50 protein-coding genes and 9 pseudogenes (2 of these 59 running past the window's edge) are annotated in these 55,611 nt (G+C 70.7%); 35 read left to right on the forward strand and 24 right to left on the reverse strand.

What is annotated here, in order from left to right:
* Positions 1-918: the end of a heavy metal translocating P-type ATPase gene (locus ACTYVM_RS09235; protein ID WP_445525415.1), read on the forward strand. Its footprint begins 1,062 nt before the window's first position; the window shows 918 of its 1,980 coding nt (coding positions 1,063-1,980); its start codon lies beyond the left edge, outside the window; the stop codon is at positions 916-918.
* Positions 919-1,039: 121 nt separating this feature from the next.
* On the opposite strand, the gene ACTYVM_RS09240 is transcribed toward ACTYVM_RS09235, so the two are convergent.
* From ACTYVM_RS09240 to ACTYVM_RS09250, 3 genes are all read right to left on the reverse strand, one after another.
* On the reverse strand, positions 1,040-1,444 hold the full coding sequence (locus ACTYVM_RS09240) for an ArsR/SmtB family transcription factor (protein WP_445525416.1): 405 nt from the start codon (positions 1,442-1,444) through the stop codon (positions 1,040-1,042).
* Between the two features lie 34 nt (positions 1,445-1,478).
* Entirely contained in the window at positions 1,479-2,777 is a 1,299-nt protein-coding gene (locus ACTYVM_RS09245) for an LCP family protein (RefSeq protein WP_445525417.1), read from the reverse strand.
* Between the two features lie 202 nt (positions 2,778-2,979).
* Positions 2,980-4,077: a sodium:calcium antiporter gene (locus ACTYVM_RS09250; protein ID WP_445525418.1), complete on the reverse strand. Its 1,098-nt coding sequence runs from the start codon at positions 4,075-4,077 to the stop codon at positions 2,980-2,982.
* Positions 4,078-4,552: 475 nt separating this feature from the next.
* Here ACTYVM_RS09250 and ACTYVM_RS09255 point away from each other — a divergent pair, with 475 nt between their 5' ends.
* Entirely contained in the window at positions 4,553-4,933 is a 381-nt protein-coding gene (locus ACTYVM_RS09255; RefSeq protein WP_445525487.1) for a DoxX family membrane protein, read from the forward strand.
* 94 nt (positions 4,934-5,027) lie between these two features.
* Here ACTYVM_RS09255 and ACTYVM_RS09260 read toward each other — a convergent pair whose 3' ends face one another.
* From ACTYVM_RS09260 to ACTYVM_RS09275, 4 genes are all read right to left on the reverse strand, one after another.
* A complete protein-coding gene (locus ACTYVM_RS09260; protein WP_445525419.1) occupies positions 5,028-6,488 on the reverse strand; it encodes a phosphotransferase in 1,461 nt (486 codons plus the stop codon).
* The gene (locus ACTYVM_RS09265) at positions 6,485-6,898 is read right to left on the reverse strand and encodes a hypothetical protein (protein ID WP_445525420.1); all 414 of its coding nucleotides are present in this window, start codon (positions 6,896-6,898) and stop codon (positions 6,485-6,487) included. The genes ACTYVM_RS09260 and ACTYVM_RS09265 overlap by 4 nt, the downstream gene beginning before the upstream one ends.
* 363 nt (positions 6,899-7,261) lie before the next feature.
* Positions 7,262-8,746, reverse strand: a complete 1,485-nt coding sequence (locus ACTYVM_RS09270; RefSeq protein ID WP_445525421.1) for an NUDIX domain-containing protein — start codon at positions 8,744-8,746, stop codon at positions 7,262-7,264.
* A gap of 96 nt (positions 8,747-8,842) precedes the next feature.
* Positions 8,843-10,705, reverse strand: coding sequence for an ABC transporter ATP-binding protein (locus ACTYVM_RS09275; RefSeq protein ID WP_445525488.1), 1,863 nt, complete (start codon positions 10,703-10,705; stop codon positions 8,843-8,845).
* Between the two features lie 617 nt (positions 10,706-11,322).
* Here ACTYVM_RS09275 and ACTYVM_RS09280 point away from each other — a divergent pair.
* Positions 11,323-11,826: an NUDIX hydrolase gene (locus ACTYVM_RS09280; protein ID WP_445525422.1), complete on the forward strand. Its 504-nt coding sequence runs from the start codon at positions 11,323-11,325 to the stop codon at positions 11,824-11,826.
* 716 nt (positions 11,827-12,542) lie between these two features.
* On the opposite strand, the gene ACTYVM_RS09285 is transcribed toward ACTYVM_RS09280, so the two are convergent.
* A complete protein-coding gene (locus ACTYVM_RS09285) occupies positions 12,543-13,037 on the reverse strand; it encodes a PaaI family thioesterase (protein WP_445525489.1) in 495 nt (164 codons plus the stop codon).
* Between the two features lie 156 nt (positions 13,038-13,193).
* Positions 13,194-13,685 carry a winged helix-turn-helix transcriptional regulator gene (locus ACTYVM_RS09290; protein ID WP_445525423.1) on the reverse strand — a complete coding sequence of 164 codons (492 nt, stop codon included), beginning with the start codon at positions 13,683-13,685 and terminating at the stop codon, positions 13,194-13,196.
* A gap of 108 nt (positions 13,686-13,793) precedes the next feature.
* On the opposite strand from ACTYVM_RS09290, the gene ACTYVM_RS09295 reads away from it, so the two are divergent.
* Both ACTYVM_RS09295 and ACTYVM_RS09300 read left to right on the forward strand, forming a co-directional pair.
* Positions 13,794-14,492, forward strand: coding sequence for an SDR family oxidoreductase (locus ACTYVM_RS09295; protein ID WP_445525424.1), 699 nt, complete (start codon positions 13,794-13,796; stop codon positions 14,490-14,492).
* 416 nt (positions 14,493-14,908) lie between these two features.
* Positions 14,909-15,181 carry a hypothetical protein gene (locus tag ACTYVM_RS09300; RefSeq protein WP_445525425.1) on the forward strand — a complete coding sequence of 91 codons (273 nt, stop codon included), beginning with the start codon at positions 14,909-14,911 and terminating at the stop codon, positions 15,179-15,181.
* Positions 15,182-15,432: 251 nt separating this feature from the next.
* On the opposite strand, the gene ACTYVM_RS09305 is transcribed toward ACTYVM_RS09300, so the two are convergent.
* Positions 15,433-16,077, reverse strand: coding sequence for a dihydrofolate reductase family protein (locus ACTYVM_RS09305; RefSeq protein ID WP_445525426.1), 645 nt, complete (start codon positions 16,075-16,077; stop codon positions 15,433-15,435).
* Positions 16,078-16,325: 248 nt separating this feature from the next.
* A pseudogene (locus ACTYVM_RS09310) lies at positions 16,326-16,440 on the reverse strand (IS110 family transposase); the annotation flags it as partial.
* Between ACTYVM_RS09310 and ACTYVM_RS09315 the strand changes: the two are divergent.
* Positions 16,413-16,889 (forward strand): annotated as a pseudogene (locus tag ACTYVM_RS09315) (Tn3 family transposase); the annotation flags it as partial. The pseudogenes ACTYVM_RS09310 and ACTYVM_RS09315 overlap by 28 nt on opposite strands.
* Before the next feature lie 168 nt (positions 16,890-17,057).
* Here the strand turns inward: ACTYVM_RS09315 and ACTYVM_RS09320 are convergent.
* Complete coding sequence (locus ACTYVM_RS09320) at positions 17,058-17,948, reverse strand: NmrA family NAD(P)-binding protein (protein ID WP_445525427.1); 891 nt, start codon at positions 17,946-17,948, stop codon at positions 17,058-17,060.
* 66 nt (positions 17,949-18,014) lie between these two features.
* On the opposite strand from ACTYVM_RS09320, the gene ACTYVM_RS09325 reads away from it, so the two are divergent.
* Complete coding sequence (locus tag ACTYVM_RS09325) at positions 18,015-18,653, forward strand: TetR/AcrR family transcriptional regulator (RefSeq protein WP_445525428.1); 639 nt, start codon at positions 18,015-18,017, stop codon at positions 18,651-18,653.
* Between the two features lie 628 nt (positions 18,654-19,281).
* Here ACTYVM_RS09325 and ACTYVM_RS09330 read toward each other — a convergent pair.
* Positions 19,282-20,157: a LysR family transcriptional regulator gene (locus ACTYVM_RS09330; RefSeq protein ID WP_445525429.1), complete on the reverse strand. Its 876-nt coding sequence runs from the start codon at positions 20,155-20,157 to the stop codon at positions 19,282-19,284.
* Positions 20,158-20,279: 122 nt separating this feature from the next.
* On the opposite strand from ACTYVM_RS09330, the gene ACTYVM_RS09335 reads away from it, so the two are divergent.
* Positions 20,280-21,278, forward strand: coding sequence for an NADP-dependent oxidoreductase (locus ACTYVM_RS09335; protein WP_445525430.1), 999 nt, complete (start codon positions 20,280-20,282; stop codon positions 21,276-21,278).
* Positions 21,275-21,676: a nuclear transport factor 2 family protein gene (locus ACTYVM_RS09340; RefSeq protein WP_445525431.1), complete on the forward strand. Its 402-nt coding sequence runs from the start codon at positions 21,275-21,277 to the stop codon at positions 21,674-21,676. The genes ACTYVM_RS09335 and ACTYVM_RS09340 overlap by 4 nt, the downstream gene beginning before the upstream one ends.
* A 297-nt stretch (positions 21,677-21,973) precedes the next feature.
* On the opposite strand, the pseudogene ACTYVM_RS09345 reads toward ACTYVM_RS09340, so the two are convergent.
* Positions 21,974-22,090, reverse strand: a pseudogene (locus ACTYVM_RS09345) (IS5/IS1182 family transposase); the annotation flags it as partial.
* Here ACTYVM_RS09345 and ACTYVM_RS09350 point away from each other — a divergent pair.
* The 3 genes and pseudogenes from ACTYVM_RS09350 to ACTYVM_RS09360 all read left to right on the forward strand — a co-directional run.
* A pseudogene (locus tag ACTYVM_RS09350) lies at positions 22,043-22,396 on the forward strand (Tn3 family transposase); the annotation flags it as partial. The pseudogenes ACTYVM_RS09345 and ACTYVM_RS09350 overlap by 48 nt on opposite strands.
* Positions 22,397-22,560: 164 nt before the next feature.
* Positions 22,561-22,962, forward strand: a complete 402-nt coding sequence (locus ACTYVM_RS09355; protein WP_445525492.1) for a site-specific integrase — start codon at positions 22,561-22,563, stop codon at positions 22,960-22,962.
* Between the two features lie 4 nt (positions 22,963-22,966).
* Positions 22,967-23,866, forward strand: a pseudogene (locus ACTYVM_RS09360) (RNA-guided endonuclease InsQ/TnpB family protein); the annotation flags it as partial.
* A gap of 374 nt (positions 23,867-24,240) precedes the next feature.
* Here the strand turns inward: ACTYVM_RS09360 and ACTYVM_RS09365 are convergent.
* The gene (locus ACTYVM_RS09365) at positions 24,241-24,987 is read right to left on the reverse strand and encodes an SDR family oxidoreductase (RefSeq protein ID WP_445525432.1); all 747 of its coding nucleotides are present in this window, start codon (positions 24,985-24,987) and stop codon (positions 24,241-24,243) included.
* A 104-nt stretch (positions 24,988-25,091) separates the two neighbouring features.
* On the opposite strand from ACTYVM_RS09365, the gene ACTYVM_RS09370 reads away from it, so the two are divergent.
* Together ACTYVM_RS09370 and ACTYVM_RS09375 are read left to right on the forward strand one after the other, a co-directional pair.
* Positions 25,092-25,721 carry a TetR/AcrR family transcriptional regulator gene (locus tag ACTYVM_RS09370; RefSeq protein WP_445525490.1) on the forward strand — a complete coding sequence of 210 codons (630 nt, stop codon included), beginning with the start codon at positions 25,092-25,094 and terminating at the stop codon, positions 25,719-25,721.
* Entirely contained in the window at positions 25,718-25,948 is a 231-nt protein-coding gene (locus ACTYVM_RS09375) for an NAD(P)-binding domain-containing protein (RefSeq protein WP_445525433.1), read from the forward strand. Before ACTYVM_RS09370 ends, ACTYVM_RS09375 begins: the two co-directional genes overlap by 4 nt.
* 76 nt (positions 25,949-26,024) lie before the next feature.
* Here the strand turns inward: ACTYVM_RS09375 and ACTYVM_RS09380 are convergent, their stop codons facing one another.
* Positions 26,025-26,675: a TetR-like C-terminal domain-containing protein gene (locus ACTYVM_RS09380; RefSeq protein WP_445525434.1), complete on the reverse strand. Its 651-nt coding sequence runs from the start codon at positions 26,673-26,675 to the stop codon at positions 26,025-26,027.
* Positions 26,676-26,814: 139 nt separating this feature from the next.
* On the opposite strand from ACTYVM_RS09380, the gene ACTYVM_RS09385 reads away from it, so the two are divergent.
* Positions 26,815-27,846 (forward strand): medium chain dehydrogenase/reductase family protein, encoded by a 1,032-nt coding sequence (locus ACTYVM_RS09385; protein WP_445525435.1) that lies wholly within the window; start codon positions 26,815-26,817, stop codon positions 27,844-27,846.
* A 75-nt stretch (positions 27,847-27,921) separates the two neighbouring features.
* Positions 27,922-28,218 carry a transposase family protein gene (locus ACTYVM_RS09390; RefSeq protein WP_445525436.1) on the forward strand — a complete coding sequence of 99 codons (297 nt, stop codon included), beginning with the start codon at positions 27,922-27,924 and terminating at the stop codon, positions 28,216-28,218.
* 174 nt (positions 28,219-28,392) lie between these two features.
* Here ACTYVM_RS09390 and ACTYVM_RS09395 read toward each other — a convergent pair.
* Positions 28,393-28,521, reverse strand: a pseudogene (locus ACTYVM_RS09395) (VOC family protein); the annotation flags it as partial.
* Between the two features lie 390 nt (positions 28,522-28,911).
* On the opposite strand from ACTYVM_RS09395, the gene ACTYVM_RS09400 reads away from it, so the two are divergent.
* Both ACTYVM_RS09400 and ACTYVM_RS09405 read left to right on the forward strand, forming a co-directional pair.
* Positions 28,912-31,293: a M14 family metallopeptidase gene (locus ACTYVM_RS09400; protein WP_445525437.1), complete on the forward strand. Its 2,382-nt coding sequence runs from the start codon at positions 28,912-28,914 to the stop codon at positions 31,291-31,293.
* Positions 31,294-31,622: 329 nt separating this feature from the next.
* On the forward strand, positions 31,623-31,973 hold the full coding sequence (locus ACTYVM_RS09405; RefSeq protein ID WP_445525438.1) for a hypothetical protein: 351 nt from the start codon (positions 31,623-31,625) through the stop codon (positions 31,971-31,973).
* 274 nt (positions 31,974-32,247) lie between these two features.
* Here ACTYVM_RS09405 and ACTYVM_RS09410 read toward each other — a convergent pair.
* A pseudogene (locus ACTYVM_RS09410) lies at positions 32,248-32,505 on the reverse strand (VOC family protein); the annotation flags it as partial.
* Here ACTYVM_RS09410 and ACTYVM_RS09415 point away from each other — a divergent pair.
* From ACTYVM_RS09415 to ACTYVM_RS09435, 5 genes and pseudogenes are all read left to right on the forward strand, one after another.
* Positions 32,419-32,994: a DUF6192 family protein gene (locus ACTYVM_RS09415; protein ID WP_445525439.1), complete on the forward strand. Its 576-nt coding sequence runs from the start codon at positions 32,419-32,421 to the stop codon at positions 32,992-32,994. The pseudogene ACTYVM_RS09410 and the gene ACTYVM_RS09415 sit on opposite strands and share 87 nt — an antisense overlap.
* Before the next feature lie 128 nt (positions 32,995-33,122).
* Positions 33,123-33,425, forward strand: a pseudogene (locus ACTYVM_RS09420) (transposase); the annotation flags it as partial.
* 101 nt (positions 33,426-33,526) lie between these two features.
* The gene (locus ACTYVM_RS09425; RefSeq protein WP_392263679.1) at positions 33,527-33,904 is read left to right on the forward strand and encodes a VOC family protein; all 378 of its coding nucleotides are present in this window, start codon (positions 33,527-33,529) and stop codon (positions 33,902-33,904) included.
* A gap of 472 nt (positions 33,905-34,376) precedes the next feature.
* Positions 34,377-34,796, forward strand: a complete 420-nt coding sequence (panD, locus tag ACTYVM_RS09430) for an aspartate 1-decarboxylase (RefSeq protein ID WP_445525440.1) — start codon at positions 34,377-34,379, stop codon at positions 34,794-34,796.
* A gap of 96 nt (positions 34,797-34,892) precedes the next feature.
* Positions 34,893-35,537 (forward strand): aspartate/glutamate racemase family protein, encoded by a 645-nt coding sequence (locus ACTYVM_RS09435; protein WP_445525441.1) that lies wholly within the window; start codon positions 34,893-34,895, stop codon positions 35,535-35,537.
* 954 nt (positions 35,538-36,491) lie between these two features.
* Here ACTYVM_RS09435 and ACTYVM_RS09440 read toward each other — a convergent pair.
* Together ACTYVM_RS09440 and gnd are read right to left on the reverse strand one after the other, a co-directional pair.
* Positions 36,492-36,743: pseudogene (locus tag ACTYVM_RS09440) on the reverse strand (ATP-binding protein); the annotation flags it as partial.
* 145 nt (positions 36,744-36,888) lie between these two features.
* Positions 36,889-38,328, reverse strand: a complete 1,440-nt coding sequence (gene gnd, locus ACTYVM_RS09445; protein ID WP_445525442.1) for an NADP-dependent phosphogluconate dehydrogenase — start codon at positions 38,326-38,328, stop codon at positions 36,889-36,891.
* Positions 38,329-38,721: 393 nt separating this feature from the next.
* On the opposite strand from gnd, the gene ACTYVM_RS09450 reads away from it, so the two are divergent.
* Positions 38,722-39,891 (forward strand): transglycosylase family protein, encoded by a 1,170-nt coding sequence (locus ACTYVM_RS09450; RefSeq protein ID WP_445525443.1) that lies wholly within the window; start codon positions 38,722-38,724, stop codon positions 39,889-39,891.
* Between the two features lie 19 nt (positions 39,892-39,910).
* Here the strand turns inward: ACTYVM_RS09450 and ACTYVM_RS09455 are convergent, their stop codons facing one another.
* Complete coding sequence (locus ACTYVM_RS09455) at positions 39,911-41,119, reverse strand: DMT family transporter (RefSeq protein ID WP_445525444.1); 1,209 nt, start codon at positions 41,117-41,119, stop codon at positions 39,911-39,913.
* A gap of 224 nt (positions 41,120-41,343) precedes the next feature.
* Between ACTYVM_RS09455 and ACTYVM_RS09460 the strand changes: the two genes are divergently transcribed.
* From ACTYVM_RS09460 to ACTYVM_RS09480, 5 genes are all read left to right on the forward strand, one after another.
* Positions 41,344-42,117, forward strand: coding sequence for a (2Fe-2S)-binding protein (locus ACTYVM_RS09460; RefSeq protein WP_445525445.1), 774 nt, complete (start codon positions 41,344-41,346; stop codon positions 42,115-42,117).
* 34 nt (positions 42,118-42,151) lie between these two features.
* Entirely contained in the window at positions 42,152-43,303 is a 1,152-nt protein-coding gene (glgA, locus tag ACTYVM_RS09465; protein ID WP_445525446.1) for a glycogen synthase, read from the forward strand.
* Positions 43,304-43,360: 57 nt separating this feature from the next.
* The gene (gene glgC, locus ACTYVM_RS09470) at positions 43,361-44,581 is read left to right on the forward strand and encodes a glucose-1-phosphate adenylyltransferase (protein ID WP_445525447.1); all 1,221 of its coding nucleotides are present in this window, start codon (positions 43,361-43,363) and stop codon (positions 44,579-44,581) included.
* A gap of 440 nt (positions 44,582-45,021) precedes the next feature.
* Positions 45,022-46,383, forward strand: coding sequence for a wax ester/triacylglycerol synthase family O-acyltransferase (locus ACTYVM_RS09475; RefSeq protein ID WP_445525491.1), 1,362 nt, complete (start codon positions 45,022-45,024; stop codon positions 46,381-46,383).
* 103 nt (positions 46,384-46,486) lie between these two features.
* Positions 46,487-47,962, forward strand: a complete 1,476-nt coding sequence (locus ACTYVM_RS09480) for an SDR family NAD(P)-dependent oxidoreductase (protein WP_445525448.1) — start codon at positions 46,487-46,489, stop codon at positions 47,960-47,962.
* A gap of 70 nt (positions 47,963-48,032) precedes the next feature.
* Here the strand turns inward: ACTYVM_RS09480 and ACTYVM_RS09485 are convergent, their stop codons facing one another.
* Positions 48,033-48,452 carry a hypothetical protein gene (locus tag ACTYVM_RS09485; protein WP_445525449.1) on the reverse strand — a complete coding sequence of 140 codons (420 nt, stop codon included), beginning with the start codon at positions 48,450-48,452 and terminating at the stop codon, positions 48,033-48,035.
* A gap of 442 nt (positions 48,453-48,894) precedes the next feature.
* Between ACTYVM_RS09485 and ACTYVM_RS09490 the strand changes: the two genes are divergently transcribed.
* Both ACTYVM_RS09490 and ACTYVM_RS09495 read left to right on the forward strand, forming a co-directional pair.
* Positions 48,895-49,068 (forward strand): hypothetical protein, encoded by a 174-nt coding sequence (locus ACTYVM_RS09490; protein ID WP_400028174.1) that lies wholly within the window; start codon positions 48,895-48,897, stop codon positions 49,066-49,068.
* 55 nt (positions 49,069-49,123) lie between these two features.
* The gene (locus ACTYVM_RS09495; protein WP_445525450.1) at positions 49,124-49,606 is read left to right on the forward strand and encodes a GNAT family N-acetyltransferase; all 483 of its coding nucleotides are present in this window, start codon (positions 49,124-49,126) and stop codon (positions 49,604-49,606) included.
* Here the strand turns inward: ACTYVM_RS09495 and ACTYVM_RS09500 are convergent.
* Positions 49,587-50,948: an amidase gene (locus tag ACTYVM_RS09500; RefSeq protein WP_445525451.1), complete on the reverse strand. Its 1,362-nt coding sequence runs from the start codon at positions 50,946-50,948 to the stop codon at positions 49,587-49,589. The genes ACTYVM_RS09495 and ACTYVM_RS09500 overlap by 20 nt on opposite strands.
* 211 nt (positions 50,949-51,159) lie before the next feature.
* Here ACTYVM_RS09500 and ACTYVM_RS09505 point away from each other — a divergent pair, with 211 nt between their 5' ends.
* From ACTYVM_RS09505 to ACTYVM_RS09520, 4 genes are all read left to right on the forward strand, one after another.
* Positions 51,160-51,411, forward strand: coding sequence for an NfeD C-terminal domain-containing protein (locus ACTYVM_RS09505; RefSeq protein ID WP_400028180.1), 252 nt, complete (start codon positions 51,160-51,162; stop codon positions 51,409-51,411).
* A 78-nt stretch (positions 51,412-51,489) separates the two neighbouring features.
* Complete coding sequence (locus tag ACTYVM_RS09510; RefSeq protein ID WP_445525452.1) at positions 51,490-52,707, forward strand: SPFH domain-containing protein; 1,218 nt, start codon at positions 51,490-51,492, stop codon at positions 52,705-52,707.
* 117 nt (positions 52,708-52,824) lie between these two features.
* Positions 52,825-53,292 (forward strand): DUF4231 domain-containing protein, encoded by a 468-nt coding sequence (locus tag ACTYVM_RS09515; RefSeq protein WP_445525453.1) that lies wholly within the window; start codon positions 52,825-52,827, stop codon positions 53,290-53,292.
* Positions 53,293-53,451: 159 nt separating this feature from the next.
* Positions 53,452-54,435, forward strand: coding sequence for an aldo/keto reductase (locus ACTYVM_RS09520; RefSeq protein WP_445525454.1), 984 nt, complete (start codon positions 53,452-53,454; stop codon positions 54,433-54,435).
* Between the two features lie 32 nt (positions 54,436-54,467).
* On the opposite strand, the gene ACTYVM_RS09525 is transcribed toward ACTYVM_RS09520, so the two are convergent.
* Positions 54,468-55,611 carry the 3' portion of a lipase maturation factor family protein gene (locus ACTYVM_RS09525; protein WP_445525455.1) on the reverse strand. 278 nt of this gene lie beyond the right edge of the window, so the window shows 1,144 of its 1,422 coding nt (coding positions 279-1,422); its start codon lies off the right edge, out of view; the stop codon is at positions 54,468-54,470.

The raw sequence follows: 55,611 nt of genomic DNA on the forward strand, positions 1-55,611 counted from the left end.
ACCGACATCTGCCCGCTGGCCTCCACCGGCCTGGACGAGGACACCCTGCTGCGGTACGCGGCGGCAGCCGAGCATCCCAGCGAGCACCCGCTCGCCCGTGCCGTCGTGGACGCCGCCCGCACCCGGAACCTGGACATCCCGCTGGTGGAGGACTTCACCTCTGCCCCCGGCACCGGGGTTGCCGCGACCGTCGAGGGCAAGGCGGTCGCGGTCGGCAGCCCCGCCCGACTCCGCGGCGGCCGGGACGATCATCCGGCCGCCGCGGTGGCCGCCCGGCTGGAGGACGAGGGCCGCACCGCCGTCCTGGTCGAGGTCGGGGGCGCCCCGGTCGGGGTGCTGGGCATCGCCGACCGGCTGCGCGAGGAGGCCGCCGCCACCGTCACCGCCCTGACCGGCCTGACTGGCCACGCGCCGGTGCTGGTCACCGGCGACAACCCGCGCGCCGCCACCCGCCTCGCGGTCGAGGTCGGCATCACCGACGTCCGAGCCGGTCTCCTGCCGCAGGACAAGGTCGCCGCCGTGAAGGAGCTGGAGCAGGCGGGGCGCAAGGTACTGGTGGTCGGCGACGGCGTCAACGACGCCCCGGCCCTGGCCGCCGCTCACATCGGCATCGCTATGGGCCGCGCAGGCTCCGACCTCGCCCTGGAGACCGCCGACGCCGTTGTGGTCCGTGACGAGCTGGTCACCATCCCCACCGTTGTGGCACTCTCACGCCGGGCCCGGCGCCTGGTGGTGCAGAACCTCGTGATCGCCGGGACGTTCATCACTGGCCTGGTCATCTGGGACCTGGTCGGCACCCTGCCCCTGCCGCTCGGTGTCGCGGGCCACGAGGGCTCGACCGTGATCGTCGGCCTCAACGGCCTGCGTCTGCTGGCCGATGCCGCTTGGCGCCGCGCCCGCGCCGGGAACGGCCGGTGAGCCGTCGCACCCACGAGGCTGCCCCCGCCGCGGCGGGGGCAGCCCGCTGCACGGTCACCGTCTGCCGCGGCTGCTGCTGGGCCGTCGATGCCGTCGTGGGCGACACCTAGGGCCTGAGGCCCTACGACCCTCCGGACCGTGCTGACGGTGGTTGACGAAAGACGGGCGTGGCGATTCGGCCCACGACCTCGACGAAGTCCGGATCGCAGGCCCGGTACAGCTGGCGGCGGCCACAGGGCCGCGAGTGGACCAGTCCGGCGTCTTTCATGCGGACCAGGTGATGGCTGACTGTGCTCAGCGGGGCTCCCACGCGTCTGGCCAGCGTGTTCACATCGTGCTCGCCGCCGGCTACGAGCCATGCCAGGTGCAGGCGCCACGCCGAGTTCACCAACTGGAACCAGACGGCGGCGCCCGTGAACACCTCCGGACCGGGGCCGTGGGAGGCGGTGGCCGTGACGGGTTCGGCGGCGGGCCGATGCCCGTGTCCGCGCGCCTGGGGCGGTGGCCGGGTGTCCTTGTCGGTCATGTCTGCGTGGCTCCTGGGCCTGGGGTGCTGTGGCTCAGCCGGTGACGGTGGGCAGGTCGGGGCCGATGGTCAACGTGACGGTGCTCGCGGGTGCTTGGGAGGAGAGCGTGGGCGTCAGACCGGGCAGGTGGCCGGCGAGCGCCTGGGCCTGCTCCGACTGGCCCCGGGCGTAGGTGAGCGTGGTCTTGTCGACGGGGCTTGGGGCGTTGCCGGTGGCGGTTATCCGGAAGCCGAGGGCCCGCAGCTGGTCGGAGACCTTCAGCGCCTGACCCTTGGTGCCGGTGCCGTTGAGGACGGTGACGTTCACCGTGTTCGCGGGTGCCGGTAGGTGGGCGGTGGCCTTCTTCAGGTCGGTCCTGGTCATTTCCTGGTCGCGGTTGAGGGCGGTGAACAGTTGCCGTGCGGCGGGCTGTTGCCAGGTGATGTTGGCCTTGTCGGTGGGTACGTCCCTTTCCCGCGGGTAGTTGGGGACGGTCAGGAACGAGATCCGGTTCGTGGGGATGCCCTTCACGCTGGAGGCCAGGCTGGAGAGGGGTTTGATGCCTGCGAGGCCGGGGTCGGTGGTCAGCGAGTCGGTGGCGGAGTTCAGGAAGCCGTAGAGGGCGGTGGGGTCGTACAGCTTGGATTTGGCGCGGGTGGCGAGGGACTGCATGAATTCCTGCTGGCGTCCGATGCGTCCGATGTCGGAGCCGTCGCCGATGCTGTAGCGGGCGCGGACGTAGCCGAGGGCCTTCTCGTCCTTGACGATCTGGCAGCCGGCCTCCAGGTCGAGGTGGGCCTTCTTGTCGTGGATGGCCTGCTCGGGGCAGACCTGGACGCCGCCGACGGCGTTGACCATGCCGCTGAACCCGCGGAAGTCGACGATCAGGAAGTGGTCGATACGGATCTGGGTGTTGGCTTCGATGGTCTTGATGGTGCACGCGGCGGCTTTGGCGGTGTCTCCGGTGGAGCCGCCGATCGCGAACGCCTCGTTGATCTTGAAGTGGTGGGGTGACGACGGGCTGCCGTTGCCGCGGTCGCAGGCGGGGATCCGCACCCAGGAGTCGCGGGGGAAGGAGACGACGCTGGCCCATTTCCCGTTGCCGCCGGTGTGCAGCAACATCAGGGTGTCGGACTGCATGGTGGTCAGGTTCTTGCCGTAGGCATCGCCGAGGCCTTTGCGGCTGTCGGAGCCGATGACCAGGATGTTCTGGCCCCCGACTGCGGCCTTGGGCCGGTTGTCGCCCAGCGCGTCGCCGACGTCCGCGCCCTTGATGTTGCCGTTGAGGTGGGTGTAGATCCAGCCGCCCGCGCCGGCTGTGGCCAGCACGAGGACCGAAGCGGCGAGCGCCACCCAGCGGCCGATCCGCCGCTTGGGACGCCTGCGTCGACGCCGCTCGGTCGGCTCGTGAGGTTGCGAAGGTATTGCGGGTCTGCGTGCGTGTCCTGCCATGACAGCTCAGGTCCCTTGTGCCGTGCGCTGCTCGCGCTGTCGATGAAGAGGTGGTCCGGCTGCCGCGCAGGGGATCTCCTCCGCGACAGCACAGGGGGATCGCTCAGCTGAGGATGGGGATCAGGCCGAGCGCGAACAGCAGGTAGAAGCCGGCCGCGACAGCCAGGCGGGCCGGGGTCAGCTTGTGGGCGCGCATGGTGAGCAGCAGGTAGACGATCGCGGCCATGGTGATCAGTCCGGACCACAGCAGGGCGGTGTCGAAGTGCCAGCTGGTGAACAGAAGGCCCAGGCCGGAGGGGACGGTGGCCTGGATCATCATGGCGCCGGAGATGTTCGCCAGAGCGAGCTTGGTCTTGCCCTGGCGAACCCAGATCACCGCGTTCATGATCTCCGGCAGCTCGGTCGCGATCGGGGACAGCAGCAGCGCGGTCACGGAAGCGGACAGGCCGATCATCGGGCCGATGGCGTCCAGCTGCTTCACGAACAGCTGCGAGGCGAAGAAGATCACCACCAGGGTGACCAGCGTCTGCGCGACCACGGCCCAGGTGGCCGGGGAGGCGGCCTTCGGCTGGAACTTCAGCGGCTCCAGCTCCTCCTCCTCGCCGTCCTCGTCGTGCCCGCCGCGGATCTCCCGCCAGAAGTAGACCGCGTAGGCGGCGAAGAACAGCAGGCCCAAGACCGGCTTGAAGGCGAAGGCGACCAGGCCGAGCGCCACCTTCACGATGAAGATCGGCAGGAACCACTTCTGGTCCTTGGCCAGCCGCTTCATGTCCGCGGCACTGCCCAGCGCCTGCTCCTTGACCGCAGGGCGCGGGCCGAAGCTGTCCGGGCCGGCAGCGCCCGCGTCGACGCGTGCGGGAACGCGCTGTTTGCCGGCGTCGAGCGCGGCTGCGCGGTCTTTGCGGCGCTTGAGCAGCAGCATGGCGCCGGTGACGCCGTAGGCGACGGTGGCCAGCGCCAGAGGGCCGCCCATCGCGGCACCCACGCCGATGTTCTTGGCCTCCGCGGTCGCGCCGGTGGTCACCGCGACGAGGGTGACCACGGACTCCGGCAGGGCGGTGCCGAAGGCGGCCAGGATCGTGCCGACCGCCATCTTGCCCACGTTGAGGCGCTCGCCGAGCCACTCGACGGCGTTGACGAACCACTCACAGGAGAGATAGATCGCCACCGCGCAGACGATCAACAACACGAAATGGATCACGGTCCCGGTCCAGCCTTCCCGCACCGGCGGGGGCTCCGAGGACAACCGCGCGAGGGGAAACGGCGGCAGCTTCGACCCCGCCGACACGCATACGTCGTCGACAAAGGGCCGAAGGTCTCGCCCACCCGCACACGAACGTGCGGGCCCGGCCACCGGGAACCCGACGTTGGGTTCCAGTATGTCGACGACCGGTATTGCGGGGCTACTCCCCTTCGCAGCCGCTGACAGTAGCTGCATCGGGCGCCATGTGCCAAACCTCGTCACCACGGGTGACGGTGCGAGTGCGTAACGGCGGCCAGGGGTTCCGCTCCAACGCCGCCCGAGGATCCGTCCGGCCAGCCGTTCTCGTCACGCATGGGCCCGCCGGGTGTGGGTCTCTGCGTCGCCGCATGTTCGAGCTCATTCGGCAGGAGCGGCGTCAGGTCACGCGCGAGGAGGTCGCCGACGACCTCGGCGTCTCCCGCAAGCCGGCGGCATTCCACTTGGACAAGCTGGCGTCGGTGGGCCTGCTCCAAGCTCACCACGGATCATCCACAGGTATCACGGCGGTTTGTCCGAATTCCTCGGCGGCCTCGGGCTGGTCGTGGGGCTGCTCACTCCACTCGCGGCCGCCGCTCTGATCGGCGTGATGATCAATGCCATGACGACCGTGACCGGCGCCCACGGCCTGTGGGAGACCAACGGTGGCGTGGAGTACAACGTCTGCGTCGCCGTCGTCGCGTTGTCCGTTGCCACCATCGGTCCCGGGCGGCTCGCCCTTGACCGGTTCTTCCGATGGGGTGCCGGCGGCTGGGCCGAGGGGGCCTTCGCCCTGGGCCTCGGCGGAATCGCCGCCGCTGTCCCGCTGAGTCTCTGACGGCATTCCGGCAGGCCCTGCCACATGGTTCCCGGCCACAACGGCCCGGCAGCGCCCTGCGGTCCGGCTGCGGCGGTGGGTGCCGTGTCGGCGCTCATCCGGCTTCTCCTGTCGACGAGAAGGGTGCTTGGTGCTCGGCGCGGAGCCGGGTCAGCGTCCGCCGGCCGCGCTCGATCAGCTCGGGATCTCCGTGGGCGGTGCCGTACGCGATCCCGCTCACCGCGTCGAGGGCTGTGTCGATGACCAGCCGGGCCTCCTCAGCGGCGGTCAGGTGCCTGCCGTACCCGGACAGGAACGCTTCGAAGAGGTCGGGGCGGCCGTCCCAGGCGTCGGACAGGCGGACCAGATCCCGCACGGCCGGCCCCGGCTCACTGCGCTCGAAGTCGATCACCGCCACGAGATCGTCGGCATCGCCCCGTTCACACGCCGTGTCCTCGGAGGCGGTCTCGGTGGCGTAGAGGATGTTGCGCAGCTGGAAATCCCCGTGAGTCTCCACCCAGTCCAGCAGCTGCAGGTTCTCGGCCTGCCGGACGAGCTCGCGGACGAACTCCTCATCGCCTGGCTTCAGATGAGACTGGGCCCCGGCCAGATGCCGGTCGGCCTTCGCGATGGTCGGGCCGCTGCCGGCAGGAGCGGGGCGTGGAGGGGAGGACTGGTGGATTCGGCGAGCCAGTGCGCCAATCCGGTGGAAGAGCGCCCTCTCCTGCCGCGGGGTAAGGAGGGCGCCGTGCAGCGGACGGCCCGGCACCGCGGTGAGTACCACCGCCCTCAACCTCTCGTCGGCGGCGACCAACCGTGGCGCGGCCGCGCCCAGTGCCGGTGCCCACGTTCGCAGCCCCCGTACTTCCCTGCCGTGGAACTTGTCGTTCTGGTGGACCTTCACGTACCAGGTGCCGCCCTGGATGCCTTGGGCCCGCCAGACGCGGCTGTTCTCGCGCGCCCACGACGCATCCGTCCACTCGGTGATCCGACCGACCGCCCGCTCGGCGAACTCCACGACCGCAGCGTCGGGACGGCTGGCGAACGCCCGGCCGGTGACGTCCGGCACGATCCGCAGACGGTCGGTGCCGGAGTCGAAGGCGACGGCGTCCCCGGGCAGTTGGAAGTGCACGGCGAGACGTGCACCGGCGGAGTAGGCGTCCAGGCCGGCTCGGCAGTACGCCACCATCCCGGTAGGAAGGGCGTCCAGGGGCGCCCAGCCCATGGCGTCACAGACGTCCGGCTCCGCGATCCGGGCCGTGCCCTGCCATCTGCGGACCTCAAAGAAGTAACCGGTGCGGGAGGCCCCTCCGGGGCTGCGGTGGTGCACGGTGACGGCGGCCCGCGCGTCGGCCGGATCGATGACGACACCGGTCTCCTCCCGCGCCTCGCGCACCAAGGCGGCGACGACGTCCTCGTGCGGACCGTCCAGATGCCCCGACGGCAGGTGCCACAGGCCGGCGGCGTACACCTGGCCGGCCCGCCGCGACAACAGAATCTCCGGACCTGCCGCGCTCTCCCGGCGCAAGATCAGATGGACGTCCACCGGCTCGGTGTGCCGCTCCCCGCCGCTCACCGCGCACCACCCGGACGCCGGGCGAGCAGGACCATGAACACGGCCCCCTCCGGCAGCGATCCGCCGGCCGCGAGCTCATCGAGCAGCGCCAGGGCCCCACCCTCGAACGCCGCGTGCCGCCCGGCGAACAACTCCGCCCGCGCGAAGGACGTGGTGCGCAGATGACCGAGCACCCGCTCCGGCGTCCAGGACCGTGTGAGGGGAAAGCGGTGCTCGGTCACGACCTGCCCGGTGCCGGTGCCCAGGTCCAGCAGCGTCGGATCGGGAAGATCCCGGACGGTGTCGGCCAGCGGTTCGGCGGCCTCGGCCGCCACGCCCGGCCGATAGGGGTCGTACTCGACGGCGGCCGCGGCGGACAGTTCTTCCCTGCCCGCAGGCAGGTCCGGGAAGGGATCGTCGGGACAGGTCACGTGGATGCTCCCTCGTCGACTGGGCGGGGGGTGGGATGGGAGGTGCCGCGGGAGGTGCCAGGACAGGCGGCCGCACGCCGACCCGCCGGCCACCGTCCGCCTCGAAGAGGAGGCGGTAGCGGCTGGGGCTGCCGGCCGCCCGCCACCGAACGACCAGGTCCTGAATCTCCTTCCAGATGTCGCGCGACTCGTGGATGGTGACGTCCCAGCGGGAGCGCCCCACCTGCTCCACCCGCAGCCACGAGCCGCAGGCGGGCGCGCCGATCACCAGGTGCTCGGCGAAGGCGGGTTGCTGTCGGCCGGCCGTCCTGCTCGCCCTGGTGTCCGGCCGGTCGGCCGTGGCTGGGCTCGCGTCCAGGGCCGTCATCGCCTGTCCCACCCCATCTGCGAGTACAAGCGCCCGGCGAGCACTCCGTCGATCGCCTGGCGGGTGTAGGGCACGACGGCGGCCGGGAGATCCTTCGGATTCCACCACCGCCACTGCACGCACCGGTCGGGCTCCAGAACGGCCGGGCTGCCGGACCAGGTGCGGGCCCGGAAGACGAGGCCGATACGCGGGCGGGCGGACGGCGAGTCCACGAGGTGGACGAGATGCACGAGCTCGACGTCGCCCGGCTCGATGATCAGCCCCGTTTCCTCCTGAGCCTCCCGGATCAGGCAGCTGATCGCCTTTTCCCGCTCGCAGTGCCCGGCCAGGAAGTGCCACGTGTCGCCCGCGTACGCCGAGTCGGGGTGGCGCAGGCCGAGGAGGATCCGGCCCTGGTCGTCCTTCAGGTAGAGGTGGACCCCGACGATGTGGAGCTCGGTCCCCTCCGGCGCCCCGTCACGCAGCAGCCGGGCCGAGTTCGGCGGACTGCCGGCGGGGGGATGCTCTGCCGCGTGCCGGCGGACCAGGTCACCGAGACCGGGGCTCAGGTGCAGCCGCTCCAGCGTGTCCGGGGTGAACCACCGCAGCAGCACCCCTTCTTGCAGATCCACGGTCTCCGGATCACCGCGCCAGCGGCCCACGAACACCTGGATCGGCACGGCGAAGCCGTCGACGCTCGTCTCCTCCTCCAGGGCGTACGGCGTCAGGTCATCGAGCTCCAGGCCCGGGACCTCTTCGGTGAGCTCCCGCCGCAGGGTCGCCTCCGGGCTGACGTCCTCCGTCGTGCGGCCGCCCCCGAGGAGAGCGAACGTGCCAGGGGCCCAGATTCCTTCACGCTGGTCCCGCAGGTGGAGCAGGTATCTGCCGCGGCCGTCGTGGATCAGAGCGGAGGCGTTGACGGGCTCCGGCCGCCCGTCGAGGCCCTGGTCTCGGGCGTCCAGGAGCTTGGCGCGCAAGGTCGTGGACCTGACGTCGGCGAACGCGAGCCACCGTGCGCCGGCAACCTCATCGTCCTGCAAGGTGAGCTGGGGGTGCTGCTCGGGCACGAGGTAGAAGGCGAATCGGAAGTCGAAGTGCTGGTGTTCGCCTTCGCCGTCGGCGGGGTCGGCGTCGATGTCGTGGACGTCGATGTCGATCGGAACTCCGAGGAACTGCGGGGTCAGGCACAGGTCGCCCGGCCGGATGCCGGTCTCCTCGCACACTTCCCGCAGCGCCGCGGCCAGGAGGGTCCGGTCGTCCTCGACATGGCCGCCCGGAGCGAGCAGCAGCCCTGTGACCTTGTGGCTGATATGCAGAACGCGTTGCTCCCGGTCGATGACCGCCGCGCTGCAGGTGACGTGGCCGGGGAGCGCGGCACGGCTGGCCGGGTCGTCGGCGCCGTCCAGGAGGGACAGCAGCCCGGCGAGGGATTCCCGCTCGTGCGGATGCCGGGCCAGGTAGACCTCGGCCGTGGCGCGGATGTGGGAACGGGTGAGCGGCACGTCATCACCTCGGGACGGGGTAGGAGAGGCAGGGGACGTCCATGACCGTAGGCGCGGCCGCTTTGGTGGGGCGTACTGAGGTGGGACCGGGGCCGCTCACACGGGGGTCTCGCGCTTCCCGCCGTCCGGCTCGGACGTGATCTGGTAGGACAGCAACTGCTGGAACAAGCCCGGCTGTTGGGAGAGCCGGGCGTAGGTGCCCTCCTGGACGATCCTGCCTTCGTCGAGGACCACGATGCGGTCGGCGACGGCGACGTTGGCGATGCGGTGGGTCACCAGCAGCACCGCCCGGTCCCGGGCAAGTTTCCGAAGCCGCTGGAAGATGCGGTACTCGGCGCGGGGATCCAGGTTCGCCGTCGGCTCGTCGAGGACCAGCAGACCGGCCTGGCGGAAGAACGCCCTCGCCAGGGCGATGCGCTGCCACTGACCGCCGCTGAGCTCCTCCCCGTTGAGCCACTCGCGGGCCAGGAGGGTGTCCAGGCCGGCGCCGAGCTGGTCGACGACTTCGTCGGCGTCGGCCGCCTCGCACGCCTCGCGGACCGCCGCGTCGCCGCGTGCCGTGGGCTGTCCCTGGGTCACGTTCTCGCGCACGGTCAGCGGCCAGCGCGCGTAGTCCTGCGGCACGAGGGCGACCTGCTGCCACAGCGCCCGCGGGTCGGCCTCGCCGGTGGGGACGCCGTCCCAGAGCACCTGACCGCCGGTGGGCAGGTAGAGACCGCTGACCAGCTTCGAAAGCGTCGACTTGCCCGAGCCGTTGAAGCCCACCAGCGCGGTGACCTCACCCCGGCGCAAGGTGAGGGAGACGTCGGACAGCGCGTCGCGGTCCTTGCCGGAGTACCGGTGGGTGACCGATTTGACCTCGATCGTCTCCGGCGGCTCAGGGCGGTGCGGGCCCCGGCGCATACGGAAGCCGCCGGCCTTGTCCAAGAAGCCGCTCCAGTCGTCCATGTACAGTCCGGTCCGCACGGCGCGCGCACCGACGGCCACCAGACCGCGGACCGACATGCCTACCGTCTGCAGGGCGAAGACGGCCGTCCCGGCATGCCCGACGGTGATACGGCCGGTGGCGAGCAGCCACACGACCGCCGCCCACACCAGCGCCGACCCCAGCCCTCCGCACACCGCGCCGACCAGGGACATCCGGGCGCCCTTGTCGGCAGCGGCCCGGTCCTCGCGGTTGATCCGTGCGACCGTGTGCCGGTATCGGTCGGACAGGAAGTCGGCCATGGTGCCGGCGCGGATCTGGTCGGCGGCGTCCTTGGTGTAGATGTGCCAGCGCAGTACCGACAGCATCCGGTTGTCGCCGTTGCTGCGCAGGTTCGCCAGGTACCGGACGCGCGTGGCGCTGACCTGGGCCAGAGCCTGCGGCAGGCTGGCTGCGACGAGGAGCGGGAGAAGGACCCAGTGCACGCCGGTCAGCACGATCGCCCCGGCGAGGAAGCCGGCGCCCGAGGCGATCAGGTCCTGGCCCTCGTTGATCAGGTCGCCGGTGACCTGGGCGCCGCGGTCGGCGGCTTCCCGGTCGCGGTTGAAGTCGGGGTCGTCGTAGGCGCACAGCTCGACCTCGGCGCAGCCGGCCAGCAGCATCTGCTCGGCCTCGCGCGACATCAGCGGGCCCACCCGGGACGACAGCCAGTTGACGGTGATGCCGAGGAGCGCGCGCACGCCGGCGGCACCGGCGAGCAGGGCGACCGAGGGCCACGCCTGGAGGAGCCGGTGGTAGACGTCCCCGTCGCGCAGCAGGGCGGTCAGGGTGCCGGCGATGGCGACCAGGCCCAGGGCCTGCATCATGCCGGTGACGGTCTGGCACAGCAGGAGGCCGACGGTTGCCCGTCGGTCGACGCGCCAGGCGAGGCCCAGCGAGCGGCGCACCAGCTGCGGCAGGCGCCGTGCCATGTCCCGCATCCGAATCGAGCGGCCGGCCGCCTCGCGGCTGCCGGTCAGGTCGACGTACCGCATCTGCGGTTCGGGAGCGGGCACGCGCGAGGTGCCACCACCCGGTGCGGGTGTGGGCTGTTCGGTAGACGGCGTGGAGGCAGCGGAGGGGGACGCTGCGGGGGTGGTGCGCGGTCCCGGAACACTGTCGTGTGATGCATCGGTGGGCTCACTCATGCCGCCCACCCCGTATCCGGACGTGCTGAGCTGGGCCTGCCGTCAACGTTGTGCGTGATCGCGCCGGGCCGCCGTTCGAATCCGGGAGGCTGCTGCAAGGGGGCAGGGTTGGGATGCATGGCGTGTCCTCCGTCTGGGCGTCGGTGTGGCACTGATGCTCTAAAAACGCGCCGGATCTGGTCCCGTCACGGCCGGATCGGAGGGCAATGGGTGAACGCGAGTTCTCATACCGGGGGCGGGGCGTGCGGGCTCTGGGCGGTGGCGGCTCAAACTCGTTCGATCAGGGCGGCTCACTCCTTCAGGGGGTTGCGGACAGCACGGATGAGCCTGAGCACGATAGGTGTCGTATTTGCACGACAACTGTCGTCATCCGCGTCCAGCCTCCTGGTGCAGGTGCTTTGGGGCCAGCCTCCGTGAGTCGCCGAGAAACGACGTTGTCGGTGGGCTCTGCAAGGGTGTGCGTCATGGATGAACTGGTGGAGCGTGTCGACGATCAGGATCGTGTGCTGGGAGCGGTGGTCAACCGCCGGCAGGCCATCCAGGAGGGTTGGCTGCACCGGGTCGCCGTGACGGTGTGTCGTGATGAGCCTGGGCGGATCCTCGTCCACCGGCGGTCGGAGCATCTGTCGCGCTTCCCCGGGCACTACGAGGTCACGGTCGGTGGCGGCGTGCATGCCGGTGAGTCCTATGAACAGGCCGCTGCGCGGGAGCTGGCCGAAGAGCTGGGCATTCGTGTACTGCCGCGCTTGCTGTTCACGTTCCTCAACCGCAGCGGTTTGAGCCCTCATTGGCTCGGCGTGCACGAAGCCGTGGTTCCGGACGCGGTGGTCCCCGATCCCGATGAGGTCGCCTGGTATGGCTGGCTGACTGAGTCGGAGCTGCGGTCGGCCCTGCAAGAGTGGCGCTTCACTCCCGACAGCCACGAGGCCTTCAGCCGGTATCTCGCGTTCCGGACCGCGCGGTCCTGACCATTCTCGCCTCGCGCGCTGGGACGCCTTCTTGCGGTCAACGCGCCTTGTGAGAGTGGCTGTCCGTGATGGGGAGCACGGATGTTTGGTCGACTCCCGCTCGCTGAGCAGCTCGATGCACATCTGACCGCAGTCGTCGTACTCAGCGGACCAGGAACCGCCTGGTCAGGGCGGCCAGTTGACGACAACTAGCTGGCCACGTCTCAACGGACCGGGCCGCAGCGGAAGTCCCCGGCGGCCATGCGGCGGGTGTTCGGAGCAGGACCGGCGGGAGGGTGTCAGGTGTTGAGGACGGAGAAGGCGACGGAGGGGGAAGGTCGGCCATCACCGACTTCACGAAGCCGTCGGCGTCGTGGGGGCTTGCTTGGCGTGTCGTCCATCCCGGGGATGATGCGAGCGCCATGCCCTCCCGGACAACTTCGACTGCTGCTTCCCGCATGGGAGTTACCGTCTCGTGCTGCCGTCGATCTGCTCGCGCAGAATGTCGGCCTGACCGGCGCGCCCCGCGGTCTCCTCCCTGTCGGGAACAGGTCGACGAGTCGTCGCGGTGCGCGGCCGTGCGCTCGTGGACGTGGGGGGTGACCGGTTCGAGCCTGAACCCGTCCTCGGCGAAGGCTCGGCCCAAGGGCGCTGGCAGCGAGGAGAGCACCTGGTCGATGCGGCCCGGACGTGTCCGCCAGTTTTGCGGGTCCTCTCCATCGCGCCGCGCATGGGGGTCAGCGGCCCGCGACCGGGAAGAGCATGCAGCTGCTGGTGGCGTGGGCCAGGAGCCGGTCGTCGGAGTCGCGGAGCTCTGCCTGGGCGAGGGCGGTACGGCGGCCGCTGTTGAGGACGGTGCCGATGGCGCGGACCTTTCCCGTGTCGACGGTGATCGGGCGCAGGAATTTCAAGGTCAGGTCGATCGAGGTGTATCCCATGCCGTGGGGCAGCACGGACTGCACGGCGCAGCTGGCCGCCGAGTCGAGGAGCGTGGCGTAGACGCCGCCGTGGACGCTGCCGATCGGGTTGTAGTGCTCCTCGCCCGGCACCAGGACGAAGACCGCCCGGCCGTGCTCGGCCTCCTCCAGAGTGAAGGCGAGGGTGGCGGCGATCGGCGGGGCGGGCAGGCGCCCGGCCAGGATCTCGCGGAGGAAGTCGAGGCCGCTGTGGTGAGGGACGGCGTCGGCGGAAATGGCAGGGTCTTCCCAGCCGAACGTACGTGATCTGAGCATTCCCGCTCCTGTTGTGTCGGTCGCGCCGGTGATCAGGCACTTCTCCGATGTCTCGGACATGACGGCAACTCCTCGGGGGCGTCTGGGTCGGTGTGGTGCGCTGGCCGGCGATCGCTTGGCGGAGTCGTCCTGCCTTTCTTTCGGCCGCCGCTGGGTTCAGGGGCTGTCCGGGCCGACGCGGATGAGACCCGGGCCGGCGTCGACGAACGAGTCCCCGATCGGCACGTCGTGGCCGTCGTCGCAGCGGAGCACCGCGTGTACGGGGGCGCCGCAATTCTCGTGGCGTACGACCACGGGGGGCCCTTGGTCGTCGGCGGCCCAGGTGTCGCCCCACTGCCGCAGCGCCACGAGGATGGGCAGGAAGTCCCGGCCTTTCTCGGTCAGTTGATAGGCGTACCGGGTCCGCTGGCCGGGCTCCTGGTAGGGGGCGCGTTCCAGGAGGCCGGCGGCGGTCAGTTCCTTCAGGCGCGCCGAGGCGGCGGGTTCGCCGATGCCCACACGCTTGGCGAAGTCGTCGAACCGGCGTGTGCCGAAGAACGCCTCGCGCATGATCAGCAGCGCTGTCCTGTTGCCGGCGATCTCCAGAGTCCTGGCGATCGAGCAGTTGGCCATGGACCAGGCGTCCCGTTCCTCCAGCAGGTCCTTCATCTCTCCACCCTCCACCTGACTTGCCTCGCGCGAAGTTAGCCTATAGCGTCCTGGCTGGCTTCTGCAATCGTAAGTCAGCTGGGGTGTGCGCATCCCGAGGGAGGAATCATGGACATCAGCACAGCAACCGTCCTCGTCACCGGGGCCAACCGCGGGCTCGGCAGGGCACTCGCCCAGGAACTGGTCGCGCGTGGCGCCACGGTGTACGGGGCGGCCCGCCGGCCGGACCAGGTCGATCTGCCCGGCGTGAAAGCGATACGGCTCGACGTCACCGACCCCGCCTCCGTCGCCGCGGCTGTCGAGGAGGCCCATGACATCACGGTGCTGATCAACAACGCGGGCAGTTCCACGGGTGCCGATCTGCTGACCGGCAGCTGGGACGCCGTCCGTCTGGAGATGGAGACCCACTACCTGGGCACCCTCGGCATGATCCGGGCCTTCGCCCCCGTGATCGAGTCCCAGGGCGGAGGCACCATCCTCAACATCCTGTCCGTGCTGTCGTGGATCAGCTTTCCCACCGTCGGCGCCTACGCCGCCGCCAAGTCTGCGGAGTGGAGCCTGACCAACGCGGTTCGCCAGCAGCTCGCGCCCCGGGGCATCGCCGTGTCCGGACTCCACGTCGGCTACATGGACACCGACATGGCCCGCCATGTCAAGGGGCCCAAGACCGCCCCGGCGGACGTCGCCCGCACGGCCGTCGACGGCATTGCCTCGGGGGCGGCCGAGGTCGTCGTCGACGGCCTCAGCCGCCAGGTACAGGCCGACCTCGCCGGTGGCGTCGCCGCTCTGTACCCGCAGCGCGGGTGAGACGGGGACACCGTGATTCCCGCTCTTCCTCCGCCCCGGGCCGGCTCAGGCCGGCCGACCGGCGAACCGGTGTCCGGCCCTCCCTCAACCAGCCCTCCCGGCTCGCCGCCGCCGTCACGCTCATCGCGATGTGCCTGGGCGCCATGACGAAGAGCACCGACAGGATGGCCAGGCCGGTGAAACCGAACAGGGAGTCGGCCGCGACGAACATGACGCCGCTGAAGGATGCCGGGGATGGTGCGTTGCCGGCGTCGGGCCGGACGCGCGTGTCTCGACAGGGGCTTGCCGACCGCAGCCGGGTACCACGACCTGCTGGGATGGGCCAGGGGACTGGGCACGGTGCGTCGGGTGGGAGCCGAGGGGCTGGATCCTTCGGGGCAGCCCTGTCCCGATACCTGTTGGCCCACGGTCTGGACGTGTTCGCTGTGAACCGGATCGACGGGTCCGACCGTCGTCGGCGCGGTAAGTCGGACTCGCTGGATGCCGAGAACGCGGCCCGGGCAGTGCTGAGCAGGCGGGCGCGCGCTCAGGCCAAGTCGGGCGGTGGACCAGTGGAGATCGCCCGAATGCACAAGCTGGCCAAGGACTCGGCGGTCAAGGCCCGCACCCAGGCGATCAACCAGCTCAAGAGCGTCCTCATCAATGTCGACCCGCGCCTGCGGGAGGAACTGGCGTCGGGGCAAGCATAGATTCCGTGATCATGGAGTTGCGACGCTCTGTGACCACCGGAGATCCTGGGCCTGCGACGCCATCATGTCGGCGAGTCCGGCCACGGTCGCGCGGTCGTTGAAGGCGCTGCCGATCAGGATCAGCGGCGCGCCCTGGGCCGTCGTGCCGACGGCGAACGTGGTGCCGTCCCCGGAAGTGATGTTCGTCCTGTCGGCCTTCGGAGCGTGCGGGGTGGGAGGCCGAGGTCGATTACCGCCTGTGCGGGCGGTCGCTACGGCCGGGTGAAGGTCATGTGCGTGACGCCGCTGGGGGTTGTCACAGACTCGGCCCGGAAGCGCTTCTCGAGTCCTTCGAGCCCGTCCCACAGGCGCTCGCCACGGCCCAAAACGATCGGGACGACGGCGATGTGCAGATGATCGATGAGGTCTTCGACGAGGAACTCGCGGATCGTGGTCGGCCCACCTCCGATCCTCACATCCAGGTCGCCTGCGGCCTCGCGCGCCTGACGGAGTGCCTGCCGCGGCGTGGTGTCGATGAAGTGGAATGTGGTGCCGCCCTCCATCTCCACCGAGGGGCGGGGGTGGTGGGTCAGAACGAACACCGGGGTGTGGAAGGGCGGGTTGGGCCCCCACCAGCCGTTCCAGTCGTCGTTCTCCCATGGCCCGCGCTGGGGGCCGAACTTGTTGCGGCCCATGATCTCCGCGCCGATGCCGACATCCCAGGTGCCGGCGATGGCGTCATCGACCTCGGTGCTCCCGCCCGGCTTGCCCAGCATCCGCTGGAAGGTCCTGGTCGGGAAGAACCACTCATGGAGCCGCGTGCCGGCGTGGCCGAACGGGGCGTCGAGACTCTGCCCTTCACCAGTGGCGAATCCGTCGACAGAGACGGAGAAGTTGTGGACCCTCACGCGGGACATTGCACGGACCCCTGCCCTTGAGGCGATGTGATGGCGAACTGCAATCACTTGCCGTGGGTGAGCCTAGGCTCGGTGGTGGCAGAATGCACGGAGGTGGGCGTGCGAGACGAACCGCGGTCCGGATGCGCGGTCAACGCGGCGGTGGAGGGACTCGGGGACCAGTGGAGCCTCATCGCCCTGCGCGACGTGATGTTCGGCGGGCGCCGACACTTCCGCGAGCTGCTCAGCCACTTCGAGGAGGGGATCGCGCCGGAGGATGTCTCGACGGGGCTGGTGCCGCACAGGGCCGCGAAGGACGCCTCGCCGGCCAGGCGCCCCGGGGTTGTCGCCGGCCGAGATCAGCAAGGGGGCGGCGCACGGGGGTCAGCGGGTTCGCCCGGCTGGTGGCATCGGCGCGGGAGGCCGCGAACCAGCGGCTGTGGGACGCGCTGCACGGCCTGCTGACGCCCGGACAGCGGGCGGTGCTGGTCCAGCTGCGGCGCGGGCCGGTGCGGGTGTCGGGGCAACAGATGAAGGCCGCGCTGGAGCGCGCCGAGGAGATCGCCAAGCTGGGCATGGGCAAGGTCGACGTCGGCGGGGTGCCGCCGTGCAGGCTGGCGGAGCTGTCCAGGTACGGCGTGGACGGGAAGGCGTCGTTGCTGCGCAGACACGGGGATGCGCGGCGCCTGGCCACGCTGCTGGCCACCGCGGTGAACTTGACCACCCGGGCGGATGACGATGCGCCGGATCTACCGGATCTACCGGATCTACCGGACCTACCGGACGTGCTGGTGGCCACCAGGCTGCTGGCGCGGGCGGAGCGGGAGAGTGCGCATGCCGCACCGCCGCATCCGGCGGCGCCCTGAGCCGCGGCGGGCCGAGGTGGCCGGCCCGCCGCGGCCACCGGTCAGAGCCCGAACAACCGCTCCGCGTTGTGGTGGGTGATCGCCGCCCGCTCCTCGGCGGTCAGGTCGAGCCCGCCTCGTCCTCATGGGGTGCGCTCAGGAGCGGGCCGCGTCGACGGCCGGTCGGAGGACCTCCGTGCACCACTGGCGGAACGCGGTCGGCGTGCTGTTCTCGGCGGTGCGGACGACGCCCTCGTCGAGTCCGTCGATCTTGGCCATCGCCATGTCGGCCATCGCCCGGGCCATGCCGGGCGACGCGCCGAAGGAGAGCATGGCGGCCTCCAGCGACGCAGCCTCGACCTGCACGTAGCGCACCGGGACGCCAAGCACGTCGGTGATGACGGCGGCCATGTCGTTGCCCGACAGGTCCTCCGGGCCGAGCACCGGGACGTCGGCGAAGCCTGCCCAACTGCGGTCGAGCAGCAGGCGGGCGGCGGCGGTGCCGATGTCTCGAGTGGCCACCAGCGGCAGCTTGCGGTCGGGCGCGAGGGGCCCTGAGATCACGCCCTCGCCCAGGATCGTGCGGATGTCACGCAACGTGTTGTCCATGAAGGTCGGGTTGGCCAGCGAGCGGTAGTTCGTGACCGTGGCGAACAGGTCGTCCATGGCCAGGGAGGCGGTGACGTTGCCGGCCCGGCCGGCTGCGGCGGTCCCCCGGCCCAGCGCCGAGACCCCGACGACGTGGCGGACGCCGTGCGCGGCGACGGCCTCGATGCCCGGCCTGCTGGCCTCGACATAGGAGGTCATCACGTCGGGGGCGCGGAGGTCGCTGGGCATCAGCCAGAACACCGCGTCGGCGCCTGCGAAGGCCTTGTCGACCACTGCGGCGTCGCGGTGGGAGCCCTCCACGATCTCGACACGGTCGCGGACGGTGGGGGAGAGTCGCTCCGGGGCTCGGACGACGACCCGGACGGGCTCGCCGTCGTCGAGTAGTTGCTCGACGACGCGGCGGCCGATTTTGGCTGTGGGTGCGGTGACGACGATCATGAGCAGTCCCTTGTACGACGCAACATGTAAACTCGACCGTACCGTTTACTTCAGGAAGGGGCAACCATGGTGGCGCGACGAGGCGAGAAGCTCCGAGAGCACATCCTGTGGGCCGCGAAGGACGTGTTCCTCGAGGCCGGCTTCGAGCGCACCTCGATGGACGTCGTCGCCCAGCGGGCCGAGACCTCCAAGCGCTCGCTCTACGCCCACTTCCCCAGCAAGGACGCCCTCTTCTCCGGGGTGGTCGCCCTGGTGCGCGAGCTCTACCTCGACCGCCTGGGCTCACCGGAGCACTACGTCACCGCGGAGCGGGCCGATCCGGCCGGCGCCCTCGTGCGCTACTGCGGGCGGCTGCTGCAGCTGTTGCTGTGGTCCTCGTCCCTGCGCACGCTGCGGATGGGAATCGCGGAGGCCGAGCGGGTACCTGAGATCGCGGCCGGCTACTACGAGGCGGTCTTCGAGGCCCCCATGGCGCGTATCGCCGGATATATCTCCCGGACCTGGGGCGTGACGCAGGAGGAGGCGCGGGAAGCGGCCGAGATCCTCATCGGCCGGACGGTTTACCCCGGACTGATGCAGGGCCTCCTCGGCGTGCGGCAGCCAATCACCGAGCGCCCCGACGAGGCCACCCTCGCCGCCGACGTCGACCTCGACCGGATCGCCGCGAGCGTCCGGCAACTCGTCCCGGGCGAACCAGCGTCCTAGTGCTGCGGCGGGCGACGTTTGCCCGTCAAGGAGCGGCGTCCGGTGCGTGCTCTGGGGGTCCCCCCTGCTCGAAGAGCTTGGGGGAGCGTGCCGGGCGTCGCGACGGGGCAAACGTTGCCTGTCGCGGCACTAGCTTCCCTGTTCCGCTTGGAGCGGGCCGAGCTGGGATGAATGGGCTGGGCGGGGCTATTCGCTGCCTGTCGGCGGGTGCGTGTGGCTGGGGCCCGACGCTCGGGGCGGGTGCTCCTGGTTCCTCGGGGCGTGGCGGACAGGACTGGTCCGGTTACTCGACGCCGCTCGCCCGACCGCGACCCCGTTCACGGCTGGATGCATTCGGCGAGCGGTGCAGGCGCGGCAGATGTGCGGCGGGCACGCTGGCGCGTGAGGTGCAAGAGGACGAGTGAGGCGGCAACAACGGGTGAGGCGGCAACACCTGCGGCTGTCATCCAGGGCAGCTGTGCCAGGGAGTGCGCCGCCACGACACTGCCGCCTCCGGTACCGATTGCAATGGCGATCTGCAGTGACCGACTGGTTCAGGCTCATCAACACGTTCGAAGCCTCGGGGGCCAGTGCGGCAAGAGGCCGTGGTAGACCTGCCGCCCATGGTCATCGCCCGACCTGGTCCCGGTCAGGATGCCGGGGCGGTCAGGACGGCCTTGGCAGCCAGCCGGAGATTCCTGATCATCGGATTCGGGTCGCCCTTGCGGCTGATCAGGACGACCCGGCTGGGGGGAGCACCCTCGATCGGGACGGTGACGAGGTCGGGACGCAGTGAGCTACGCCGATCGCCGACCGGTAGCACGGCGATCGCCCCGCCACTCGCGACGAGTTCGAGCTTGTCCTCGTAGCTCTCGATCGGCGGCACGCCGGTTCCGAGGATCCGGTAGGAAGTCCAGTCCGCGGTCTCGAACGCGCACGGCGCCGCCTCTTCGCCGGCCAGCTCTTCGGCGGTCACCGACAGGCGGTCGGCCAAGGGATGGCCGTGCGGGACCACGAGCATCCGGGGCTCCTCGTACAGCGGGGTGGTGAATACGTCGTCGTCAGGGAGCGGCAGCGGGGCCCGCGCGATCAGGGCGTCGACGCGTTTGTCGAACAGTGACCCGACGTCGCGGCAACTGAGATGCCGGGTGGTGATCTCGGCGCCCGGGTAGCGGCGGCGCAATTCCCTTACGGCGGCAGTGATCACCAGGTCTTCGACGTAGCCGATGGAGATTCGTTCGGTCTGGGCTTGTTCACGCACGGCCAGCTCGGCCTGGCGGGCGGCCTGCAGCAGGGCTTGGGCCCGGGGGAGGAACGTCTGGCCGGCCGGAGTGAGCCGGGTGCCCTGGGGTGTGCGGTCCAGCAATCGTGTGCCGAGATACTTCTCGAGCCGTTGGATCTGGCGGCTCAGCGCCGGCTGGGCCACGTGCAAGTCGGCGGCGGCCCGGCCGAAGTGCTGGTGCGCCGCCACCACGGTGAAGTAGCGCACCAGCCGCAGTTCCAGGTCCTGTCCGAGATCGTTCACCCCTTCAGCGTACGTGTCATGCCGTTTCGGTATGACCAGGTTGCCGAACTGGTCTTGGACGGCCATGCCGTCCCGGGCCTTGACTGAAGGAGCAACGTTTCCCCGAGAAAGCGACAGGCGCGATGAAGGCGATCCAGTTCCACGAAGCGGGCGGGCCGGAAGTTTTGCAGTATGACGAGGTGCCGGTTCCCGAGATCGGCGCGGGCGAGGTGCTCGTCCGGGTGCACGCGGCGGGTATCAACCCGCCGGACTGGTACCTGCGTGAGGGGATGAAGATCATGCCGGCCGAGATGAGGCCGACGCTGGAGTTCCCCCTGATCCCTGGAACGGACATGTCGGGCGTGGTCCAGGCGGTCGCTCCGGACGTGCTGGGGTTCGCCGTCGGTGACGAGGTCTTCGGCATGCTGCGGTTCCCCGGATTCGACGGCCGGACGTACGCCCAGCACGTGGCCGCGCCGGCTTCTGACCTGGCTCACAAGCCGGCCGGTATCGACCACGTGCAGGCGGCTGGGGTGCCGATGGCCGTGCTTACGGCCTGGCAGTACCTGGTTGATCTCGGCCACGACGTACCGTCTCCTTTCACCGGCCAGGTGCACCAGCCGGTGCCGATCACGCCAGGGATGACCGTGCTGGTCAACGGGGCCGCCGGTGGAGTGGGCCACTTCGCGGTGCAGTTGGCGAAATGGAAGGGGGCACACGTCATCGCGGTGGCCTCGGGCCGGCACGAGCAGTTCCTGCGCAAGCTCGGCGCCGATGAGTTCATCGACTACACCACGACGCAGGTCGCGGAGGTGGTCAGCGGCGTCGACCTGGTGATCGACACCGTCGGCGGCCCGGACAGCTCACGCTTTCTGACCGTGCTCAAGCGCGGCGGCACCATGCTTCCGGTGTTCTTCGCCGAGTACGACCCGGAAGAGACGGCGCGTCTGGGCATCACCGTCTCGAACATTCAGGTGCGTTCCAACGGTCCTCAGCTCGCCGAGATCGGGCGCCTGTTCGACGAGGGCAAGCTCCAGGTCGGGGTGGACAGCACCTACCCGCTGCCCGAGGCGGGCAACGCACACACGCGAGCCACGCAGGGCCACATCCAAGGCAAGATCGTGCTGACGGTGGCCTCGTGATCGCCGAACTCCAGCAGGCGGTGGCGAACTACACCCACGCCCTGGACGAGCTGAATATGCCCCAGCTGGAGACGATCCTGACCGAAGACACCACCTGGACCTTCACGATGCCCGGACAGGGAGTGCTCGGCCCGATCGCCGGACGCACCGCGGTACTCGACTTCATCCGTGACGGGCACACGGCCCGGACCGGAAGGGTGCGGCACCACCTGAGCAACGTCGTGGTCACGACGACGGACGCCACCACCGCCGAGGTGCGGGCCTATCTGCTGCAGACGAAGAACACCGGCGAGAGCATCCAGATGATCTCGACCGGGGTCTACATGTTCAGCCTGCGACGGTCCGACGGTAGGTGGCGGATCGCCGAGCTCACCCTGACGCTGGACAACGCCTTGTAGGGCGAGGCCAGGCAGCGCGCCCGGCGACCCTTGGATGCCTGCCGATGGCGCCCGGGTACCGATTGGGCCGACGACGAACAGCACAGCCCTGTGCAGGGAGATGACCAGCCGGTCGATGCGCTGTTGAACGCCGGCAGGCTCGGCTGCCCCCTGGCAGATCGGGCAGGCGGTCGGGGACAGCCAGAGTGATGACGGCCTTTCCGACGGTCGCGGGGGTCAGATCCTTCGACGTGGAGAGCAGCAGGCGGCGAATTCCGCCACCTGGGCCGCGGCCTGCGACGTGCCGACCACCGCTGTGTTCGCCCTAGGGTCCCTCGGCTCCGGGATCGTGTGCTTGATCCGGCGTCTTCGCAGACAGTGCCTGGTGCGGCGAGAGCTGTACGCCTCGTCACCGCTGACGGTGACCGGGTCGGTTGCGACGTGCTGCGGATCATCGGCTCGATCCACACCGGCGCGGTGCGGGCCTACGACATGATCCGCATGCTCTCCCGAGAAGGCCGTCCGACCGTGCTGAGCGACGCGATCGCGCACTACGGCCGGATCGCCAAGACCCTGCACATCCTGCGCCTGGCCGACGAGCCGTCCTACCGGCGCCAGATCAAGGCCCAGGCCAACCTCCAGGAGGGACGCCACGCGCTCGCCCGGAAGATCTTCCACGGCCGCGCAGGCCGGCTCTACCAGCACTACCAGGAGGGCATGGAGGACCTGTTGACCGAACTGCTGGGGTGGAGCCGACGAGCCCCCGGAGATCGACGCACGGTGACGGGAGCAAGCACCGGCCCGGTCAGCTTGCCTCGGAAGCCGCGCCACACCAGTCCTGATGTGCTGTCATCACGAGCTGTTGGAGACCACAGCAGCTCGTGGAGGCTCAGGTGCAAGAGGGCATGCAGTTACGGGACGTCACGGCGCTCACGGTGCCGAGGGTCGGCCGGGTCGAGGAGACCGGCGATCCGTCGTTGCCGTACCGGCTGCTCGACGGGGAGGGGATTGAGGTGGCGGCAGTCGGCGAGTTCCTGCTCGACATGCTTGCCGACGACGACAGCCCGGCCTCGCTCCGCTCGTACGCGTACGAGCTGCTGGCCTGGATCCGGTTCCTGTGGGCCGTCGACGTGCCGTGGGATCGGGCGGGCCGGGTGGAGGACCGGGACTTCGCGCTGTGGCTGAAGTTGGTCAAGAAGCCGCCGCGGCCCCGACGGCCGGATGCTCCGGTGCCCGGGTCGGTTTTCGGCCCGGGCACGCTCGGGGAGGCTGGTTCTGCTGCTCGATGTAATGTTTCACGATGCTGAGCGGGGGGCGCCCCGGTACAAGTCCAAGCGGGACACCCGGCAGGCCGTCCGGTTCACCGCGAACGCCCGCTGGTCCATCACGGCCGGGCGGAAGCTGCGGCTGCCGAAGATCGGCGACGTGCGGGTGAGGTGGTCCCGGATGCTGCCCTCGACGCCGTCCACGGTGACGGTGGTCAAGGACAGCGCGGGCCGGTACTTCGCCTCCTTGGTCGTGGAGATGGGCCCGTCCGAGGTGCTGGCGACCACGGCACCAGAGCTGGGTATCGACCTCGGCCTGGGGCACTTCGCTGTCCTGTCGGATGGGACGAAGGTCGACAGTCCGCGCTTCCTGCGCCGGGCCGAGAAGCGACTGAAGAAGGCACAGCGGGCTCTCTCCCGCAAGGAGGAGGGCAGCAGGAACAGGGACAAGGCCCGTCTGAAGGTCGCCCGCGCGCATGCGCGGGTGGCCGATGCGCGCCGCGAGTTCCACCACCAGCTCTCCACGAAGCTGATCCGCGAGAACCAAGCGGTTGCCGTGGAGGACCTGTCGGTGAAGGGCCTCGCCCGCACGCGCCTGGCCAAGTCGATTCACGACGCCGGATGGTCGGCGTTCGTGAGCATGCTGGAGTACAAGGCCGCCCGGTACGGGCGCACCTTTTTCCGCATCGGCCGCTTCGAGCCCACCTCTCAGGTGTGTTCGGTGTGCGGTGTGAAGGACGGCCCGAAGCCCCTGCACGTCCGCATCTGGACATGCGGGGCGTGCGGGGCTGTCCTGGACCGGGATGTGAACGCGGCGGTCAACGTCGCCAAGGCGGCCGGACTGGGCGTGTCAGCCTGTGGAGCGCAGGTAAGCCCGGGACTCGTCCCGGCACAGCGCTGCGAAGCAGGAACCCACCCGACACCGCAGCCTTCAACGGCGCGGTAGGCGGGAATCGCCGTCCTTCAGGGCAGCGAGGATGTCAAATGATGACCGAGTTCCTCACCACTCACCTGGGCAGGACCTTCACGCATCCGTCTGGGGGTCGCCGACTACAACGAACGGGCGATCCGGTTCTACCAACGCCACGGCTTTGAGATCGCAGGCGAGCGTTACCTCTGGCGAGGAAGAATGCCAACCCTGCCTATGACCCGCGAGGCTCAGTCAGCCGCCGACCGCAGCTGAGCACGGACCTCGGGCCGTGCCCGAGGTCCGCACCGCCGTCATTTCTCGTCGACATCTCAAGCAGGGCTGATCAACAACTGCCGTCGAATCTCGTCGAGAAGCGCTGTCTCTTGGGATGAACAGAGCCAGGTTGGCGATCAGGCGGTGAATCCGCCGTCGATGTTCAAGCTGGCTCCGGTGATGTACGCCCCGTCGGGGCCGGCCAGGTAGGCGGCGAAGGCGGCGACTTCGGCGGCGGTTCCGAAGCGCTTCGTCGCCATGACGCCGAGCATGGACGCGGCGGCGGGCCCGTCGGCCGGGTTGGCGTCGGTGTCGATCGGGCCCGGCTGGATGTTGTTGACGGTGATCTCGCGCGCGGCCAGCTCGTGTGCGAGCCCGCGGGTGAGGCTCGCCAGTGCCCCCTTGGTCAGTGCGTAGACCGACTGGCCGGGAAACGGTGTGCGCTCGGCGTTGATGCTGCCGATGTTGATGATGCGCCCGCCGCTTCCCATGTGTGCCAGCGACTCCCGGATGGCGACCACCGCGGAGCGCACGTTGACCGTGAGCATCGCGTCGATCTCGTCCATGGTCAGCTCGGTCAGCGTGGTGAAAGTGGCGACGGCGGCGTTGTTGACCAGGATGTCCAGGCCACCGAAGTGGTCCACGGTCCGCGCGACGGCCGCTGCGACGTCCTGCTCGATCATGTTGTCGGCGCGAATGGCGTGCGCGACGCCGCCCTGCCCGGCGACGTGTGCCACCACGCCTTGGGCGCGTTCCTCGGAGTTGACGTAGGTGAACGCCACCTTCGCGCCGTCTGCGGCGAGTTTGCGCACAGTGGCCGCCCCGACGCCTCGGGACCCTCCGGTCACCAGTGCGGTCTTGCCTTCGAGCGGTCGGTACGTCACGGGGAGCTCCCTTGCCGGTTATGGAGTGGTCACTCAAATACACACCACGGCGAGCGCGAGGTCAAATTTTGAACGATCAATCAATAACCGGTACCGTGGCCCGCATGGCCAGGCCCAGGAAGTTCGACGAGGAAATCGTGCTCGCCTCCGTCCGAGACGCCTTCTGGCGCGACGGATACGCGGCGACATCGGTGCAGGCCCTGTCAGAGGCGACCGGGCTCGGCCCGCAGAGCCTCTACGGGGCGTTCGGCAGCAAGCACGATCTGTTCCTGCGCATCCTCGACGACTACTGCGCCTGTCAGTCCGCCGGCCTCGAAGCCGCGGTGACCGCCGATCCCAGCCCCTGGCAGGGAGTGATGGCGGCCGTCACCTTCGAAGACGGCGGCCGCCTCGACCTGCCGCCGCAAGGCTGCCTGATGGCGAACAGCACCGCCGCCCTGAGCAGTCAGGACGACGAGGTCCGCACCCGTGCCCGCCGACTGCACTCCGAGACCCTGGCCCTGTTCGCGCGACAGATCAGAAAGGCGCAGGAAAGCGGCGAGATCGACACCGACGCCGACCCCGAGGAGACGGCCCGAGCCTTGATCGCCGTCATGCAGGGCGTCGAGTTCCTCCACAAGGCGGGAATCGGTGAGGAGGAACTCAGCCGCGCGAAGAACGCCGTGGTGCAGATGATCGAGCGATCCGTGACCCGCGCGACCGGCTCGGGTGCGGCAAAGGAGACACACGCATGACGACCGTGGGCATCCTCGGAGCCGGAGAGGTCGGCAGCCAGATCGCACGCGCCGCGATCGGAAGCGGCTGCGACGTCGTCATCGCCAACCCGCGGGGACCCAAGACGCTGGCGGACCTCATCGCCCAGCTCGGTCCTTCGGCCCGCGCCGCAACCGCCGCCGACGCCGCAGCAGCAGGTGACTGTCGAGTCGAAGGCACGCCGATGTGCAGTGAACAACGCCCCTGACCTGCAGAAAGCTGGCGGGGAGCCGTGGCGGCGTTCTCGGTCATGTCCACGACATCCCGTCCTCCATCAACCCACGTCAACAACCCCCGATGGCTTCCGTTTCGGAGGCGTAGAGCTGGGCGGGGTCGAATCCCATGCCGGTGAAGTGGCCCGCGAGTTCGAGCGAGAGCACGCCGTGGAGACGGGTCCAGAAGGCGAGGGCCCGGCAAAGCGCCGACGGCGAGGCCGGGTGCTCTCCGGCCCAGGACCGGTGCTCGGCGAGGTGCGCCTCGAGCGCGGACGGCGGGGTGGCTGGCGGTTGCTCGGCGGCGCAGGCGTCGAGGAGGCGGGCCATGATCTCGGAGGCGATGCGCGTGGTGTCGTCAGGCGCCTGGTACCCGGGCACGGGGGTGCCGTAGATCAGCAAGTACCGCTGGGGGTCGTCCAGAGCCCACCGGCGTAGAGCCTGCGCAAGGTCGCCGAGGCCGGCGCCGGTCTCGGCGCGAGCGCGGAAGGTGTCGGCCAGGCTGCGGTAGGCGTCCTTGACGAGTTCGCTGATCAGCTCGTTGCGATTGGCGAAGTACCGGTAGAGGGCCGGGCCGCTCATGCCCATCTGCTTGGCGATGGCGTTGAGGGACAGGGCGGATGCCCCGGCGGCGGCGATCTGGGCCCATGCGTGCTGCTTGATCTCCTCGCGTACCTGGGTGCGGTACCGCTCCCTCGGAGTCCTCGCATCCGCCTCGATCACAACTCGCCTCCCACTCTCCCGAAGCCGCACCATCACCTGCTCAGTTAGAGGCTATCACCAACGCTCTTGACTCTCACTCTCGATGGGAGTTATAACTTCTAACGAACGCAAATACATCTGCCAGCCAGAGGAGTCGATCATGGATAGCGCCCACCTCGTTCAGGTCGTTCTGCCGGGCATCGTGGAACCGGAGGGCCTGCAGATCCGCCAGGCAGCCGTACCGGACGCCGGCCCGGGACAGATCGTGATCGCCATGGAGGCGACCGGGGTTTCGTTCGCCGAGCAGCAGATGCGCCGCGGGCGGTACTACGACCAGCCGCCGTTCCCGTTCGTGCCGGGCTACGACCTGGTGGGCCGGGTGCTGGCGACCGGTCCGGGCGTCGACCCGAACCTGGCCGGCCGACGGGTGGCCGCGCTGGTCAAGGTCGGCGCGTGGGCCAGCCATGTGGTGGTCGACGCCGAGGACGCGGTCCTGGTCCCCGACGGCGTCTCGGCCACTGAGGCCGAGACCGTCGTGGTCAACGGCATCACGGCCTGGCAGATGCTGCACCGCAGGGCCAGGGTGCGCGCGGGGCAGACCGTCCTGGTGCACGGCGCCGGCGGCGGCGTCGGCTCCGTCCTGGTCCAACTCGCCCGCGCGGCAGGCGTCAAGGTGATCGGCACGGCGTCGCCCCGGCACCATGAGGCCCTGCGGGAGCTGGACGTCATCCCGGTCGACTACCGTGACGGCGATGTGCCCTCCCGGGTCCGCGAGTTGGCGCCCGCCGGGGTGGACGCGGTCTTCGACCACGTCGGCGGACGGAGCGTCATCGACTCCTGGCACCTGCTTGCCCCCGGCGGCACCCTGGTCGCCTACGGCAGCGCCTCTACCCGCGACGACACCGGCTCCAAGCAGTGGCCGGTCATGAAGATCCTCGCCCGCACCTGGCTCTGGAACACCCTGCCCAACGGGCGCCACGCCCACTTCTACAACATCTGGGCGGGCCGGGCACTGAACAAGAATCGCTTCCGCGCCTGCCTGCGCGCCGACCTCGCCGAGGTTTTCGCCGCCGTCCGCCGCGGCGACGTCACCGCCCGCATCGCCGCCCAGCTCCCGCTCGCCAAGGCCGCCGAGGCCCTGCGCCTGGCGGAGTCGGGCACCGTCAGCGGCAAGGTTGTTCTGACCCCTTGACGCGCACCGTCCCAGGCCCGCTACGCCGACGAGACAGTCACGGGCGGCGATGGAGCCGGTGACCCAGGTACAAAGATGCCTGCGGTCCTGAGTGATCATTTCTGTTCTCTACGCAGAACGATCAAGCAGGAGCCACGGGCTTGCTCAACGATACGACGTTGCTCCTCGACCTCGACGGGGTGTCCGTCGTTCGGGTCGAGTGACTGGCCGACGGCAGACGCCCGGGTCCACCTGATCACGTCCGACGAGACCGCCCGGGCCTGCCCGGCCTGCGGGGCCTTCGCCACCCGAGTCAAGGGCTCCACGACCACCCAGCCCCGCGACCTGCCCTACGGCGAGAAGGGGATGGAGTTCCGCTGGCACGATGTCTGAGCCGGGCGCGACAAGGTACGGGTCACTCGACCGAAGCGTCGTAGTGGATCGCGTCCTCGGGGACCCATGGGAAGGAGACCCACGGATATCTTGCGGGCATGTGACCGCTCGGATCGAATGCGAGCACCGCCTCGATGAAGGGCTTGGGCGGCCCGTATCCGTGGTCGATGACGTCCAGGAGCCGATCTCGACCTTGCCCCTGCTCCGGTCGATCACCTCGAAGTCCAGGACCTCGCACCAAAAGGCCGCGAGCCTCTCCGGATCGTGGCAGTCAACGGCCAACTCGGTGAACCTGCTTGTCATGACTCCCCCAGATAGTGCGGACGGGGCTCAGAGTATGCCGCCCGCCCGACAGATCCGAGATCTTCCCGACCAGGACCACGACTTGACGCAGCATCAGATTCGCGAGAAGCCCTGGTATCGAGATCTCCTCGGCAACGCGACCGTTGCGGTGCGTGATCATGCGTCGGACGGCGAGGCGGCCTGAATAGCCCCGTTGCGAAGTGTCCAATTTGGGGTCGCGGAGATCTTGACGGCGCTTTACCTTTCCCAACAGACTTCCCACAACTTGGGTGCCTCGCCCGACTGACACCCCCGTCTCGGGAGGGTGCGCCAGATGGAGGAAACTCGTTGAGGAGTCCCCACAGAGCGCGGCATTACGCGCTCTTGCTCGCAATTCCCTTGGTGGTCATCATGAGTGCCCTTCCGGCGCTCGGCGACCCCACGAGCCAACCGGTCACACCCGACCGCGATTCCAGCACCGCCCAGAACGGTGTCGCACTGATGCGCATCGTCGTCCCCGATAAGTCGGGTGTGGACAAGCTTGACGCCATGGGTGTCGATTTGGCCGAATACAGTAAGCCGGTCGACAACGGCATCGAAGTGCACGCCGTCCTCAGCCCTGATGAGACCGAGAACCTGCGTGACCAGGGCTTCGACGTCCAGAACCCCATTTCGGACCAGGGCGATTACAACGCGAACATGCGCGCCCGTTCGCAGGCGGTCGCGATCGAGGCCGCCGACGCGGCCGAGGCCGACACGCTCACGCCCCTGCGCGCCGAGTGGTTCACCAGCCTCAACGACCAGCGGTTCCTGTCGGTCGAGGTGAAGTCCAGCGCGACGGACGCCCAGACCGTCCTCACCGCCTCTTGGGACAGTGGCAAGGGCACCGAGCCCGGCTCCGGCGGGACGGCGACGATGTCCCGCTTCACCGACGCCGGCGAGTACATGTACCACCGGTTCAGCGCGCCGCTGGCGATCACCGAGGCCCCTGCCACGGTCACCGTCACCAGCAGCCGCGGCGGCACGATCACCGTGCCGGTGACCAAGTGGCTGGGTGACCCGGTCAAGGCGCCGAGCCCGAACTACGTGTCGGACTTCGTCGACCACTACATGGACCCGACCGAGGTCACCGACCGGGTCGTCGGTCTAGCCAAGGAGTTCCCGAACATCTCGGAGATCATCAATCTCCCGTACAAGACGAACGGCTACCGCCGCCAGGCGCAGGCGCAGTTCGGCACGGGTTCGGGGACCGCGCTGGCGAGCACGTTCTACGTGACCTCCAAGGCGTACGGCAGTGAGGGCGGCAACGACCTCAGCATCACGCTGAAGGACCCGCGAGCGAACAACGCTCCGCTGTCGGTCGCGGTCAACGGCAAGGAATTCGTGGTCAACCTGGCCACGGACTCCTCCGGCGCGATCACCAGCACCGCGGGCCAGGTCGTGAACGCCATCAACGCCAACGCGGCGGTGTCGACGCTGGTGACCGCCAGCCTCTACCGGACCAGCAATGGCACCGGTGTGGTGGTCGCAGCCCCGGCGACCCCGCTGACCGACGGCCTCAAGGCGCCGGCGAGCGTCTCGCGTGAGCCGTTCCAGATGAAGGCGATCCGGATCGGCAAGCACCGGGACGGCTCGAAGACCGGCGTGTTCCTCTACTGCCAGGAGCACGCACGCGAATGGGTGACCCCGATCACCTGCGTCGAGACCGCCGAGCGGTTGCTGCGCAACTACGCGCAGGATGCGAACACCAAGAAGTTGGTGGACGACCTCGACATCTTCATCATCCCGACGATGAACCCCGACGGCGCCCACTACTCAATGTACGACTACAACATGCAGCGCAAGAACATGGTCAACTACTGCGCTGCGAACAACGCGGACCCGGCAAGCCGCAACTCCTGGGGCGTCGACCTCAACCGCAACTTCTCCGTCGGCAGTGGCTTCGACGGCTACACCGGCGGCAGCACCAGCTGCACCGGCGAGACCTACTCAGGTCCGTCGGAGCTGTCGGAGCCGGAAGCGCGCAACGAGGTGTGGCTCGCGAACAACTTCAAGAACATCAAGTTCGCGATGAACACCCACTCCTACGGCGGCTACTTCATGTGGCCCCCGGGAGCGTACAAGTCCGCCGGCCGTGAGGTGCTGCCGCGGACGGACATGGGCACGGAGAACTACTTCTGGAACGCCTCCACCCACATCCTGTCCGCCGTCCAGGACTGGCGCGGCACCGGCATCCAGCCGGGACGCACCGGCCCCGTGGTCGACGTGCTGTACTCGGCGGCCGGCAACAGCGCCGACGAGTTCTGGTACAACAACGGCATCATCGGCTGGGACTTCGAAGTCGGCACGGACCTCTACGACCCGGCCACCAAGAAGTACAACGCGGTCGGCTTCCAGCCCCCGTTCAGCGAGGGCCACGAGGAGGCCATGGAGTTCTCCAACGGCCAGATCGGCATCCTCGATGTCGCCCGCGCCTACGACAAGGACCACCAGCAGCCCACGTCGAAGCTCGCGGTGACCGACGCGTCCGCCACCTCGACGACGTTCACCTTCACCGTGGACGAGCCGGCGAACATCTACTACACGCTCGACGGCAGCCGCCCGACGATGAACTCGCCGAAGCTCGCCGCCGCGGGCATGCGCGAGGGCGCCGAGAAGATCACGGTCCACAAGAACACCGTCGTCCAGTGGTTCTCCATGGACCTCGCGGGCAACTACGAGCGGAACTACAAGCCCGACGGCAACGGCAAGAACTACAACAAGCAGAACGTAACGGTCGGCCGCACGAACTAACCCTCCGCTGACCCTCGGCCAACCAGCCCCGGCCCGTGCCACCCAGGCACGCGCCGGGGCTGTCTGCTGAGGTGCGACCGCGATGCCGGTCGGGAACGTGCCGGATGCGGCCCGTCGGCCCACTTCACCAGGGGACGCCAGAACACCTCGGGGTCGACGACTACCTCGGCGACGCGCGATCCGATGACCTGGTCGAGGTTGCCCGCGCCCTACGCACCTGCGCGGGGCGCGCACTCCGAAGGCCGACGAAGTCCGAGCCGCTATGCGAAGGGTCGTCGCTAGTGCCGCGACCGGAGCGTCCGCAGCCTTCACGGCGGTACGGTCTCGCCATGCCTACGCCGACCCGAGCCGAGGAAGCCCTTGCGGCCGTGCTGGCCGGCGTTCCACGCCCGAGCGAAGAGAACGGCGATCTACGGATCCTGGACTCATGGACTGTGGGCGAAGACACGATCTGCGTGGCCTATCAAGGCTGGTGGGAAGACGGCACGATCGGTCTGCGCCCCCGGATCGATGACGACTTGCCAGTGAGCTGGGTCGTCGGCCAGATCCTCGACGCCGAGTTGGGCGAGCCTCCTGGCGGCATGATCGAAGGCGCAGAGCCAGACAGCAGGGGCATTGTCTGGTGGCATGGCGAGCCGCCTGAGTGGTGGAAGAACGCGCTCCTCAATCCCGCCCGCTGACCGTTGCGAAGTAACCGGATGTCTGCCGCGATGTGCTCGGGCGGCATAGCGTCCGCTTCTGCCGCGACCTGAGCGGATCTGCGGGAGTTCAGAGGTTCAGCCGAGATCGCACCTCAAGGCTCGATACCCTTCGCCATGCCCCGTGACATGACCGACGCTGAGGGCGGCGCGCACCGCTCTCAGCCGCTGTCAACGGCGGCGGTGTGCGCAGTGAGGTCTTCTCGGCAACGTGATGGTTGCAGTGTGTGACGGGGTGGGGGTGCCCGCTCGCGGCCTAGTTCTGCGGTGCCAGGGTGCGCAGGACGCAGAACTCGTTGCCCTCGGGGTCTGCCATGACCAACCAGTTTCGGTCTGAGCCCTGGCCCAGATCTGTCCTGGTGGCGCCGAGGCCGAGCAATCTGGTCACCTCGTCCTTGGTACTGCCGTCGATCGGGCTGACGTCGAGGTGAAGCCGGTTCTTCACGTTCTTGCCCTCGGGCACCGGGATGAACAGCAGAGTGGGCGACATCTGGCGGGCCCGAACATCTTCGACGGGACGGCGTCTCTGCTCAGCCGCCCGGAGACGGCCACGAGCATGCCGGCCGCGGAGCGGGTCAAGGTCGTCAAGGAGCTCACCCGCGATGACGAGGTGGCCACCTCGGTCACCTCCGAGCTGCTGCAACGTCCTCGCGTCGCCCGGCAGGCGATGCGCAACGACGACACCCGCTTTACCGTCAACGGGGCCCAGTTCGACAACTCCGAACAGGTCCGTGAACGGATCCGTGAGCATGTCCCCGCGGTCCGCAAGATCGAGCACACGATGGAGTACCTCGACCTGGTCGGCTCCGCGCACCAATACGTCGCCACCCTGGGCAGGCTTGTTCCCCGCCTGCGTGACCAGGATTTCAGCGACGACGAACGCGAGACGATCCGCCGCTCGATCGCGAAGGTCCGCGGGGCCGCCGACTGGCTCGAGGCCGCGCTCGAGACCGGCACGTTCACCCTGGACGAGCAGCTCGCCCAGCTCCTCAAAGGCGACTGACCCATGGCCCGCCGCAGCCGCGGCGCAGGTCAGGCCCGGCCCCTTTCCGAGCACTACGGCGACCTGGTCCGCGTCGCGCTCATGGAAGCCAGACCCGCAGGACTGCAGACCAAGCGGCTGGTGGAAAGGTCTGGGCCGACTCTGCCTACGCCGGCCAGCTCGTCAACTGGTCCGAAGACTTCCTCAACAGGACCCTCAAAACGGTCTCCCGACCCCGCGGCGCGAAAGGCTTCGTCGTCCTGCCCCGCCGCTGGAAAGTCGAACGAACCTTCGGCTGGATCATGAAGGCCCGGCGCAACGTCCGCGACTACGAACGTCTTCCACAACATTCCGAAGCTCACCTGACCTGGGCACTCATCACCTTGATGACCCGGAGGATCACCCGCGGCGGTCCTCGCAAGGACTGGTCGAAGAAGGACTCGCCGGCATAAGAGCTCGCAGAGGATGCTTGGGCCTGAAGAGAGGCAGCACCACCTCGGGTGCTGCCGAAAAATGGATCGTCAGGACGTACCAAGCCTCCTACCGTTCCGCCATGCAGATCGTTGTGACGCTGGACTGTGTCGACACCGAAGCGCAAGCGAACTTCTGGCTCGCCGCGCTCGCCCCGCTGGACTACCGGCGCGGCTTCCACGGACCCCCCTACCTGAGCCTGGTCGGGCCCGCTCCTGCACCAACCCTTCTCCTGCAGCACGTCCCAGAACCCAAGCAGGGCAAGAACCGCATGCACCTTGACCTCGACTTTGGCACCGCAGACCTGGTATCCGAGGTCAATCGCCTCGAACGGCTCGGCGCTGCGAAGCTCTCTGAAGAACTCAGCGAACACGGCTTTCGCTGGATCGTCGTTGCCGACCCGGAAGGCAACGAGTTCTGCGTATTCAACCCCCCGAACAACATCAACGTTGCGGAGTAATTACCAGATCGGGCTGAGGTTCCACCATGGCCTGTTCATGCATCGATTACCGACCCTTGGAGAGCCGTCTGACCACTAAAGATCAGAAGAATCGCCGGTTTGGCCAACCGGCGTTTAGCGGCTATGTTGCGCGCCGCCGGACCCGACGAGAGATCTTGTTCGATGTGACAGTCGGGTAGCCGAGCCCCGCTGTGGCGATCATCGCGAAGGTCTTCGAAGGGCCGCTGCATACGCTGATCTCTGCCGTTGGTGGCTGATCTCTGCCGTTGGTGAGAGGTAGCCCGGGGAGCGAGGCTGGCCCCGAGCACCCTTCCCGGCGCCTGATGCACCGTCAGCAAAATCAGCATTGGGTCAGCATGAGTCCTGAAAAACCTGGGGAAAGATGCCCGAACATGCGACTGGCTGTAAGGTGTCGAAACAGCCCTTGACCTGCAAAAACGCAGGCAGGGAGCCTACTTGCAGGAGTGCACCGATGTTGCGTACTGTGTTCAAGTCCAAGATCCACCGCGCCACCGTCACCCAGGCCGACCTGCACTACGTGGGATCGGTGACCATCGACGCGGACCTGCTCGACGCCGCCGACCTGCTGCCCGGTGAGCTCGTCCACATCGTCGACGTCACCAATGGCGCCCGCCTGGAGACGTACGTCATCGAGGGGGAGCGCGGGTCCGGGGTCGTCGGGATCAACGGGGCCGCCGCGCATCTCGTGCACCCCGGAGACCTGGTGATCATCATCAGCTATGCCCAGGTCACCGACGCCGAGGCGCGGGCCTTGCGGCCGCGGGTCGTCCATGTCGACGCGGACAACCGTATGGTGGCGCTCGGCGCCGACGCCTCCGAGCCGGTGCCGGGTTCCGACCAGGAGCGCAGCCCGCAGGCCGTATCGAGCTGATCGACCAGGAGCGTGACCGTGAGCGACGTTCGATACTTCGTCCTCGAACGCCCCGGGCGATCGCTCGCGGCGCGTCCGGAACGGATCTGAGCGGCGATGCTCGCCCTGCTGCACACCTCGCCGGTGCACGTCCCCGTCTTCGACGCGTTGCGCGACGAGACCCACCCCGGCCTCCGGCTACGGCACTTCGTCGACGAGGAGTTGTTGGGCCGGGCCCGCCGGGAGGGTCCGGCGGCGGTGGCGGACGCGGTGGGGGCGGTGCTGGGCCGGGCGGTCGCCGAGGGTGCCCGGGCGGTCCTGTGCACCTGCTCGACCCTCGGGGGCGTCGCGGAGGCCGGGGCGGCGGGGATCGCCGTGCCGGTGCTGCGGGTGGACCGGCCCATGGCGGTCGCCGCGGTCGCCGCCGGGCCGCGGGTGGTCCTCCTCGCGGCGGTGGCGAGCACCCTCGCGCCGACCACCGCGCTCATCGAGGAGGAGGCCCGGCGTGCCGGGCGTGCCGTCACCGTCCGGCCCGTGCTCGTCGACTCCGCATGGTCCCGCTTCGAGGCTGGTGACACCGGGGGATACGCGCGCGAGGTGGCCGCCGCGGCCGACCGGGTCACCCACGCCGACGCGATCGTCCTCGCCCAGGCCTCCATGGCCCCCGCCCAGCGCCTCACGACGACGCCGGTCCCCGTCCTCTCCAGCCCACGACCGGGCTTCGAGGCAGCGGCACGCGCGGCCCTGCACCGCCCCGCCTGACCGCCCCACCCGGCTGCTGGCCGCTCCCGGCACGTGCCGCGACCCGCGGGCGTCGCCGAGGGAGCCGCACGCGGCCGACAGGCCCGGCGAACGGCACGCCCTGCCCAAGGTCCTGACCGGCGGGTCGCCCCGCAGGCGAGGGGGACGGCCCCGGACGAGGGGGCGACGGGGCGGCCGGCCTCCAGCGGGACACGCCGCGTGTCCCGTGAGTCCGCCCGGCTGCTCGCCGTGCCTCCGTCGGGTGACTGGTGGCGCGGGGGTCGGGTAGGTGGGGGAGTAGTCCAGAGCCGATGTCGACCGACTGGCCGGAGGACGCCATGACCGAGCCGTACCCGGACCCCACCTCGCCCTCGCCCATGCCGGGTCCGGACCCTCAGCATCCGCAGCCGCGACCGCACCCCGTGCCCCCACCGGAGCCGCCTCCGGCCCCGGAGCCCCCTCCGGTGCCGGGTCCGCCGCCCGGCCCGCCGCCGGGCCCCGGTCCGACCCCGCCACCACCGCCGGGCCCGCCGCCCGGCCCGCCGCCAGGTCCCGGCCCGATCCCGCCCGCGCCTCCGGGCCCGATCCCCGGCCCTCCGCCGGGTCCTCCGCCCCCGGAACCTTCACCGTCCCCGATCCCGCCGGGCCCGGAGCCGGTACCGAACCCGGAGCCGGGACCACCCCTGACTTGACGCCTGACCCGCCGCCGAGCCCTGACTTGACGCTCGGTCCGCTGCCGGGGCCTGCTCCGAAGGCCAGGTCGGGAGGTCTGCGCCTCTGCGAGTGCGCCGGCCAGGGAGTCGAGGAGCTCTTTGGAGGTGGTCTTCTCGCCGTCGTACTCGAAGGTCGTGGCGGCAGCGAGCGCCGCCCACCAGACGGTGCTGCGGCCGCAGTGGTCAAGCAGGATCTTCCGTGCGACCTCGGGTTCGTGGCGGGAGAGGATCTCGTTGGCTGAGATCTTGCTGTCTTGCTTGGTCACGCGGGCGGTGGGAAGGCTTGTTCGGCCCAGATGGTCTTGCCGATGCGCGATTGCCTGCTGCCCCAGTTGCGGGTGAGCCGGGCGACCAGGAGCAGACCGCGGCCGCCTTCGTCGAAGACCCGTGACCGACGCAAGTGCGGCGCGGTGTTGCTGTTGTCGGAGACCTCGCAGATCAGCGTGCGGTCACGGATGAGTCGCAGGCTCATGGGCGGCGAGCCGCAGCGCAGGGCGTTCGTGACGAGTTCGCTGTTCGTATGCCTCCAGCGCGCAGGCGTCCGCACCCCTTGGCTCGCCCGCGAACGAAGGAAGACGGTGGGCGGCCGACTGGCCGCCCACCGTCTTCTGCCCGCTACGCGGCCACCCCCGGTCGAGGCGGCCGGCGGAGCCGTACCCCTATGCCGTCACCTCCGAGCGGTCGCCGCCCCACAGCGTGTGGAAGGAACCGTCCCGGTCCACCCGCCGGTACGTGTGCGCCCCGAAGAAGTCCCGCTGCGCCTGGGTGAGCGCGGCGGGCAGCCGCTCGGCGCGCAGGGCGTCGTAGTACGCGAGGGCGGCGGAGAAGCCGGGGGCGGGCACGCCCTGCCGGGTCGCGGCGACCAGGACCTCGCGCCAGTCGTCCTGGGCCGCCGCGATCTCCTGGGCGAAGGTGTCGTCGGACAGCAGGCTCGGCAGGTCCGGGCGGGCGTCGTACGCGGCGCGGATCCGGTCCAGGAAGGCCGCGCGGATGATGCAGCCCCCGCGCCAGATGGCGGAGACGGCGCCGAGGTCGATGTCCCAGCCGTACTCCGCGCTGCCCGCGGCGATCTCGTGGAAGCCCTGGGTGTAGGACACGATCTTCGAGGCGTACAGCGCCTGCTCCACCCGGTCGGCGAAGGCGGCCGCCTCCGACTCGCTCAGCGGGGACGCCTTCGGGCCCGCCAGTCCGCGCGAGGCCTTCCGCAGGTCCGCGTGGCCCGACAGGGACCGGGCGAAGACCGCCTCCGCGATGCCCGAGACCGGCACGCCCAGGTCGAGGGCGATCTGGACCGTCCAGCGGCCGGTGCCCTTCTGCTCGGCCTGGTCCACCACCACGTCCACGAACGGCTTGCCGGTCGCCGCGTCCACGTGGGACAGGACCTCCGCCGTGATCTCGATCAGGTACGAGTCGAGCCGGCCCGTGTTCCAGGTGCGGAAGATCTCCGCGATCTGCGCGGGGGAGTACCCGGCCACGTCCCGCAGCAACTGGTACGCCTCGCCGATCAGCTGCATGTCGGCGTACTCGATGCCGTTGTGCACCATCTTCACGAAGTGCCCGGCGCCGTCGGGTCCGACGTGCGTGACGCACGGCGCGCCGTCCTTCGCCTTCGCGGAGATCTTCTCCAGCATCGGGCCCAGCGAGGCGTACGACTCCTTTGACCCGCCCGGCATGATGCTCGGCCCGTGCAGCGCGCCCTCCTCGCCGCCGGAGATCCCGGCGCCGACGAAGTGGATGCCCTGCTCGCGCAGTTCCCGCTCCCGGCGCCGGGTGTCCGCGAAGTGCGCGTTGCCGCCGTCGATGATCATGTCGCCGGGCTCGAGCAGCGGGGCGAACTCCTTGATCACCGCGTCGGTCGGCTCGCCGGCCTTCACCATGATCATCAGGCGGCGCGGCCGCTCCAGGGCCGCCACGAACTCCTTCGCGGTCTCGGCCGGGACGAAGTCCCCCTCGTTCCCGAACTCCTCGACCAGGTCGTGCGTCCGGGCCACCGTCCGGTTGTGCAGTGCGACCGCGTAGCCGTTGCGCGCGAAATTGCGGGCGAGGTTGCGGCCCATGACCGCGAGTCCCGTGACGCCGATCTGGGCTGTAGTGCTCATACCGCCTGCTCCTCGAAATTCCGGTGAATCGCCAGGTGAATCGTCAGGTGGAACGCTGGGGCCCCGCCGCCGTCGGCCGGTCCGCCGAAGGGCCCTCCGTCGGCTGGTCCCGTCGCCGGCCCGCCGTCCGTCGCGCCGCCGTGCCCGCCAGTATCGCCGCTCATGCCCTTTCGACCATCCTGACGTGCCGGTACGGCGCGCGCACATCCGGAATCCGGCACCCCTCCATACGTGCGCCGGGTGCCCGACGGCTCAGCGCTTGGCCCGCCGATCCAGCCAACCAGCGGCCGTAACCCGCCACTTGGGGTGACGAACCGGCCGATAGCCGTCTTGTCACGGCCTGTTCGCGGCGGTTACTTTCGCCCCTCCTGACGCATGTCGAGGAGGCTTGAGATGGCCGTACGCGGCCGGCACCGCCGGTACCAGCCGAACAGGATCAACCGCGCCTCGCTCACCGTCACGGCGGGCGGCGCAGGGATGGCCATTCCGCTCGTCGGCGCCGGAGCCGCGCACGCCGCAGACGCCTCCACCTGGAACAAGGTGGCCGCCTGCGAGTCGAGCGGCAACTGGCAGATCAACACCGGCAACGGCTACTACGGTGGGCTCCAGTTCACCCGGTCGACCTGGGCGGCGTACGGCGGGACGCGGTACGCGCCCCGCGCCGACCTGGCCAGCCGGGACCAGCAGATCGCCGTCGCGGAGAAGGTGCTCGACGGGCAGGGCCCCGGCGCCTGGCCGGTGTGCTCGACACGGGCCGGTCTCACCCGGGGCGGCGGCACCCCCGACGTCCACCCGGACACCGCCGCACAGCGCACCGCGCGCGGTGCCAAGGGCGCCGCCCGCGAGGTCGACGTACGGCCGCAGACCGCGCCGCAGGCCCGGGCCGGCAGCGCCGAGATGTACACGGTGGTCCGCGGCGACTCCCTCTCCGGCATCGCCGAGGAGCGTCATGTCTCAGGTGGCTGGCGGCAGTTGTACGCCGCCAACCGCACGACCGTGGGCGCCGACCCGAACCTGATCCTGCCGGGCCAGCGGCTCGCGGTGCCCAGGTCGCGCACGGTCGCCGAGCCGCACCGCAAGACATCGACCGCCTCGCGCCCGGCCCGCGAGGACAAGCCCGCCTCCGGCACGGCCAAGTCCCCGTCCCGCTCCGCCCAGCACACCCTCGTCGCCCCCGTCAGCGGCGGCATCGGGACCCCCTACCACGCGAACGGTGCCCTCTGGTCGAAGGGCTACCACACCGGCGTCGACTTCGAGGTCCCCACCGGGACCTCCGTGAAGGCGGCCGCGGCCGGCCAGGTGGTCAGCGCGGGCTGGGGCGGCGCCTACGGCTACCAGGTCGTGATCCGGCACGCGGACGGCCACTACACGCAGTACGGCCATCTGTCGGCGATATCCGTGCGGGTCGGGCAGACGGTCTCCGCCGGGCGCGGCATCGGCCGCTCCGGGGCCACGGGCAACGTCACCGGACCGCATCTGCACTTCGAGGTCCGTACGGGACCCGGCTTCGGCACCGACGTCGACCCGCTCGCCTATCTGAGAGCCGGCGGCGTCAGGATCTGACGGCGCGGAGCCGGCGGTGTCAGGAGGCGACGCGGGACCCCTGCCGGTCGGGCGCGGGCAGCGGGACGCAGGCGTTCGGGTAGATCTGCCGGCCCTGGCACGAGGCACCGTGGAACGGACCGAGCACCAGCAGCGGTTCGCCCGGCACGGGGTGCCGCTCCCACGCCGCCGCCGGGACCGGCACGAGGGGCGCGTCGGCCGGCACGACGACGGCGTCCGCCGGCATGGCCCGCCCGGCGGCCCCGCCAGCCCCAGTGGACGGCGTCTCCTCGGCGGACGCCGCCACTTCGGCCCGCGGCCCCCCTTCTTCGGCGGACGGCGCAACTTCGGTCCGCAGCCCCTCTTCGGCCCGCGGCCCCTCTTCGGCGGGCACCGGCCCCGCCACCACGACCGGAGCCGTACGGTCGATGCGCTCGGTCATCAGCAGGATCAGCCCGCCCGAGGCCACCACACCGCAGCCGAGGGCGAGCACGGTGCCCGCCGTGCCGTAGCGGAAGGTCTCGCCGAACAGCGTGATCCCGACCGCGGCCGCCAGCACCGGGTTCACCACCGTCAGCGTCGCCAGCGGCGCCGCCAGACCGCCGCCCCGGTACGACGCCTGCGACAGCAGGATCCCGGCCGTGGCCAGGACGCCTATCACGGCCAGGGACGGCAGTTCCGCCGCCTCGATCCCGTCGGTGAAGTCGACCGCGACGGTCTTGGTGAACACCGACGACATGCCGAAGGCCGCGCCGGAGCCGGTGGCGAGCAGCACGCTGCGCACCGCCGGATGCCGGTGGGCCGCCCGGCCCGCGACCGTCAGGGCCGCGAGCACACCGGCGGTCACCACGGCCAGGCCCGCGCGCTGCGCGCTGCTCAGTGACTGCGCCTGGGATTCGCCCACCAGGGACAGCAGACCCGCGAGCCCCACCGTCGCCATGATCGCGCCGCGCCAGGCGGCGGCGCCGGCCCGCCGGCCGACGAACAGCGCCGCCATCGGCAGCGCGAACACGATGGTCAGGGCGCCCAGCGGCTGAACCAGGCTGAGCGGGCCGTAGGCCAGGGCCACCACGTGCAGCAGCCCGCCGAGACCGTTCAGCGCCAGCGCCGCCCACCAGGCGGGCCGGCGCAGCGGCGCGTACTGCTCGCCGGGGGAGGACACCGCGACCCGCTCCTGGACTATCGCACCGCCGGCGTAGGCCACGGCGGACACGAAGGACAGCAGCACGGACAGCGCGAGGGCGCTCATGAGCTGCTCCTCCGCGTGGGGCCGGGGCGGCGGCCCCGGCGCGACGAACGGTCGGCTTCCATGGTTGACCAGCCTGCCGTGCCGATCGGCTCCCGTCGTCGTCCCTGAGCAGTCAATAGGTCCTACTGCCGATGGAGTACGCCCCGCCCGCCGTCCTCCCCCGGGTGGGCGACACGGGACGGGGGAGCCCCCGCGGGAGCCTCTTGCGCATCCCTTCGAGGGCCTTGGTAGTACTGCTTCCCGTGAACCTCGCCCCCGACCTCGCCGCACTGAACGACCTCGGCGGCTTCTTCGTCCTGCGCACGGGCACCCCGCCGCGCCGGCCGCTGCCCACCCTCGCCCAGGCCTACGCGGACCCCGCCGCGGATGCCGTGACGCATCCCCTGATGGCCAGGGTCCGCCGGGTCGCCGACGGCATCGGCGCCCCCGAGGCGAGGGTCGCCGCGTCGGTCGCGCACCAGGGGCTCGCCGCCCGGCTGTGGTCGGCCGCGCTCGGCTGCGCCGTGCTCTACGGGCGGCTCCCCGACCTGGACGCCCGCCTGATCCGCTGGGACCCCGCCGGCAGCGCCCCGGACGACCTCTGGCTCACCGAGGTGCGTGCCCGCCCGGCGGACCCGGGGACGGTCGCGGACATCGTCCTGAACGGGCACCTCGAACCTCTGGCGGCCGCCCTGATCGCCCGCTACCGGCTCGCGCCGGGGCTGCTGCGGGGCAACGCGGCCTCCGCGCTGGCGGCCGCGGCACGCCTGCTGGAGAACCGGGCGCGCGACAGCGGCCGTACCGCGACCGGCGACCGCGTCCGGGAGCTGACCGCGCGACTCCTCGCCCATCCCCTCCTCGACGGAGCGGGCACGCTCACCGGAACCGGCGCAGGCACCGGCTTCCGGCGGCGCAGCTGCTGCCTGTACTACCGCGTCCCCGGCGGCGGACTCTGCGGGGACTGCTGCCTCACCCGGGTGCCGGGCTCTTCCCCGCGGGCCGCATCCGAGTCACCATGAAGGCAACCGGCCGCTTCGGACCAGGGGGTTGCGGGTGCGCGTGGGACTGCTGACCCGGGAGTACCCGCCGGACGTGTACGGCGGTGCGGGCGTCCACGTCGAGTTCCTCGCGCGGGAGCTCGGGCCGCTGGTGGACCTGGAGGTGCACTGCTGGGGCGAGGGCCGCGCCGACGGTGTCGTACGCCACCGCCCCTGGCCCGCGCTGGACGGCGCCAACGACGCGCTGCGCACCTTCTCCGTGGACCTCGCCATGGCCGCCGCGCTGCGGGGCCGCGAACTCGTCCACTCCCACACCTGGTACGCCAACCTCGCCGGGCACCTCGGCAAACTGCTGTACGGCGTGCCGCATGTGATGACGGCGCACTCCCTGGAGCCCCTGCGCCCCTGGAAGGCCGAACAGCTCGGCGGCGGCTACGCCCTGTCGGGCTGGGCCGAGCGCACCGCGATCGAGTCCGCCGACGCGGTCGTCGCGGTCTCCGGCGCGATGCGCGAGGACATCCTCGGCTGCTACCCGACGCTCGACCCGGCCAGGGTGCACGTCATCCACAACGGCATCGACACCGGTCTGTACCGTCCGGACCCCGGCACGGACGCCCTCGACCGGGTCGGGCTCGACCCGGACCGCCCGTACGTGCTGTTCGTCGGCCGCATCACCCGGCAGAAGGGCGTGCCCCAGCTGCTGCGGGCGGTCCGGGGCATCGACCCGGCCGCGCAGGTGGTGCTGTGCGCGGGGGCGCCGGACACACCGGAGATCGACCGGGAGTTCCGGGACCTGTACCAGGAGCTGAGCCGGACCCGCGACGGCGTGCACTGGATTGCGCGGATGCTGCCGCGCCCGGACGTGATCCAGCTGCTCACCCATGCCGCCGTCTTCGTCTGCCCCTCGGTCTACGAGCCGCTGGGCATCGTCAACCTGGAGGCGATGGCGTGCGGCACCCCCGTCGTGGCCTCCCGGGTCGGCGGGATCCCCGAGGTGGTCGAGGACGGCCGGACGGGGGTACTCGTGCGCGTGGACGACGATTTCGAGGCCGGGCTCGCCCGCGCCCTCGACTCGGTGCTCGCGGACCGCGGCGGCGCCCGCCGCATGGGTGAGGCCGGACGACGGCGCGCGGTGGAGGAGTTCGGCTGGGACGCGGTCGCCCGGCGCACCGTGCGGCTCTACGAGGAGATCCTCGGACAGGGTTAGGGCTCAGTTCCTCCTGCCCAGGGGCAGGAGGCAGGCAACCGGGTGAGGGGAGCGGCCATGCGTCGTGGTGGACCTTCGGTCCTCGGGATCGTCCTCGCGGGCGGGGAGGGCAAACGGCTGATGCCCCTGACCGCGGACCGCGCCAAACCCGCGGTCACCTTCGGCGGCACCTACCGGCTCGTCGACTTCGTCCTGTCCAACCTCGTCAACGGCGACATCCTGCGCATCTGCGTGCTGACCCAGTACAAGTCGCACTCCCTCGACCGGCACATCACCACCACCTGGCGGATGTCCAGCCTGCTCGGCAACTACATCACCCCGGTGCCCGCGCAGCAGCGGCTCGGACCCCGCTGGTACCTGGGCAGTGCCGACGCGATCCTTCAGTCGCTCAACCTGATCCACGACGAACAGCCCGACTACGTCGCGGTGTTCGGCGCCGACCACGTCTACCGCATGGACCCGCGGCAGATGCTCAAGGAGCACATCGAGGGCGGCGCGGGCGTGACGGTCGCGAGCATCCGGGTGCCGCGCTCCGAGTCGTCGTCGTTCGGTGTGGTCACGCCCGGTTCGGACGGGCAGGCCGTGCAGCGCTTCCTGGAGAAGCCCGCCGAGCCTCCGGGGCTGCCCGACGACCCGGAGCACGTCTTCGCCTCCATGGGCAACTACGTCTTCACCACCAAGGTGCTGGTCGAGGCGCTCCAGCGGGACGCGGAGGACGACCGGTCGGTGCACGACATGGGCGGCTCGATCCTGCCTCGGCTCACCGACCGCGGCGAGGCGCGGCTGTACGACTTCGGCGCCCACCACGTGCCCGGCGAGACCAGCCGCGACCAGGGCTACTGGCGGGACGTGGGCACGCTCGACGCGTACTACGACGCCCACATGGACCTGATCGCCGAGCGCCCCGCGTTCAACCTCTACAACCGCGACTGGCCGATCTACACCCATTCGGGCCAGCTCTCGCCGGCCCGGTTCAACGCGGGAGGGATCGCGGGCGAGTCGATCATCAGCGCCGGCTGCCTGATCCGCGGGCAGGTCACCCGCTCCGTGCTGTCGCCGGGTGTCCGGGTCGACCCGGGCGCGGTCGTCCAGGGCTCGGTGCTGCACGACAACGTCCGGGTGGGCCGGGGCGCCATCGTGCGCGGCGCGGTCCTGGACAAGAACGTCGAGGTGCCCCCCGGCGCGACGATCGGCGTCAATCCCGAACGGGACGCCGAGCTGTACACCGTCTCCCCGGGCGGAGTGATCGCCCTCGGGAAGGGACAGCACGTCCCGTAGCCCCCGGCAACGCGTTCCGCAACCCTCGACACCGCGTCGTCCCGTAGCCCGCCGGGCGCCGATGGGACCGACCCGAACGCTCGGGCCGGTGCGTCCGGCCGGTGCGTCGGGGGGCGTGCGCGAGGCGCCGAGCCGCGACGCGTCGCGCGCGACACCCGCGGGTTGCCGGGCTGACCGGCCTCCAGACCGGATCATGCAGGCAGTGACGTCTTACCCGGAGGTCTTCCCGCATGAGATGGACCCGCCGCCGCACCGGCCGCCGAGCCACGCGACAACCGGCTCGGGGGCGAAGTGACCCCAAAGGGCCCAAGTGTCCCACCCCTTTCTCCCGGGGTCGGACTTAATCTGTTGTTAACTGAGAGTAGCTTGATCGTACTTGACTGTAATCAGTCGAGGGCGGTTGACTGCGCACACACCCACCGCCGATGCGAGGCAAGCCATTGACTCCCGACCTGCTCGCTCCCCTCGACCTGGCGTTCTGGAACATCGAGTCCGCCGACCACCCCATGCACCTCGGCGCCCTCGGGGTCTTCTCCGCGCACTCGCCGACCGCCGGAGCGCACGCGGCCGACCTGCTCGCCGCCCGCGCGGCCGCCGTGCCCGGCCTGCGCATGCGCATCCGGGACGTGTGGCGGCCGCTCGACCTGCGCCGGCCCCTCGCCCAGGGGCTGCGCCCGCCGCTCGGCTTCGGCGGCGCGGCCCGCGAACCCGATCCCGGCTTCGACCCGCTCCACCACGTCCGGCTGCACGCCCCGGCCAGGGACTTCCACGCGGCCGCGGGCCGGCTCATGCAGCGCCCGCTGCAACGCAACCGCCCGCCGTGGGAGGCGCACGTGCTGCCGGGCGAGGACGGCGTGTCCTTCGCCGTGCTGTTCAAGTTCCACCACGCCCTCGCCGACGGCCTGCGCGCCCTGACCCTCGCCGCGGCCGTCCTGGACCCCATGGACCTGCCCACCGTGCGGCCCCGTCCGGCCACGCCCGCACGCGGTCCGCTGCCCGACGTCCGCAAGCTGCCCGAGGCGCTGCGCGGCGCGCTGTCCAACGTGGGCCGCGCCCTGGACATCGGCGCCTCGGTCGCCCGCACGTCCCTCGCCACGCGTTCCACCCCGGCGCTCACCGCCGAGCCCACCGGGACCCGGCGCACGGCCGGGGCGGTCGTCGACATCGACGACGTGCACCTGGTCCGCAAGGCCGTCGGCGGCACCGTCAACGACGTACTGATCGCGGTCGTCGCCGGCGCGCTGCGGCGCTGGCTCGACGAGCGGGGCGAGGGCACCGAGGGGATCGCGCCCCGCGCCCTGATCCCGGTCTCCAGGCGCCGCCCGCGCAGCGCCCACCCGCAGGGCAACCGGCTCTCCGGCTACCTGATGGAACTCCCCGTCGGCGACCCGGACCCGCTGCGCCGGCTCGGCGCCGTCCGCACGGCCATGGACCGCAACAAGGACGCCGGCCCCAACCGGGGCGCGGGCGCCGTCGCGCTGCTCGCCGACCACGTGCCCGCCCTCGGCCACCGGCTCGGCGGACCGCTGGTCGCCCAGGCCGCCCGGCTGTGGTTCGACATCCTGGTCACCAGCGTGCCGCTGCCCGGCATCGGCCTGAAACTCGGCGGCCACCCGCTCACCGAGGTCTACCCCTTCGCGCCGCTGGCCCGCGGCCAGTCCCTGGCCGTCGCCATCTCCACCTACCGCGGCCAGGTCCACTACGGGCTCGTCGCCGACGCGAAGGCCGTGCCCGACCTGAGCCGGCTCGCCCGCGCCGTGACCGAGGAGGTGGAGACCCTGATCACGGTCTGCGGCCCCTGATCACCGCCGTTTGGCCTACGGACCCGGCGCTGCCGTAAAATCCCCGGTTCGAAAGCAGGCGCGAGTCGGAGCGCCGCACGGGTGATCAGGGAACGGCAGCGCGATGACGGTGACAGACGACGGCTCGACGGCCACGGACGAAGTGGTGTACGGGCCCGGTATCGACCCCGAACGCCTCGCCGTGTGCCTCGATGTGCTCAGGGAGCTCGACGAGATCGAGGTGGACCACCCGGACGCCGTCGCCGTGCGCCGGGCCACCTCGCACATCTACCGCACGGTCAAGCAGCGCCGCCGCCAGGAGCGCCGGGCCGCCAAGACCGCGAACGACAAGGCGGTCACGGAGGCCACGGCCACCGGCTCCGCGCAGCGCATCGACGACGAGACCGAGGGCATCCTGCCCTCCTCCGCGACCGGGGCGGGGCAGATCGCGGGCATACTCCAGCGCCCGCGCTCCTGCTACGTCTGCAAGACCCGCTACGTCGAGGTCGACTACTTCTACCACCAGCTCTGCCCGCGGTGCGCCGACGAGAACCGCGCCCGCAGGAACGCCCGCGCCGACCTCACGGGCAAGCGCGCCCTGCTCACCGGAGGCCGCGCCAAGATCGGCATGTACATCGCGCTGAGGCTGCTGCGCGACGGCGCGCACACGACGATCACGACCCGTTTCCCCAGCGACGCCATCCGCCGCTTCAAGGCCCAGCCCGACAGCGCCGACTGGATCCACCGGCTGAAGATCGTCGGTATCGACCTGCGTGACCCGGCCCAGGTGGTGGCCCTGGCCGACTCGGTCGCGGCCGAGGGACCGCTGGACATCCTGATCAACAACGCCGCCCAGACCGTACGGCGCTCCCCGCAGGCCTACAGCGAGCTGGTCGCCGCCGAGTCGGGGCCGCTGCCGGCCGGTGAGCTGCCCGCGGCCGAGGTGATCGGCACGTTCGGCTCGGGAGCGGTCGCGGAGCTGCCGGTGGCGGGCGGCGGCGCGCTCACCGCCCAGGACGTCACCGACCTGGCCCTGGTCTCCGGCTCGGCGTCCCTGGAGCGGATCGCGGCCGGCACGGCCATCGACGCCGGCGGTCTGGTGCCCGACCTGCACGACACCAACAGCTGGGTCCAGGCGGTGGAGGACGTCACGCCGGTGGAGCTGCTCGAGGTCCAGCTCTGCAACTCGACGGCGCCCTTCATCCTGATCAGTCGGCTGCGTCCGGCGATGGCGGCCGCCGCGGCCCGCCGCACCTACATCGTCAACGTCTCCGCCATGGAGGGCGTGTTCAACCGCGGCTACAAGGGCGCGGGCCACCCGCACACCAACATGGCCAAGGCCGCCCTGAACATGCTCACGCGCACCAGCGCCGAGGAGATGTTCGAGAAGGACCGCATCCTGATGACGGCCGTCGACACCGGGTGGATCACCGACGAGCGTCCGCACCCCGACAAGGTCCGTCTCGCCGAGGCCGGCTTCCATGCCCCGCTCGATCTGGTGGACGGCGCCGCCCGCGTCTACGACCCGATCGTCCGCGGCGAGGCGGGCGAGGACCTGTACGGGGTCTTCCTCAAGGACTACGCGCCGGGCAAGTGGTGAACCGCTGACCCGGACCGTCCTCTCCGGCGGCCGGGGCTCGGTTGACGCCGTGTCATTCGTGCCCGTTGTGTCAATCCACGGTCCGCAGCTGGAAGTTGCCCGCCGCGACCAGCTCCAGGACCGTGCGCCAGTCCTCCAGGACGCCCGCGTCGAAACCGGTGGTGCGGGCCTCCTCGGCCGCCTGGCGCAGCGACAGCGCGTCCTCCTCGGACAGGCGGCCGTCGGCGGGCGCGGCGTGCCTCCGTACGAGGCGGGAGACGCGCTCGCCGAGCAGCGCGCGCACCGCGCCCGCCGCCCGGTCGGCCGCACCGGCCCCGCTGCCCGGCCGCAGGAGGCGGCCGATGCCGTGCACGAGGCCCGCCACCTGGAGTTCCTTGTCGGCCGGATGGCGCCGGCGCAGCAGGGCGGCGGTGCGCAGCGCGTGGGTGCGGGTGTCGGGCGGGCAGGCGTACAGCAGGTCCATCAGCTCCTCGGCGCTGCGCAGCTCCATGCGTCGGTCCTCCCGCGAGAAAGCCGTCGTGGTGGGTCAGCAGAACATGGCGAGCTTGCGGCGCGGCCAACGGAACCTGAACTGTCCCACGAGTGCGCCGGGTAGCCCTCAGGGGTGAATCCGGCTCGGCACATGATGCGACAAATCGGCCTGTAAGTGGTCCAATCAACACGCGTGACGTCAGATAGTTACCTGCTTTTTGCAGCCCCATCGAGCGGGGGGCCGCTCATTTGGTTAATCTGGGGTGGACGGACAGCGACTACGGGTTCCATCCACACCCATGGTCCGTCCCGGGGCAAGCCGGTGCACCACGGCCTGCTCGCACCTCAGTTGCCGACGCCACCGCGTCCGAGATGCCATGACCAGACCCGAGCGGGCTTCGGGCGGCGCGGTGCCGACCGGCCGCATGCCCCGAGGGTGACCGACACATAAGGAGTGCGCGGTGACACCGGAGAAGACGAATCGCGAGCAGCGACCCGACGAACGCACGGAGCGCGCGGGCCGACGGCCCGCAGACCTGGGCAGCCTCGACGTGTGGGCCCGCTCGGCCCCGATCCGCCTGGCGGGGTACGAGGACGACCTGGCCGAGCCGCACATCCTGCCCAGCGTGGACTGACCCGGCCAGAACCCGTCGCGATCGCCGACCGCATGGGCGTGCCAGACTCACGCCCATGCAGATCAGAGAAGCCACGGCCGAGGACTGGCCGCGGATCTGGCCCTTCTGGCACCGGATCGTCGCCGCCGCCGAGACCTACGCCTGGGACCCGGACACCGCCGAGCAGGAGGCCCGCGCCCTGTGGATGGGCCCCGCCAAACGCGTGTACGTCGCCGAGGACGACACCGGGGCGGTCCTCGGCTCCGCCTACATCACCCCCAACTACGGTGGTCCCGCCGCCCGCGTCGCCAACGCGGGCTTCATGGTCGACCCCGACCAGTCCGGCCGCGGCGTCGGCCGCGCCCTGGCCGAGCACGTCCTCGAGGCCGCGACGGCCGCCGGCTACCGGGCGATGGTGTTCAACGCCGTCGTCGAGACCAACCCAGCCGTCGGGCTGTGGACCTCGCTCGGCTTCCGGATCCTCGGCACCGTGCCGGAGGCCTACGAGCACCCCCGGCACGGCCTGGTCGGCCTGCACATCATGTACCGGGCCCTCTGAGGGGCAGGTCCGCCGTCCGGGGCCACGGGCGCAGCCGCTCGATCAGCTCCGCCAGGTCCAGCAGATCCGCCTCCGAGCCCGGACGTCCCACCAGTTGAACCGCGCACGGGGCGCCCGAGGGCAGCGTGCCGAACGGCACCGCCATCGCGGGCCAACCGGTCAGGTTCCACGGCGGGGTCATCGGCGAGTAGCCGGTGTCGACCAGCACGTTGCGCAGCCAGCCCCGCTCGTGCCAGGGCCCGGCCTGCGGGGAGCGGCGGGCCAGCGCGGGCGTGAGCAGCACGTCGTACTCGGCGAAGAGCGGCTCCAACCGCCGCCGCAGCGCCTCCCGGCGCGTGTCCGCGCGCACCCCCTTCAGGAACCGCCGTCCCACGGCGGCGTGCACCCGGGTGCGCCGGGCCAGCCGCCGCGGGTCCAGGCCCGCCGCGTCCACGGCCGTGCCCGCCGTCCAGTGCCGCAGAGCCGTCACGCCCAGCGACATCGGATACGGCGGCTCGGCCCGGCGGACCCGGTGGCCGGCCCCCGCCAGCAGCCGTGCCGCGTCCCTGGTGGCGGCGGCGTAGGGCCTGCTCACGTTCACCCCGGCGAGCGGGCTGCGCACGGAGACGGCGATCGCGCGCGGGGCCGCCTCCCGACGGCGTACGGGCTCGGTGCCGGCCAGTACGGAGAGCATCAGCCGCGCGTCCTCGACGGTCGTGGCGAGCGGCCCGTTCTCGGCCATGCCGAACCAGTCGCCCTCACCGATCCCGGCGGGCACCACCCCGTGCCCCGGCTTGACCGTGACCAGGCCGCAGTTGGCGGCCGGGATGCGCAGCGAGCCCATGCCGTCGTTGCCGAGGGCGATCGGGACCATGCCGGCGGCGACCGCCGCCGCGCTGCCGCCCGAGGAACCGCCCGCGTTCCGGGTGGTGGCCCAGGGGTTGCGGGTGATGCCGTGGACGCCCTCCGTGGTGCCGAAGACGCACAGCTCGGGCACGTTCGTCAGCCCGACGACCACCGCGCCCGCCGCCCGCAGCCGGGCCACCGTGACATGGTCGTCCGCGGCCAGGGTGTCCGGGGTCGCGGCCGACCCCGCGCGGCCGGACTCGCCCCGCACCGCCAGGTTGTCCTTGACGGCCACCGGTACTCCCGCCAGCGGCAGTCCGGCCAGGGCGCCGCGGGCCGCCACCTCGTCGGCCTCCGCCAGCGCCGCCTCGGCGCGGACGGTGCGGAAGGCGCCGACGCGGCCGTCGAGCCGCTCGATCCGGGCGAGGTGCTCGGCCACCACCTCGCGGGGCGTGGCCCGTCCCTCGCTGACGGCGGCGGCGATCTCGGCGGCACTGCGGCCGGCCCAGTTGGTCACGGGCGCTCCTCGGACAGGGGACGGGCGGTTCTGTACTCGCGAGTACGCAGCGAGTACGTAGGGAGCACTGTGCCCGGCGGCCGGTGCCGCGTCGAGAGGGTGACCGTCGCGCAAAGGCCGGTGCAGCGGCGTATGCGGCCGGTTCGAGTGGGTCTAAGGTCGAAGGCAGAGGACGCGTACGAGGGGAAAATACGAGGGGAACCGGTCGGCGATGGCACAGGACGAGGCCGTGATCGGCTGCACGGGGGAGCTTCTCGTCGGAACGCGCGGCACCGCCGGTCCGGGCGAGATCCTGGTACGGGTCAGAGGCGGTTCCGAGACCTTCCTCGCCTGGTCGCAGGAGCCGCTGCCGATCGGTGCGACGGTGCTCGTGGTCGAGTCACGCGGATGCCGTGAGGTCGACGTCATCGCGTGGGGCGACCCCCTGGAGAGATTGCGGGACGATTCTGTCGATCTGGACTGATCCGGTTGGTCTGGCTGATCCGGTTGATCCGGCTGAGTCAGATCAACCGGACGGGCCCGGGCTAAGGAGAACAAGACCATGTTCGGTTACCGCGTTCCGGCCCCCGACGAGGCGATGCTGATCTCCGGAGGCAGGCGGGGACTGGGGGGCGCACCGTTCCGGGTGGTGACGGGACACGGCAAGTTCGTGCTCCCCGTCTTCCGCAAGGTCCGCTTCCTCACCCTGTCCATGTGCGAGTCCGAGGTCGTCGAGACCTGCGTCACCAAGCAGGGCATCGCGCTGCACGTGCGCGCCGTCATCGCCTTCAAGGTCGGCAACGACACCGAGAGCATCATCAACGCGGGCCAGCGGTTCCTCTCCGACCAGGACCAGATGTCGGTCCTGACCGGCCGGATCTTCGCCGGTCACCTGCGGGCCATCATCGGCTCGATGACGGTCGAGGAGATCGTCACCGAACGGCAGAAGCTCGCCGCCGAGGTGCTGGACACCTCGAAGACCGAGATGGCGAAGATCGGCCTGATCGTGGACTCGCTGCAGATCCAGTCGATCGACGACGGGGACACCGGCTACATCGACGCGATGTCCGCGCCGCACAAGGCGGCCATCCGGCGGCAGGCCCAGATCGCGCAGGCCCAGGCCAACCAGGCCGCCGCCCAGGCGGAGCAGGAGGCGGCGCGCAAGCAGGCCGAGTACGCCCGGCAGACCGCCGTGGTGAAGGCGGAGTACTCGGCCGAGGTGGACCGGGCCCAGGCGCAGGCGGCCCAGGCCGGCCCGCTGGCCCAGGCGCACGCCCGGCAGGAGGTGCTCGACGCCCAGACGGAGCTGGCCCAGCGGCAGGCCAGGCTGCGCCAGCAGGAGCTGGTGGCCGAGATCGTGAAGCCCGCCGAGGCCGAGGCCGAGCGGGTCAGGGTCCTCGCCGCCGCGGAGGCGCAGCGGATGAAGGTCCAGGCCGAGGCCGCGGCGTCGTACGACCGTGTCGCCCTGGACCGGATGCTGATCGACCAGCTGCCGCTGATCGTGAAGGAGGCGGCGGGAGGCCTCTCCGGGGCCAACGTCAACGTCCTGAACGGCGCCGACGGGCTCGGCGAGATCGCGGCCGGCCTGGTCGCCCAGGGGCTGACGATCCTGGACTCGGTCCGGCAGAACCTGAACGGCCACGGCGACCGGAACCCCGGCGGTGCCCGCCCCGGGCAGAGCGGCGGCCTGCCCGAACTGCGGGGCCCGAACACGCCGCGGCCGGACACCGACGCGAGGACACCGGGCGACGGGGAGCAGACGGGCTCTGCCACGTCGTGAGGACCTGACCGGCCGGCCGTCACCCGAGGGGTCACTGACCCAGGACCGGGGGCGGCGCGGCGGGATCGCGCCGCACCGCCCCTTCCCGGTGGGGTGCGGGGCCACGATGATGTGGCGATGACACGAAGAACGGTGCCCGACCACTCCTGGGCCGCTCAACCGGATCCCCTGCTGGCCCTGGCCGACCGGGAGTTGACGTTCTACATCCGGTCCTGCGAACGGGCCAGGCGGCTGCACCGCGGCACGGAGCTGGGCGCCCTCGCCACCACCTGTGTGACGGTCGTCGCCGCCGGTCTGCACGCGCCGGCCTGGCTGACCGCGATGATCGCGGGCGGTGCCGTGTTCTTCACCGGCATGCGCCAGCTGTTCGACCCCGGCTCCCGCTGGGTGCTCACCGCGCAGGCACGGGAGACCCTGCGCCGGGCCGTCGACCGGTACCTGCTCCTGCCCGAGCCGGAACGCGACGCCGCGGCCCGGCAGACCCTGCGGGCGGTGATCGAGGAGGTCGGCGCCGACGAACTGCGCGCATGGTCCGAGTCCCGGACCCACAGCCCGGAACCACCGCTGCCGGCCCCCGGTCCCTGAGCACGACCGGAACCCCGCGCCGACCGCGAGCGTTCCCCCACCACCGACCGAAAGGCCCTCCGTGTCCCCGACACCCGCCCGCATCACCGCGGTCGACCCCTACGACACCCGTTTGCCCGCCCACGGCACGCGGGGCCCGCTGCCGTGCCCGGAGGCCCGGTGAGGACGCTGGGCGGGAGCGGGGTCGAGGTCAGCGCCCTCGGCTTCGGTGCCGCCGCCCTCGGCAACCTCTACACCGAGGTGGACGAGGAGCAGGCACGAGCGGCCGTGGCCGCCGCCTGGGAACAGGGCATCCGCTACTTCGACACCGCCCCGCACTACGGCCTCGGCCTGTCCGAACGCCGCCTCGGCGCGGCCCTGCGCGGCCTCCCGCGGTCGGCGTACACGGTCTCCACGAAGGTGGGCCGCCTGCTGGAGCCCGCGGACGCGGGCGGCAGCGATCTCGCCCACGGTTTCGCCGTGCCCGCCACCCACCGACGGGCGTGGGACTTCAGCGCGGACGGGGTGCGGCGCGGTCTGGAGGCCAGTCTCGAACGGCTCGGCCTGGACCGCGTCGACGTCGTCTACCTCCACGACCCCGACGACCACGCCGAGCAGGCCTTCCGTGAGGGCTATCCGGCGCTGGAGGACCTGCGCGCCCAGGGCGTGGTCGGGGCCATCGGGGCGGGCATGAACCAGGCGGAGATGCTGACCCGCTTCGTCCGCGACACGGACGTGGACGTGGTGCTGTGCGCCGGCCGGTACACCCTGCTCGACCAGCGCGCCCGTACGGAGCTGCTGCCCGCGGCCGTCGAGCGGGGCGTGTCCGTCGTCATCGGCGGCGCCTTCAACTCGGGTCTGCTGGCGGACCCCAGGCCCGGAGCCACGTACAACTACGCCAGTGCGCCACCGGAGCTGGTGGACCGCGCCCAGCGCATGAAGGCGGTGGCCGACCGGTACGGCCTCACCCTGCGGGGCGCCGCCCTGCGGTTCTGCGCCGACCACCCGGCCGTGGCCTCGGTCCTGGTGGGCACCCGCTCGGCCGGCGAAGTGCGCGACTGCGCCGAGCAGTTCGCCGCTTCGGTGCCCGCCGCCTTCTGGCAGGAACTGGAAGCCACCGGACTGCTGCCCCCGCGGGAACCGCCGGGAGAAGGGACGCCGTGACCGTCGGCTCCTCCCCCTCACGCGCGCGGCTCTCAAGGCTCCCGGGTGTCGGTGGCCAGCCGGATCGGTGGCAGGAACTCCCGTACATAGGTGCGGTCCCAGCAGGCGCCGGTCGCCCGCAGCTGCCGCCAGGTGGTGTAGCGGTAGCGGAAGAGCCGGGCGCGGACGTAGCGCGGGGGATCGTCCGGAGGGAAGGGGGAGTGGCGCAGCAGCCGGAGCGTGTGGCGGTCGTTCTCCAGGAGCCGCTCCACCATCGCGCCGAACCAGACGTCCGCGTAGGCCGGGGACAGCGCGGCGAACCACATCATCCAGTCCAGGCGCAGATGGTAGGGCGCGAACTGGCGCGGCCAGTGCCGCGGAGCACCGGGCTTGCCCCGGAACTCGTACTCCCGCCAGTCCGCGTCCTCGTGCGGCACCTCGTCCAGCGTGCCCTCCACGACCACCTCGTAGCGGACGCGGCTGACGCTGCCGAACGCGCCGTAGGTGTTGACCAGGTGCAGCGGGTCGAAGGAGCGGTTCATGACCTGCCGGTGGGAGACCATGTTCACCACCGGGTGGTAGCTGAGGAGGACCACCAGCGCGGCCACGGCCAGGACCACGACCTCGTACCACAGCGGCGCGGTGGTCCCGGGCGGCGCGCTCCCCGGGAAGCGGACCGCCGACAGCGCCAGCACGATCGTGAGCCAGTTCAGCCAGGCGAAGTTCCCGGACAGCACCAGCCACAGCTGGGTGACGATCATCAGCGAGGCGGCGACCGTGGCGATCGGCTGCGGGGTGAACAGCAGGAACGGCACGAGCAGCTGCGTGACGTGGTTGGCGGCCACCTCCGCCTTGTGCAGGGGCCCGGGCAGATGGTGGAAGAACCAGCTCAGCGGGCCCGGCATCGGCTGCGTCTCGTGGTGGTAGTGCAGACAGGTCAGCTTCCGCCAGCACGCGTCGCCGCGCAGCTTGATCAGCCCGGCGCCGAACTCGACGCGGAAGAGGATCCAGCGCAGCAGGAACAGCACCACCACGGGCGGGGCCACCTCGTCGTTGCCGAGGAAGACCGCGAGGAACCCGATCTCCAGCAGCAGCGACTCCCACCCGAAGCCGTACCAGGTCTGCCCCACGTTGACGATCGACAGGTACAGCGCCCAGGGGACGAGCCACAGCAGCATCGCCGCCCACAACGGCACC

The organism is Streptomyces cyslabdanicus (assembly GCF_052663305.1).

Excerpts from the sequence above, each read along its gene's own strand:
- ACTYVM_RS09290 (WP_445525423.1), bottom strand. The coding sequence starts at position 13,685 with ATGAAGGACCTGCTGGAGGAACGGGACGCCTGGTCCATGGCCAACTGC.
- ACTYVM_RS09375 (WP_445525433.1), top strand. The coding sequence starts at position 25,718 with ATGACGACCGTGGGCATCCTCGGAGCCGGAGAGGTCGGCAGCCAGATC.
- ACTYVM_RS09325 (WP_445525428.1), top strand. The coding sequence starts at position 18,015 with ATGGTGGCGCGACGAGGCGAGAAGCTCCGAGAGCACATCCTGTGGGCC.
- ACTYVM_RS09355 (WP_445525492.1), top strand. The coding sequence starts at position 22,561 with ATGCAGTTACGGGACGTCACGGCGCTCACGGTGCCGAGGGTCGGCCGG.
- ACTYVM_RS09510 (WP_445525452.1), top strand. The coding sequence starts at position 51,490 with ATGTTCGGTTACCGCGTTCCGGCCCCCGACGAGGCGATGCTGATCTCC.
- ACTYVM_RS09480 (WP_445525448.1), top strand. The coding sequence starts at position 46,487 with ATGACGGTGACAGACGACGGCTCGACGGCCACGGACGAAGTGGTGTAC.
- ACTYVM_RS09515 (WP_445525453.1), top strand. The coding sequence starts at position 52,825 with ATGACACGAAGAACGGTGCCCGACCACTCCTGGGCCGCTCAACCGGAT.
- ACTYVM_RS09435 (WP_445525441.1), top strand. The coding sequence starts at position 34,893 with ATGCTCGCCCTGCTGCACACCTCGCCGGTGCACGTCCCCGTCTTCGAC.
- ACTYVM_RS09505 (WP_400028180.1), top strand. The coding sequence starts at position 51,160 with ATGGCACAGGACGAGGCCGTGATCGGCTGCACGGGGGAGCTTCTCGTC.
- ACTYVM_RS09495 (WP_445525450.1), top strand. The coding sequence starts at position 49,124 with ATGCAGATCAGAGAAGCCACGGCCGAGGACTGGCCGCGGATCTGGCCC.
- ACTYVM_RS09240 (WP_445525416.1), bottom strand. The coding sequence starts at position 1,444 with ATGACCGACAAGGACACCCGGCCACCGCCCCAGGCGCGCGGACACGGG.
- glgC (WP_445525447.1), top strand. The coding sequence starts at position 43,361 with ATGCGTCGTGGTGGACCTTCGGTCCTCGGGATCGTCCTCGCGGGCGGG.
- ACTYVM_RS09485 (WP_445525449.1), bottom strand. The coding sequence starts at position 48,452 with ATGGAGCTGCGCAGCGCCGAGGAGCTGATGGACCTGCTGTACGCCTGC.
- ACTYVM_RS09275 (WP_445525488.1), bottom strand. The coding sequence starts at position 10,705 with ATGCGGTACGTCGACCTGACCGGCAGCCGCGAGGCGGCCGGCCGCTCG.
- ACTYVM_RS09295 (WP_445525424.1), top strand. The coding sequence starts at position 13,794 with ATGGACATCAGCACAGCAACCGTCCTCGTCACCGGGGCCAACCGCGGG.
- panD (WP_445525440.1), top strand. The coding sequence starts at position 34,377 with ATGTTGCGTACTGTGTTCAAGTCCAAGATCCACCGCGCCACCGTCACC.
- ACTYVM_RS09405 (WP_445525438.1), top strand. The coding sequence starts at position 31,623 with ATGCCTACGCCGACCCGAGCCGAGGAAGCCCTTGCGGCCGTGCTGGCC.
- ACTYVM_RS09335 (WP_445525430.1), top strand. The coding sequence starts at position 20,280 with ATGAAGGCGATCCAGTTCCACGAAGCGGGCGGGCCGGAAGTTTTGCAG.
- ACTYVM_RS09305 (WP_445525426.1), bottom strand. The coding sequence starts at position 16,077 with ATGTCCCGCGTGAGGGTCCACAACTTCTCCGTCTCTGTCGACGGATTC.
- ACTYVM_RS09385 (WP_445525435.1), top strand. The coding sequence starts at position 26,815 with ATGGATAGCGCCCACCTCGTTCAGGTCGTTCTGCCGGGCATCGTGGAA.
- ACTYVM_RS09370 (WP_445525490.1), top strand. The coding sequence starts at position 25,092 with ATGGCCAGGCCCAGGAAGTTCGACGAGGAAATCGTGCTCGCCTCCGTC.
- ACTYVM_RS09400 (WP_445525437.1), top strand. The coding sequence starts at position 28,912 with ATGAGTGCCCTTCCGGCGCTCGGCGACCCCACGAGCCAACCGGTCACA.
- ACTYVM_RS09390 (WP_445525436.1), top strand. The coding sequence starts at position 27,922 with ATGCCTGCGGTCCTGAGTGATCATTTCTGTTCTCTACGCAGAACGATC.
- ACTYVM_RS09285 (WP_445525489.1), bottom strand. The coding sequence starts at position 13,037 with ATGCTCAGATCACGTACGTTCGGCTGGGAAGACCCTGCCATTTCCGCC.
- ACTYVM_RS09280 (WP_445525422.1), top strand. The coding sequence starts at position 11,323 with ATGGATGAACTGGTGGAGCGTGTCGACGATCAGGATCGTGTGCTGGGA.
- ACTYVM_RS09455 (WP_445525444.1), bottom strand. The coding sequence starts at position 41,119 with ATGAGCGCCCTCGCGCTGTCCGTGCTGCTGTCCTTCGTGTCCGCCGTG.
- ACTYVM_RS09450 (WP_445525443.1), top strand. The coding sequence starts at position 38,722 with ATGGCCGTACGCGGCCGGCACCGCCGGTACCAGCCGAACAGGATCAAC.
- ACTYVM_RS09425 (WP_392263679.1), top strand. The coding sequence starts at position 33,527 with ATGCAGATCGTTGTGACGCTGGACTGTGTCGACACCGAAGCGCAAGCG.
- gnd (WP_445525442.1), bottom strand. The coding sequence starts at position 38,328 with ATGAGCACTACAGCCCAGATCGGCGTCACGGGACTCGCGGTCATGGGC.
- ACTYVM_RS09320 (WP_445525427.1), bottom strand. The coding sequence starts at position 17,948 with ATGATCGTCGTCACCGCACCCACAGCCAAAATCGGCCGCCGCGTCGTC.